A 57,671-nucleotide genomic window follows, 5' to 3' on the forward strand; every position below is an offset into this window, starting at 1 on the left:
GGCGAGGATCTCCACGACGCGCAGGCCGAAGCGTGCGTCGCAGGGGTGGGCGCGGCCCGTGTCGGCCGCCTCCAGCAGCGCGTCGATCGCCCGGCTCAGGGACGTGACCGGGTCCTCCTCCTCGGAGGGCATCGACGTGACGCCCGACACGCCGCGAAGCTCGACCGCGTTGCCCGCGCCCTCCTTCGGTGCCATCAGGCTCAGTGTCACCGTGCTCGAAGCGCCGCGACTATGCCGCAGCACCAGATGAACCGTGTCCTCACGCCCCGGCGCGGCCGCCAGCACCTCCTCGACGTCGCCGAGCACCGGCAGCAGCACCGACAGCGCGTGCGGGCCGACGTCCCACAGGCCGCCCTTCTCCCAGCGCCACGGTGAGTCGGCGAACGGGCTGTCGCCGCTGCCCAGCGCGCCCAGCCACTCCGCTCGCCCGGTGTACCAGTCCCGCCCCGACTGCTCGGCGATCCACTTCCGCGGCGCGTCCGTGAACCGGCTCGTGAAGAAGACGACCGACGCGACGCCCGTCTCGGCGGCGGCGTCCACGACCGCACGCGCGTCCGTGACCTCGATCGCCAGTGGCTTGTCCAGCAGCAGATGGCGGCCGGCCCGCGCGGCGCGGGCGGCCAGCGGGGCCTGGACCGACGGCGGCAGGGCGATCGCGATCGCCTCGGCGTCGTCGATCAGAGAATCGGCCGAGGCGTACGGACGGCCGCCGAAGGCCGACGCGATCGAGGCCGCAGCCTCGGGACGGCGTCCCCAGACGCCGACGAACTCCACCTCAGAATGGTCGCGGAGCGCGGGCCCGTACGCGATCTCCGCCCACGGTCCCGTCCCCAGCAGTCCGACGCGCATGAGCTCCTCCATCTGGCCGGCCGGCGTGCATCCGCAGCGTACGGGACGAAACCGTCAAAGTCGGGCGACCAGCCGCGCGACGCGGGCACGCAGCGCGGTCACGTCGACCGGGGACGAGGTCGGATGGAGCCGGTTGGTCAGCAGCGCCCAGCACCGGCCCAGGGAGGGCGCGACCGCCACCTCCGTCCCGGTGAACCCGGGATGGCCGAGCACCGTCACCGGGCCGCCGGGGGCCCTCACCTCCCAGCGCCGCCACCCGAGCGCCTGCTCCGGGTCGGGCCCGGGCGCGGCGAACTCCTCCACGACCGACGACGGCCACAGCGGATGCCCGCCGAGCATCACCGCGCCCAGCCCCGCCGTCTCCTCCGCGGTGGCGAACAGGCCGGCGTGCCCGGCGAAGCCGCCGAAGGCGTGGTGGGCGTTCCCGTCGTTGGCCTCGCCGACGAGCCAGTGCCGGCGCGAGGCGGGCACGCCGTGGACGGACACCGGGTACGGTGTGCCCGTGGCGATCATCCGGCGTTCCCAGGAGTCCCCGTACGAGGTCGCCGCCACGTCCGGCCCGTAGCCCCGCAGCCCCAGCGGCCCGGTCACCAGGGAGGCGACCGCCGTACGAAGATCCGTGCCGTGCACCGCGGCAACGATCGCCCCGAGCAGCTGGAACCCCAGGTCGGAGTAGTGACGCCCGGAGCCGGGCCGATAGCGCAGGGGCAGCGCGGCGGCACGGGCCACGGCGGCGTCCGGGTCGCCCAGCACGGCCGGACCGTCCGAAGCGTCCGCGTACAGCGGCCACCACTCCCACAGCCCGGCCCGGTGCAGCAGCAGGTCGCGCGCGGTGACGGAGTCCCTGGAACCTCCGGCGAACGCGGGCAGCACCGCGCGTACGGGCCGGTCCAGGTCGATCTCCCGGCGCAGGCGCATGACCGCGAGCGTCGTCGCGACCTTGGTCACCGAGGCGAGGTCGAAACGGGTCCCCGGCCCGGCGGGCGCACCGCCGAGAGAGGTACGGCCGGCCGCGTACGAGGCCGCCGGGCCCGCGCCGGCCACGGCCAGCACGACGGCCGTCGGGCCCGCCCGTTCGTCGACGGCGCTGGTGACGGCGTCGCGGAGCCCGCACGACTCGGACACCAGGGACCTCCGGTAAAGACTCGCGGCCTGATGTTACTTTCTTACCTCAGTGTGGTCCATAGTGGTACATCTTGTTGTTCCCGGGCGAGAAGAGGACCACATGCCGAGGTACGGACGTCGTCTCCTGCGGGCCTTCGCGCTGGCCGGAGCGGTATCGGCCGCCGTCGCGGCCTGCTCGCCGGCCGGCTCGGGGGATGAGAAGAGCTCCGGCGGGCCGCTGGTCGTGGCCCGTACGGTCGACCTGGACCAGCTCGACCCGGCCGTCGCCACCGCCTTCGGCAGCATCCAGACGCTGCAGCTGGTCTTCGACACGCTGCTGCGCACCGACGCGAACGGGCGGCTCGTCCCCGGCCTGGCCAAGTCGTGGGACACGAGCAAGGACGGCCGTACCTACACCTTCCATCTCCAGCCGGGCGTGAAGTTCCACAACGGCGACGCCCTCACCGCGGACGCCGTCGTCGCCACGCTCGACCGCGTACGGGACGAGGCCACCGCCTCCGTGGTCCGCTCGAACCTGCTGAACGTCTCCGGCGTCAGCGCGCCGGACGCGTCCACCGCGGTGGTCGAGCTGAGCAAGCCGGACGGCTCCATCCTCAACACGCTCACGCTGACCGGGACCGCGATCCTGGACCCCGCCGACATCAAGGCGGGCCGGATCGCCAAGAGCGCGAACGGTACCGGCCCTTTCAGGCTGGCGGGCCGTACGCAGGGCCAGAAGGCCGACCTCACCGCCAACGCGGCCTACTTCGGCGGCAAGCCGAAGCTGCCCGGCGTGGAGTTCCGCGTCATCCCGGACGAGACCTCGATCCTGGCGGGCCTGCGGGCCCGCTCGTTCGACGCCGGCGTGCTCACCGACCCGAACGTCGTCGCGCAGGTGCACGGCGGAGGCCTCAAGGTCGCCTCGACGCCGTCGCTGGCGTACCACACCCTCATGCTGAACGGGCGCCGCAAGCCGCTGGACCAGCTCCCCGTACGCCAGGCCATCGCCTGCGCCATCGACCGCAAGCAGGTCATCGACACCGCCGTGGCCGGTCAGGGCACGGTCACCGGGCCGATCACCAGCCCCGGCTACCGCCTCTCGGCGACCGACGGGCTGCCGTGCGCTCCCGGCGACGCGGCCGCGGCCAAGAAGCTGCTCGGCGGCGCCTCGGTCTCACTCAAGATGCTCGTCATGAGCGGCGGCTACGCCTCGGCGGTCAACGAGGCGCAGAACATCCAGGCCCAGCTCGCCAGGATCGGCGTCAAGCTGAGCATCGACCAGCAGCCCACCAACGTCTACGTCAAGCGCTGGACCAAGGCGGACTACGACGTCACCCTCGCGCTCAACGGCGGCAACTCCTCGCCGTACCTCATGTACGCCCGTTACTTCACCGACGGCGCCTCGCTCGCCAAGCCCGCCGGGCTGGACTCGCCGGCGATCGCCGCGCTGCTCGGCCAGGTCAACCCGGCGAACGGGCGGGCGAACGACGCGACGGTGGCGCAGCTGCAACGCACGCTGCTCCAGCAGTCGCCCTGGGTCTGGCTGTTCACCGACAACAACGTCGTGGCCATGCGGTCCGGCGTGACCGGGCTGGGCATCACCGCCGACGACTCCCTGCGCTCGCTGCAGCAGACCGCCAAGGGGTGACGGCCGTGACGCTCCGCGCCGCCGGAGGCCGCCTCGCCGGGCTGGCGGGCACCCTCCTCGGCGTCGCCGTGGTCGTCTTCGTGCTGCTGCGCCTGCTGCCGGGCGACGCGATCGACGCGGCGCTCGGCACGCAGGCGGGCCTGCTCACCCCGGCCCAGCACGCCTCGCTGGAGCGGTACTACGGCATCGACCAGTCCATTCCGCACCAGTTCGTCACCTGGATCGGCCAGCTCCTGCACGGCAACCTCGGCGTCTCGGTGAACAGCGGCACGAACGTCACGACCCTGCTCGGCTCGGCCATCCCGGTGACCGTCGAGCTCGCCGTCCTCGCCACGCTCATCGGCGCGCCGCTCGGCGTCGTGCTCGGCGTGCTGGCGGCGGGCCGGCCCGGCGGCGCGCGCGACCTCGGCGTGCAGTCCGCGGGCCTGCTCGGCCTGGCGCTGCCGGAGTTCATCCTCGCCTCGGTGGTGGTCGCGGTGCTCGGCGCGGTCTTCCGGTACTTCCCCTCGGCCGGCACCTTCGTGCCGCTGACCCACTCGGTCGGCGGCAACCTCAGCCAGATGATCTATCCGGCGCTGGTCCTGGCGGTCGGCCTGGCCGCCACGGTGATGCGCACGACCCGCTCGGCGTTCCTGGACGTCGCGCGCTCGGACTTCGTGCGCACGGCGCGGGGCAAGGGCCTGTTCCCGCGCCGTATCCGCTGGCGGCACGTGCTGCGCAACTCCAGCGTCCCGATCGTCACGATGGTCGGCATCCAGTTCGGCTACCTGCTCGGCGGCACGGTCGTCATCGAGCAGGTCTTCGCCCTCCCCGGTCTGGGCCGGCTGCTCCTCAACGCGATCCTGCAGCGCGACTACGCGGTCGTGCAGTCCGCCGTCCTGCTCATCGCGGTGGCCTTCGTCGTCGTCAACCTCGCCGTCGACCTCATCTACCGCGCCCTCGACCCGAGGACGGCCGAGTCATGACCGCGCCGGTGATCCTGGAGACCGCGCCGCGGGCGACCGGCCGGCGCGGCGTGCCGCACCGTCTCTGGGCCGACCGCAACGGCCGGATCGGCGTGGTGGTCACCGCCGTCGTCGTCCTCGGCGGGCTGGCCGGCCTCCTCGGCCTGCTCCCGTACGACACGGTCGCCCAAGACGTCGCGGTGCGGCTCAAGCCGCCCTCGGCGAGCCATCTCTTCGGCACCGACCAGTTCGGGCGGGACGTCTTCTCCCGCGTGCTGTCCGGCGTCTTCGCCTCGCTGCGGGTCGCCGTCGTCTCCGTCGCGGCGGCCGGCGTGCTCGGCACGGCCATCGGCGTCGTCTCCGGATACGCGGGCGGCTGGGCCGACGCGATCGTCGGGCGGCTCACCGACGTGCTGTTCGCGTTCCCCGCGATCCTGCTCGCGCTGACCGTGATCTCCGCGCTCGGCCGCGGCTGGGCCGACACCACGCTCGCCATCGCCATCGTCTACCTGCCGATCTTCATCCGCACGGCGCGGGGGCCGACGCTGACCGTACGGAACGCCGAGTACGTCAAGGCCGGCCGCGTGCTGGGGTTCGGCTCGCCCCGGCTGGTCGGGCGGCACGTCCTGCCGAACGTCGCGGCGCCGGTCCTCGTGCAGACCACGCTCGCGCTGTCGTGGGCGGTGCTCACCGAGTCGGCCCTCAGCTTCCTCGGCCTGGGCACGCAACCGCCGCAGAGCTCGCTCGGCCTGATGGTCGCCGACGGCCGGACGTACCTCACCACCGAGCCGTGGCTGCTCGTCGCCCCGTCCGCGGTGATCGTCGTCCTGGTCATCGGCCTCAACCTGCTCGGCGACGGCCTGCGCGCCGCCCTGGACCCCGCGGAGAACCGCCCATGACCGCTCTCGCCGTCGAGGGCCTCACGGTCAGTGCCGGGGCCACCGATCTCGTACGGGGCGTCGACCTGGCGGTCGAGCCGGGGCGGACGCTCGGCCTGGTCGGCGAGTCCGGGTCCGGCAAGTCGATGACCGCGCTCGCCGTGATGGGCCTGCTGCCCGACGCCATCCACCTGCGGTCCGGCTCCGTGCGCGTCGACGGGCGCGACGTCGTCCCGCTGCCGGAGTCCGAGCGCCGTACGGTGCGCGGCGCGCGGGTCGGCATGATCTACCAGGAGCCGATGACCGCGCTCAACCCGCTCATGCGCGTCGGCCCGCAGATCGTCGAGGGCCTCACCGCGCACGGCATGGCCGCGCAGGCGGCGCGGGCCCGGGCGGCCGAGACCCTGGAGCGCGTCGGGCTGCCGGTGGACCGCGCGCTGCGGGCCTACCCCCACCAGCTCTCGGGCGGCATGCGGCAGCGCGCCATGATCGCCGTCGCGGTCGCGCCGCACCCGCGGGTGCTGATCGCCGACGAGCCGACGACCGCGCTCGACGTCACCATTCAGCGCCAGGTCATCGACCTGGTCGACGAGCTGCGCCGCGAGGACGGCATGGCCGTCGTCTGGATCACGCACGACCTCGGCGTCGTCGCGCACATCGCCGACCGTACGGCGGTGATGTACGCCGGACGGGTCGTGGAGGAGGGCGCGACGGCGGAGCTGTTCGCGCGGCCCTCCCACCCGTACACGGCCGGGCTGCTGCGGTCGCTGCCCGCGCACCGGGGCGCCGAGCGCCCGCCGCTGGTCCAGATCGGCGGCCTGCCGCCGGACCTGGCCGGCCTGCCGCCGGGCTGCCCGTTCGCGCCGCGCTGCCCGCAGCGGCGCGAGGTCTGCTCGGCGAGCGAACCGGCCCTGCTCGACCGCGGCCCGCAGCGGGCGGCCTGTCACATACCCCCGGAGGAGTGGTCGGCGTGAGCTCGGAGCTGACGGTCGAGGACGCCGTCAAGCACTACAAGGGGCCGGGCGGCACGCTCGTGCACGCGCTCGACGGCGTGTCGTTCACCGTCGCGCCGGGGGAGACCCTCGGCATCGTGGGGGAGTCCGGCTGCGGCAAGTCGACGCTCGCCCGGCTGCTCGTACGGCTGGAGAACCCCACGTCGGGCCGCGTCCTGCTCGGCGGCACCGACCTGACGGCCCTGGGCCCGCGCGCGATGCGGCCGTACCGCCGGCGCGTCCAGCTCGTCTTCCAGGACCCGTACGCCTCGCTGCACCCGCGCCGTACGGTCGACCAGACGCTGTCGGAGGTGCTGGGCGTGCACGGCCTCGCCGCGCGCGGCGCCGCCCGCGCGGCACGGGTGACGGAACTGATGGAGATGGTCGGGCTGCCACCGCGGCTGCGCGACCGTCTCCCGGTGCAGCTGTCGGGCGGCCAGCGGCAGCGCGTCGGCATCGCGCGCGCCCTCGCCGTCGAACCGGAGATCCTCGTGCTGGACGAGGCGGTGTCGGCGCTGGACGTCTCGGTCCAGGCCGAGGTGATGAACCTCCTGGTGGCGCTGCGGGAGCGGCTGAACCTGAGCTACCTGTTCATCTCCCACGACCTGGCGATGGTCCGCCACATCAGCGACCGGGTGCTGGTGCTGTACCTCGGCCGCGTCGCCGAACTCGGCCCGTGGCGCGAGGTGTCGGACGAGCCGCTGCACCCGTACGCGCGCTCCCTGCGCGACGCCGGCCTGGTTCCGGACCCGGGCCTGCGGTCCCCGTCGCCGGCGTTGCGCGGCGAGGTCCCGAACGCGGCCGCCCCGCCGGACGGCTGCCGCTTCCATCCCCGCTGCCCGCTGGTGGAGGAACGCTGCCGCACGACGGAGCCGGAGCTGCTCGAACTCCGCCCGTCGCACCGGGCGGCCTGCCACGTCGCCGCCGACGCCCCGGCCGGATGACCTCGCATGCCGGGGCACTCAGGGGCCGAGCCCGCAGGGGGCCGGGTGCCTCCCTTGCCGCCGGCTCGACCATGCCGCCCGGGTCGGGAAGGCCGGCGCGGACATCGATTGACCTGTGAATCGCCCCGGCGCATGCTGGAGGCCCGCCGACGTCGTGCCCGGTGAACGGGATGTTAAGGACGTTACCTTTCCGTAGCTCACATATAGCCCAAGATCGCCCCTGCGCGGTAGCCTCCGAAGACGACGGTGAACTCTTGGCGGCGATCAGGTGAATCGACTGACGCTCAGGCGAGCGAGAAAGGGGCAGCTGAGCGCGGGACACCGCCGCTTTCCCACCGGAGGAACCGTAGACCCGGTCCGCGACGGGAAGGAGGCTTCGCCGTGTTGCTGACGTGTGAACCGCGCATAGCGACGCTGGAGAGCGATGGCCGATGACCGCAGCGGGATACGAGGCTCGTCCTGACACGTGGGTGAGTTCCGGTCGCGGGGTGGTCGGCACATCGGAGTCGCTGGGCTTGGCGGTCGATGCGCTGTGTCATGGGCTCGCGGGTGCGGGAGCGTGTTGGGGGTCCGACGAAATCGGTCGGGCCTTTTTCAATGGTGGCGGGGAGAACGCGGGGTACGGGGCGTCACGGGACTCGGTGCTGGCGGGTCTGGCGGACATGGTCAACCTGGTCCGCGCTACGGGCGGACTGCTGATCGTTTCCGGTCATACGTATCGAGTGGCCGAGGAGGCCTCCACGATCGGATCCGCCCTGCCGGAGGGCGCGGACAGCGGGGCGAAGGCGGCGTCGCACCCGTACTCGCTGCCGCTCGTGACGGAGGGGTTCCCGCACTCGGACCCGGCGCCTTCCGGGCTGATGGCGATGTTGCGTTTCATGGAGTCGCTGGTCGGCGGGTGTGAGTGGCCGGACGGAAGCCTCGACGGCCTGATGACGATGGTCCGGGCCTGGCGGACGGCGGCGTACGCGGTCCGGTCCGCGGCCGAGGAGATCGGCGGTCACGCGCGTGTGGTGACGGCGAACAACGCCGGTCAGGCGACGCAGAGCTTCGCCTCGTTCGCGGCGGCCCTGCAGGGCGGCGGCGACGCCGGCGGGCTGTCGTGGCTGGCGACGGCGTGTGACGGGCTGGCGGACGCGGTCCAGAACCTGATCCGGCAGAAGAACGCGGCGCGGATGCAGTTCGTCTTGTCGCTGGAGTTCCTGCTGGCGACCTGGGCGCTGGCGGCGGCGCTCTCGTTGGTCACCGGCGGGGGATCGGTGGCGGCGGCGACGGCCACGACGCAGGCCGAGGGGTTCGCGCTGAAGGCCTTCTTGCGGTCGGTGGCCAAGGCGGTGCTCGCGGGAATGTGGTTCTCCGGCGGGCTCGACGCGGCGGGTCAGATCGCGCGGATTCACTTCGGGTTGCAGAAGGACTTCGACCGCGGGGAGTTCGTCAAGGCGCTCGGTGAGGGGGCCGTGGCCGGTGGCGTCATGGGCGCCGGCGGGGCGTGGATCGGCATGGGCCGCACCCAGCTCACCAAGGCGCTGTCGGAGTGGATGAGCTCTCCGGGGCTGAAAGGGCTCGGGACGAAGTTCCTGGTGGCGGGGACGACGGGCACGGCGGGGAACGTGGCGGCGCAGGCGGCCTTCGACAAGGGCCATGTGGACTGGAAGCAGGCGGCGGAGTTCGGTTTCGGAATGGCGGGGATCGAGGTGGCCAAGGACGTCGGCCGCCGCGCCCTGACGGGGTCGAACCCACCTCCGGGCGAGACGCCCCCGGGCCACACGCCCCCGGGCGAGGGGGACCGGAACGCGCTGCCGAGCGGTCCCCCGGCGGTGTCGCAGGACGGGATCCCCAACCCCCGGATCTACCCGCACTACTCCGAACGCGGCGTGGGGTACGACCTGGAGGCCCAGCCCGGCGACTACCACTGGAACGATCCCACCGGACAGACCGCCCATCCCACTACAGAACAACCCCCGGCCGGTCATATCCCCACCACCGAACTCGCCACCGACCACCCGGCCCCGCCGGCCGCCCAGAACATCCCGCACTACGACATCACCAGCGTCGGCCGGGACGTCCCGGCCGTCGGCACGGACCACACGGCCGCTCCCGGTCCCACCCCGGCCGTCGTCATGGGCATGGACAACGCCGCCCCGCCGGGCGGCTCACGGCCGAACGTCCCCGCCGTCCCCGACGCGGCGACGCCGGTACCCGCGCGCACCGAGGGCCCCGCCCTTCCGGTCCGCGGCCAGGAAGGGCGACCGGTGGCGGGCGGCCCGGACGGACGCCCGGTCCCGCCGGCCGAACTGAGCTCGGGAACACCGGCCCCCGCCACACCGGCCCGTACGCCGGTGACCCCCCGTGCCGAGTTCGCCGAGACGGCGCACCGGGCGCTGACCGAGGCCCGGCAGATCGTGGCCCCCGACGGCCTGCTGCTGCAGGACGGCAGCGTACGGCTGACCGACCGGAACGGGCGGACCATCTACCTCCCCGAGGACGTGCTCCACCACGCGGAGCAGCGGCTGACGAGCCGCGCCGCCGACGGCGCCACCGTCGAACGCCTGCGCGCCGAGGCCGCCGCCTGGGTGGGCGCGGAGATCGCCAGAACCGGTCACCAGCCACCGGCGGACGGGGCGCTCGACGCGCTCGGCCAGCTCAGCGACCACTCCCCGGACAACGTCGCCGCCGCGGCCGAGCTGAGCCGCGAGGTACGCGGGGCCGACCCCACCCGGCGCCCGCACCCCGCCGACCACCCGTCGCCGGCCGACCCGACGTTGCGGCCGCATCTGAACGACGGGGTCGCACGGAACATCGTCGAGCGCGCGGAGGGCCTCGCCGCAGACCAGGCCGCCGCCGCGCACGGGCACGGACCCACCGGCGGCGTTCTCGCCCGGCCCGAGCACCAGGAGGCCCTCGGCTACGCGGAGGTGCGGTCGGCCCTTGAGCGGCTGCGGCCCTCCGACCTCGGCCGCGGCGTGACCGGCTGGAGCTGGTCCGAGGACGGCACGACCCTGCACGTGCAGACCGAGGCGTTCGGGACGCGGGACCTCCAGATCGTGATCGCCGAGATGCCGGAGTCCCTCTCGGCGATGGAGCACGGCGCGGAGGGCGAGCCGAGCCGGCTCACGATCGCGCCGTGGGCGATGTCGCGCGAGGCCGCGGAGTCGGGGCGGCTGTCCCCGGCCGAGGTCCGCCAGGCCGGCGAAGTGCTGCCCCAGGTGCTGCTGCACGGGATCACCGACACGGCGCAACGGGCGGCGGCGGCCGAGGCCCGCTCCGGGCAGGGCGTCGTCCGCCGGCTCGTCTCCGGCGTGCGGTCGGCCGTACGCAACGACGGGCAGGTCCACCGGCTCTTCAACGACCACCGGTACCTGACGCGTGAATGGCGGGACGCGACGGACCCGGCCGACCGGGCGAGCCTCGCCCGGCGGATCCGGCAGGTCGGGCAGGACCTGCGGACGGCCGGTCAGACGCCGCCGGAGCCACCGTGGGTCGGCGGCGCGGACGGGGTCCTTCCAGGACGCGAGGTCCCCACCCCGCGTACGGAGCTGATCAACGAGGTACGGGGACTCGTCGACTCGCTGGGCGGGGACGTCGCCGCCCTGCAGGAGCGCGTGGCCACGCACACGACGAAGGCCCTGGAGGCGGATCGTGCCGCCGAGGCGGCGCGGGAGGGCGCGACGACGGCGGCCGGCCAGCAGGACCGCGGCGCGTACAAGCGCGCCCGCGACGCCATGGACCAGGTCGACTCGCAGGAGCGCGAGGGACAACGTCACCGGGCGATCGCCGACAGGTACCAGGAGGCGCTGAATGAGGCCTACAAGTCGCGGATCACCTACCGGGCGCTGCTGGCCAGCCTGGAGCGGGCGGAGGCGCAACCGCTCACGGAGGCATTGGCGCAGGTGTACGCCGACGGCGACGTGATACTCGCCACCGAGGGGCGGGACCAGTTCGCCGGGTACGAGGCGGCGCTGGAGAAGGCGCTGCCGGAGGACGTGGTGACGCCGGACGCCGTGCTCACCAGCCGGGTGCCGCTGCGGTCCGAGCTCACCGGGACGGCCAACCGGGTGCTGGCCGACACCGGTGTCCAGCACACGTTCACCGCCGAGGGGATGGAGAACTGGATACGCGCGGAGTCCCGCAACGCGCTCTCCAGGGACGGCGCCCTGCTGCCCGTGGGCCGGGACGGGATCCGGCTGCGGGTCCGGCTGCGCCTCCGCCATCTCGTCGAGGTGCTCAATCCGGAGATGCGGCCCGCCGAGACGATCAACGGCGGCTTCACCGAGGGAGGCCAGTGGAACGGGGCCACGGCCAACCACTCGCTGAACAGCGCGTACGAGCTCGACCTGTCGAAGCTGTCCCAGCTGGTGCCCGACCTCAACCCGACGGTCACGACGATCAAGGGCGCGCTGAAGTTGTTCGGGCCGAGCATCGAGGGCGACCGCGGCAGCGGATGGTCCGAGAGCGCGAACGACCTGTACGACGCGCGGTCCGGCACCGTGGTGAACATCAGGGACGGCCGGATGACGGTGGTCGAGGGCGTTCCCGTGTACGAGGTCTCCGTCGTGTTCCCGGACGGGCGCGAGACGGCGGCCACACGCGTGGACATGGCGGCCCACGATGACGCGACGAGCGCCCAGGTGCTGGTGTCGGACGCCCACACGCTCCCGCCTCCCGAGAAACTCGCCCAGCTGCCTCCCGACCAGCGGCAGCGGGTGCCGCTGCCCGATCACGCGGTCACCGAGGTGCACGGGCTGGAGGACCTGTACAAGAACTCCCTGAACTCCCTCGAGGCCGAGAACGTCACGTTCAGCGACGGCGCGCGGGAACAGCTGCGCCAGATCCTCACCCGGGAGGCCAAGCTCCACCTGCAGACGATGACCGGAGAGAGAGGGCTGCCGCGCGTCATTCCCGGCGCCGACCTCGTCGTACGGCTGAAGGCCAGGGTCGACGTGAACCAGGTCGACGTGCGGGCGGCCAGCACCGTGGACTTCATGGAACGGGTCGACGTCGGCTTCATCGGGACGACCGGAAGCGAGTCGTACAACGTCTCCACCGCCGGTTCCTCCCAGTTCCCGCTCAACCCCTTCTCCAAGCTGATCGACCTCATGCCGGGCCATGAGCACTTCGACGTCGGGCCCGCGGTCAAGCTGACCGGATCGCGCTCGGTCACGCACACGGAGACGGTGAACGTCGGCGGAGTGGTCATCCCGGTGACGGTGGCCCGCCACGTGGGGCACACGCAGAGCGTGGTGTTCCACGAGGGCGGCGTGGTGATCGAGGCCCACTTCTACTCGCTGAAGGAGAACCGCGTACTGTCCCCAGTCGTCCAGGAGGTGTCCGGTGAGCTCCGCTTCGCGGAGTCGGACGCCCACGACTACGGGTTTCCGGTCGACGACGCGGCGATCAGGCGCGAACCCACCGGCGAGCCGGTCCGGCGCCCCGACGGCTCCGTTGTGCTGCGCGATGACCCCGTGCCCGGAGCACCGCCCGGACGCAAGGCCGGACTGCCCTCCTGGAACGGCGACGAGCCCGGCCAGCTCCGCGGGTCCGGCCATACGTGGGTGTCGAAGGTCACCGGCGTCGAGGAGAGCCTGGGCAAGATGGAGCCGACGTTCAAAAAACTCGGCATCGTGTCCCCGGTCGACGCGAACGGGCTGCCGGCGCCGGCCTCGCGGCATCCCGACCGGATGGAGCTGATCGGCCAGACCTCCGCCCGGCGCAAGCTGGAGGAGCTGCCCGGCCGGCTGCTCGCCGACTACGGGCAGGCGACGCAGGAGAGCGGCATCCCCACCGAGCTGAAACACCTGCGGCTGCACGGCACGCCCAAGACGTACCACCTCCGGACCTATGTCGAGCAGGACTTCGGCGGGTACGGGCACGAGGGAGTGGACAACGTCAAACAGGTCATCAAGCTGGGCATCGCGTCGGAGTCGAACGGAGAGACCTCCACCGAGGCCGTGACCTGGAACGGCGGCGGCGGGGTGTCCCTCACCCACAAGCCCCTCGCGCACGAGTCCGGCGCCGAAGAGGGCATCGGCGCGGACGGCGGAGGCAACCACACGTCGAGCACGAGCGAGTCCCGGACGGACATGGGGAACAACGTCGACATCTCCGAGTCGACCGGGCCGCTGTCGAAGGGCACGGTGCCGGTCACCGTCCACCAGGTGCTGACGGACGCCGCGGGCAACGAGGTCGCGCACACCACCAGCAAGGGGTTCGCGACCATCGAGACCCCGGCCGACTGGCTGCCGGAGGACAACCCCGAGATCCCGCTCGCCCACCCGGCGTCCATCGGGCCCGCGCAGCGGACCTCCGACAAGGTGCTCGACCGGGCGACGGCGCAGGAGATGGACGTCGGTGACATCCTCAAACAGGTGCGGGACAAGCTGCCCGAGGGGATGCGGCTGCCCGGCGGCGTCAGGTCGTTCCTGAGCGAGAAGGGCCTGCGCACGCACATGGACGAGTGGCGGGGACACGGTTACGAGACGTCCGTCTTGATCGACCCGAACGGCCTGCAGCCCCGGCGGCTGACGCTCGTGGTCAAGGGCGTCGTGGGGCCGTCGGAGTTCGTCCAGGCCGTCGACCTGGTGGACGGCAAGATCAACCTGACGATCGAGGGTGCGACGTCCACGGAGAGCCGGTCGGGCGGCTGGAAGGCGACCGGCTCGGCCGGCGGGGCCGCCCACCACGGCGCCGACGGCGCCCGGACCGACGGCGGCAGCGGCGACGTCTACAAGGGGAAGAGCACCTCGACCTCGACCTCGGAAAGCGAGAGCTCAGGCCGGGAGCGACTGACGATCCGGGTCGACCCGAAGCTCATCCACCGCGCCGTCGCGTACCTGGACGTCGAGATCCGCGACCCGGCCACGGGCACGAGCGAGCACGTGACCGTGAACGCCCCGATGATCCACACGGTGCCGGAGAGCGCGGCTCTCGACCTGCACTCGCGGGGTGAGATGCCCCTGCCGCTGCATCACATGGCCGACGTGATGCAGCGCTTCCTGGACGGCAACCTGCTCACCGACCAGAGAACGGTCGCCCGCCTGGTCGCTCCCTACCTCGCGCGCGTCGCCGAGGCGGCGCACAACAACGAGCCACTGCCCAGGCTCGCCGCCGGCCACACGCCGGAGGCCTTCTTCGACAAGGTGCTGGCGCAGGCGGACGTCGGTACGGACCCGGGCCACGGCGCGGCCGAGCAGCGCGCGGGCCGCGAACTTCCCCCGGCCGAGGCCCTGGCGCCGCTGGAACAACCGGTGGCGGTGGCCGACCAGTATCAGCACTCCATCGCCACGAGCCTGTTCGACGAGCTCGAGCTCACCGGGCCGGACGGAACCCCGATGAAGATCATCGACGGGGTACGGCAGGCGACGCAGGAGCGCTCGCCGGCGGCCTGGCAGCACGATCCGAGCATCCGGCAGCGCCTGAACACCGTGCTCGGCCTCCCGCGCTGGGAGGGCTTCGCCGACGGCATGCTCGATCCCGGGGGGTTCGACCGGGACCTGCGCGTACGCGTCGACGCCGACGGCCGCAGCGAGGTCCTCAGCGTGCGGGCCCAGATGGAGTTCGGTGACGACGCGGTCGTGATCGGCACCACCGATCACGTGGTGCCGATCTTCCAGGACTACGGCTACAGGGGCGGAAACAGGGTCGAGTCCTCCAGCGGCGTCGTCGGCGGCGACCTCGGTGGCGCGGACGGCTCGGCCGGGCCCGGCGCTGACGGGTCGGTCGGTACCGCGAAGAACCTGTCCGTCGGCGGGACCGACGGGCACATGCTGACCCGGTTGAAGCGGCTGCGCTGGTTCGACGCCGCGGCCGCGAACGCCCAGGCGAAGGGCACGGTCAGCGTCAGGCAGTCGGTCACGGTCAAGATCACGGTCGACCAGCTGCCGCTCCTGCCGGGAACGACGAAGGTCGACGGGTCCCACACCCCGCGGCCCGTCACGGTCGAGCTGACGGGGCACGTGGTCCGCATGATGCCCGCCCGTACGGTCCGGCCCGTGGAGGCGCCCTCCACCGGGGCCGAGCTCGCTCCGGCGTCCGGGCACCAGGACCCGCTCCCGGTCCCCGACTCGCGGCCCATCAAGATTCCCGGGAGCCGGTACTACGTGGAGTGGGTCGAGGGGTCCCTCGCCCACGAGGTCATGCACGAGACCTTCGTCGACCTGCTCGGCGAGGGGTCCGACCGTGTGGTCGCCCGGGAGCTCGCGCGCAAGTGGTCCGCGCTGGCGCGGCACTCGCCGTACAACTTCGAGCGGATGGCCGGAGAAGCCGGCTATCCGATCCGGATCAGGTTCGGGAGCCGCGAGGCCACCGTGGTGGTCCACCTCGACATGTCCGACCTGCGCGTCGGCGACGTCGGCGGCGCCGAGATCAGCGAGGTCGACCGGTCGGAGCACACGACCGCCTGGTCCGCCTCGGTCGGGCACGTGTCCCCGCTGAGCCGCAGCGTGGAGGTCAAGGACGGCGTCACCGGGCTCGGGACCAAGCAGAGCAGCGGCGCCCAGGCGTCCGAGTCCGTCTCCGACAACAGCGGCGCCCGCATCGAGACCAGCCGGTTCAGCGAGGTGAACCGGGCCCCGACGGTCCAGGCCGAGGCCGCCTTCCGCATGGACTTCACGTCGGGGCGCCGCGAGGTCCACCACGTCGCGCACGGCGAGGTGTACCTGACCATGGCCGGACCCGAGCTCGACGCCGCGCGTGCCGCGCAGGAGGCCGGTGACCCACGCGGGGCGACCTGGGACCTCGGCACCGGGCACGACGACGGCTGGCGTCCGTTCACCCGGGAGAAGTGGAACGTCGTCGACGCCGACCCGGCCAGGCCGTCGGCCGCGCTCACCCAGGCGCTCATGGAGGCCCGGCTGGCCAACCGCGAGATCCGCATCGAGGTCCGCACGGAGGGCGGCGAGCCCCACCGCTACCGTGCGCTGCCGGACGGCACGCTGCTCAACGGGGACGGCTGGACCGACGGCGGGTTCGCCAACGCCTTCCAGGGCCTGCACGAGACGCTCCGGGCCCTGGCCGACCAGCATGGGTTGAACCTGCGCCAGGTGTTCGAGCGGTCGCCGGTGGACGGGACCCTGGCCGACAAGGTCCGCGCGGAGCTCATGAACCGCGGCGTCACCCTCCCCCCGGAGGCCGGAGGCAGACGGCCCTCGGACTTCCTCGACCGCGGCCCGCACGGTCCGTGGCGAGGCGGCCTCCCGGGCGAGGGCATCTCCGCCGGCGGTGGCTTCGGCGGTGGCTTCGGCGGCGGGGGAGGCTGATCCGATGCCGTTCACGACGGCACGTACCAGAGACGAGGCGCACCTCTATCTCGACCTGCACCCGTGCGACGAATGCGGCTCGGTCGACACGACCTGGGAGAGCGCGCTGGTCCCCGCGGACGGCGAGCTGGCCAACCGTTACGCGGGAACGTGCGGCGGCTGCGGCGTCCGGCGCGAGTTCTGGTTCGGCCTGCCGGAGCGCGGGGTGGTGCCGGCGGAGTACCCGGCGTTCGGCGGGCCGGAGCCGTCGGCTCTGCTCGACGCGGGCCAGTGGCGCTGGGTGGCCGACCTGACCGCCGGCAACGTGCCCGAGGACGACCCGGCCGAGGCGCGGCGCTCACTGGCGATCGCCCGCGCGGCCGTCGAGGAGGTCCTGAAGTTCGTCCCGCCCGGCGCGGACGCGGTGCCGGGCGAGGCGTTCTGGTCCGAGCAGGGGCGGCAGGTCTACGACGCCTCGCCGTCGAGGTTCGCCCTGGAGGAGTTGCTGGCGGCCCGGACGGGCTATCGTGAGCAGGCGAAAAGGTACCCGGCGGAGAAGGCGTCGAAGCGTGAGTGAGCCCGAGCGATACGCCAGGACGCTGGTCGAGGCCTACCTCTACGTCAGCCTGACGGCGTCCGCGGCCGGGATCGGCGAGGACGCGCCGCGCGACGTACACGCGGAGACGACGCTGACCGAGGGCACGGACACGTGGACCCTGCGCCACGCGGGCGCCGGCGTCGAGGTGCTCGTACGCCACGCGACCGAGGCCGAGGCGCGGCAGGACGACCTGAGGTTCGGCCCCGGCGTCTCGACGCTGATCGACGCCGGGCAGTGGCTCCAGATCGCCGCCGTGTACGCGCGCCGCGCACTGCGCGAGGGCCTGTTCTTCGCCCAGGACCCGACCGGCGAGGAACGCTTCCTGTCCATCGTGGACGGGTGGGAACTCGCCCGTGACGCGACGATCGAGGCCGCGAAGTTCCTGCCCGCCGACGGCGACGAGATCCCGGCCACGGCGGTGTGGACACAGATGGGCACGAGCGCGCGCGAGGAGTCCCCGGAGCGGTTCGCGCGCGAGCGGATCCGGACCGACATCGCCTTCTGCGAGCAGAGCCTCGAGGACTTCCGCCGCCTGCACAGCGCACCGTAGAGGTCACAGGATGAAGCCCGGGTGCTCGCGGTTCAACCGCTCGACGTCCTCGGGGGACAGCCGGATGTACAGGCCCTCCGGGACGTCGAGGACCAGGTCCCTGCCCCGGCCGTGGAAGACCAGGCTGATCGCGCACCGGTAGTACGCGTTGTCGGTGCCGGCTTCCTTGTTGCGTTCGCGGATGTTGCTGTTCCGCGAGCCCGTCTCGCCGCCGGACTCCCGGCCGCGGCCCGTGCCCGAGGTGCCCTGGGGGCCTCCGAGAGGCAGCCCGGCCGACCCTCCCCCGCGGCCGGAGCGGTCCGTGGCGTGGCCACGGCCGCGCCCGGACGTCGTCATGGTCTGGGAGTAGACGCGCTGCTTGACCGCCGCCTCGGCGACCTGGGTGGCGCGGTGGACGTTGATGCCGACGCGGATGGTGTCGCCGCCGAGGCCCGGGACCGTGTGCTCGTGCGCGAGCAGGGCCTGCAGCTGGGCGCGCATCGTGCGGGGGTTGCCGGCCTCGCCGAGGGCCACGCCCCGCGGGAGGCTGATCTCGTACCCGAGAGGACGGTCGGTCGCCAGGGGTACCGGCCCGCGTAGCTTCGGAGGCACGGCGGCCACCGGCGCCCACCGGTCGACCAGCGTGGCCGCCGGGACGGCGACCTGGTTGGCGATCTCGCTCAGCGTCGCGTTGACCGAGAGTGGCGTGACCGGGGCCGCCCATCGCGGCGCCTCGGCGACGACGGCCGTCGCACCCGGCACCGGCGTGTGCTCCGGGACGGTGACGGTCAGATGCTCGGGCACGATCAGCCGGAGGCTGCCGTCCGTGGTCCGCGTGGCCGTCGAGATGCGGCGGTGCTCGTCCCAGAACCGGCCGGCCGCGTCGTTGCCGGTCAGCTCCGCGAACCTGCGCAGCGCCTCGCGGGAGCCGCGGCGCACGTGCTCCAGCCCCGGCGGCGGCTCGTGGCTGCGGACCACCTCGATCTCGTACCGGACCGGGTGCGTGAACTCGTGTGACGAGTCGTAGGTCTGGACCCGGTTGATGTCCTTCACCCCGGTGCCGCGGCTGTCGGAGGCGCTGGACTGGGAGACGCGCCCGGCGGCCACCTCTCCGCCCTTGACGTTCTCGCCGGCGTAGTGGGTGTAGCGGGCGAGGGCCTTGGCGCCGCGGCCGGAACCCGTCTCGCGTACGGCGCTGTCGCCGTGGATGTGCTCGCTGCGGAGCATCAGCTTGACGTCGGGACGCTCGGCGGTGTGCGCACCGTCCGCCACGACGGCCCTGACACGGACGCCGACGTAGTCGCTGAAGCCGTACGCGCGCTTGAGGGGAAGCCAGGTGACCACGCCGTCGCGCAGCGCCACGAGGCTCGCCGACAGGGGCTCCTCGCCGTACCGGGCGCGCAGGACCTCCATGACCGGGCTCGCGGTGATCTCCTCGCCCGGGAACAGGAGGCGCTGCTCGTGGAGCATGGCGACGATCTCCGGCAGCACCGTCGCCGCGTCGAGGCGCTCGACGTACCCGGAGGTCATCGCGAGCTCGGGCGAGACGTAGCCGCGGTGCTCGGTGACCGCGGGCACTCCGGGCGCCGGGCCCTCCAGGCCGAGGTGGCGGGCCACCTGGTCCGGGGCGACCAGGTCCATGATCTGGCTGACCCGCAGGCGGGTGGTCGGCCCCTGCTCGACCGCGCCCTCCTTCCACCGCACCGGGGTCGTCTCCAGGACGAGGTCGCCGCGGTACCAGTGCGCGTCGTCGCCGTACGTGCCGCGGGCGACGTCCATGCCGCCCTCGTAGGAGCTCTCGTTCCGGCCGCGTTCGCCGGAGAAGGCCGCGCCGACCGTCGCCACGATCTTGTTCTCGGTCTCGGCGTCGTCGGCCTCGCGCAGGCCGGCGCGCATGCCGGCCTGGATCTGGGCCGACACCTCCGACCTGTTGCCGGTGCCGGTCACCACCCGGGAGCTCGCGTTCGTGTACTGCTCGTACTCCACTCCCGAGCCCGACCTGGTGTGCTCCAGACCGGCCACGGTGACCTTCACGTGCAGCGCCTGATGCTGCTTTCCGTGGTCCGGCATCTTGATCGTCATGCCGTCCCCCGAGGTGAGGGTGGGCAGGTGCGCCTCCAGGAACGAGGGCCGGGTGAGCTCGAGGATCTCCATCGGCACGTCCCGGCGCGTCACCGGCTCCGGCAACCCGAGCCACCCGGCGTGCGCACGGCCGACCTCCAGGGCGAGCTCGGGCATGGCGCCGATCCGCATGATGCCCGCGAGGCGGCCGTTCAGGTCGACGACGTTGCCCGGCCGGTGCTCCAGCGGTTCGATGCGGCCGACGTCGGCCGTGCTCACCGGACGGTCCGGCAGGTGCTCCTGGGGCACGACGACCTCCGCGCTCGCGCCGTCCACCTGCCAGGACCGGTGCACGACCTCCTTGCCGCCCCGCGTGACGCGGACCTCGACGTCGATGGGCACCGCCCGCTCGAACGCGACGACGCGCCCGGCCGTCTCGGTCCGGTAGTAGACGGTGTAGCCCGAGGCGAACACGGTCTTCTTCGTCATCCCGCCGCCCACGCCGACGTGCGCCTTGGGGAAGTCGACGCCGAACACCTTGCCGGCCTGGACGCGGGCGTTGGCGGCGGCCTCCACCCCGCCTCCGGCCGTGCTCGTCCACCCGGTGCTCACCCCGGCCCCGGCGACCCTCCGCTCGTTCACCGTCATCGGGAACTGGTCGACCCCGCGCACGGCGTCGAGGGAGCCGCGGGCCGAGACCTCGATGGAGTAGTGGCCGGCCGTCGTCCGGTAGTCGATCCCGTTGAGAAGGTGGGTGAGGTCGGCCTCCAGCGCCGGGCGGCCGAAGTGCGCGTCCAGGTCCCGCAGGACCTGGCGCAGCGCCTTCTCGTCGGGTACGGCCGCGGTGACGGCGTCGCGGAGCTCGGTGACGAGCCGCTCGCTCCCGGGCATGCGGGACAGGGTGCCCAGGCCCGGGCCGCGCCCCGCCGCCAGGGCCGGCGGCTGCCGGTGGGCCTCGAAGCGCTCGATCTCCCCGGACGTGCGGGCGGCTCCGCCGAGACCGTGGCCGAAGACGTCGCGCTCGAAGCGGCCGGCGTCGGCCGCGGGCAGCGCCAGCTCCATGCGGACGTCGACGTCGAAGGAGCCGATCCGGTCCGTGGCGACGTGGAGCCGTACGACCGCGTCGTACCGGCTGACCTCGGAGGTCTTGATCAGCGTGACCTTGGGCAGGTCCATGCGCGAGGTCGAGACGAGGTGGACCTTGCCGACCTTGATGTTCCCGCCGACCCTGGCGAAGATCTTGTCGACGGACCCGAGGCCGAGCTTGACGCCGACGAAGGCGTTCAGCGTACGGCCCGTCTGGTCCGACGTGCTCGTGTCGGTGCGGCGGCCGATGTCGTCACGGACCCGCGTCTCGATCGGGGGCGTGTTGCTCTCGTGCACGGGCTCCAGGCGCAGGACGCTGGACGTGACACGGACGGCGTCCTCGGCGGAACGCAGCGCGGACGGGTGGTACCTCGCCGGCTCGGAGGCCGATCCGCTGGTCAGCCACCACTGGCTGCGGTTCTTCATCCCCTGCTCGCTGTGCACGGTGGACAGCAGGTCATCGAGCATCGTCGCGACCTGGTGCGACGGAACGCCCGCCTCCAGCGCCCGGCGCTGGATCTCCAGCGCGAGCGGGGTCGTGTCCACCGCGGTGACGAGCACGCCGTGGTCGGTGACCTTCGCCGCCGCGCCGGGCGGGACCTCGTGCCGGGGGAGCAGCGGCGGCCCGTCGCCGGCGGCGAGCGGCCCGACGCGGTGGAACTCCTCGGGGAACGGGACGACCACGTGCAGGCCGGGGACGTCGGCGCCGTACGGGATCTCCGCGCCGTTGCGGAAGACGCGGAAGGAGACCCGCGCGTCGAAGTAGTCGTGCTTGACGGCGACCGTCTTGCGGCCGCTCATGATGTCGAGGCCGGCCGCGTCGCCCGTCCGCTGCGCCGTCTTGATCCCGAGCCCGGGCAGGCCGAGGGTCTCGACCTCGTCGGAGGTGTCCCAGATCTTGACGACACCGCCGGTGAGCTCGGAGTCGGAGCCGCCCATCCGCCGGCTCTCCACACCGTCGCCGCCGAAGGAGACGGGGTAGTTGCGCGGGCCGGCCAGCGCCTCGACGTTGGAGAAGCCGTGCAGGTCCGGCTTGAGGTACACCACGGCGTCGCCGACGCTGAACACCGCGCCCCTCTGGAGCAGGTCGGTCCAGTTCTCCCGGTTCGGGTCCGTCAGCCTCTCGGCGAGCCAGGTCCTGATCGCGCCCGAGACCTCGGGGCCGAGGTCGCGGGGCAGGCCCTCGACCCACTGCCGCGCCGCCTCCCGCGGGTCGGCGGGGATCTCGACGCTGTGCACGGCGGTCTCGCCGAGCGCGCCCGACTCGACGTACCGGGGCGGATGCAGCTCGGGTTCCGGCGGTGGAGCGGGGGCGGCCTCGGCGGTGATCGCCCGTACCGGCTCCACAGTGTGGCCGAGGGGGACGGCCGTACGGGGCCGGGGGGCGTTGAGCAGGTCGGCGATCGGCACGGGGGCCGCCGGCACGGGGTCCGCCGCCCGGGGCGTCTCGTGTACGGGGCCGGCGACCTGCGGCGCGGGGAGGCGCTCCCCGCCGGTGGTGTGCGCGCCCGGCACTCCGTGGCCGGCCGCGGGCGGCGTCTCGGTGGCGAGGTCGGTGGTGGCAGGGCGCACGGGCTGCTCTGTCGCGGGATGGGCAGTTTGTCCGTTGGGATCGTTCCAGTGGTAGTCGCCGGGCTGGGCCTCCAGGTCGTACCCCACGCCGCGGTCGGAGTAGTGCGGGTAGATCCGGGGGTTGGGGATCCCGTCCTGGGACACCGCCGGGTGGGCGGTGGGCAGCGCTCGCCCGTCCCCCTGCCCGCCGCCCGGAGGCGTGTGACCCGGGCCCGAGCCCTGGTCCGCGTACGAGACCGGGTCCAGTCCTCCTGTCGCGGCAGGACGAACGGCCTCCTTGACCGCCTCGATCCCCGCCATGCCGAAACCGAACTCCGCCGCCTGCGTCCAGTCGACGTGGCCCTTGTCGAAGGCCGCCTGCGCCGCCACGTTGCCCGCCGTGGCCGTCGTCCCCGCCACCAGGAAGCGCGTGCTCGCGCCCTCGAAACCCGGAGAGCCCATCCACCCCGACAGCGTCTGGGTCAGCCGGTTGCGGCCCATCCCGACCCACGCGCCGCCGGCGCCCATCACCCCGCCGGCCACCCCGCCCTCGCCCACCGCCTTCAGCAGCTCGCCGGAGTCGAAGCCCTTCTGCAGGCCGTAGTGGACGCGGGAGTACTGGCCCATCGCGTCCAGGCCGCCCGAGAACCACATGCCCATCAGCACCGCCTTCACGACGGACCGCAGGAGTGCCTTGAGCGCGAGTCCCTCCGCCTGCGTCGTCGCCGTCGCCGCCGCGATCGACCCGCCGCCCGTGGGCACCGAGAGCGTCGACGCCAGCGCCCACGTCGCCAGCAGGAACTCCAGCGAGAGCACGAACTGCATCCGTGCCGCGTTCTTCTGGGCGAGCAGGTTCTCGGCGGACTCGGCCATTCCCTCGCACGCGCGCGCCAGCCACGACAGCCCGCCCTCGTCCCCGCCTCCCTGCAGCGCCGCCGCGAACGAGGCGAAGCTCTCCGCCGCCTCACCCGCGTTGTTCGCCGTCACCACCCGCGCGTGACCGCCGACCTCACTCGCCGCCGTACGCGTCGCGGCCGCCGCACCCCGCCACAGCCGCGCCAGCGTCAGGAGGTCGCCCAGGCTCCCGTCCGGCCACGAACACCCGCCGACCAGCGTCTCCACGAAGGCCAGGATCCTGGTCAACGCGGCCGGCGGTGGGTCCGACTTTACGAAGCCCTCCGTCACCGTCGGCAGCGCGTACGGCGACGGTATCTCCACCGGGACCTCGTCCGTCACGTCGACGTTCCCGAGCGTCGAGGCCTGTTCGGCCACCTGATACGTGTGACCGGAGACGATCAGCAGCCCGCCCGTGGCGCGTACCAGGCTGACCATGTCCGCCAGATCCCCGAGCAGCGAGTCCCGCGCCTTCCCGTACCCCACGTTCCCGTCGCCGCCGTTGAAGAAGGCCCGGCCGATGTCGTCGGCGCCCCAGCACGCCCCCATCGCCGCCAGCCCGTAACACAGATCGTCGACCGCCGAACCGAGCGACTCCGACGTGTCCACCACGCCGCGTCCGGAGGTCTTCCACGTCTCCGGGCGCACGTCGTACCCAGCCCCCACGGCCTCTCCTGTCCGGCGCTCGACACGTGATCCGACCTCCTACGAGCGTGGCGTTCGCGGAGGGAGCATCAGGTCGAATCTAGGGCAGTTCATCCATTCTTCGCGAATGGTTAGCGGCCGTACGCCGAAAGTTCGTCCAGAGGTTAATCCCACGTTTCCAATGGGTGAACGAATTGACATGACGGAAGGTGAAGACGGCAGAAAGAGGGGCGTTCAGGCGACGACGCGGAGGCGGCGCGGCGGCAGCGGGGGAGTGGCCGGCGCGGGCAGCCGCCCGTCGGCGCCCGGCACCACCGAGCCGAGCACGCGCGGTCCGGCGGCGCCCGTGCACGAGGCGACGGTGCCCGGCAGGCCGTGCGCGGTCAGCCAGCCGAGCACCGCGAACGCGTACGCCTCCTTGGCGCCGGAGGGGACGCCCAGCTCGTCGATCGTCCGCAGCGTCGCGCCGCCGACGCGGCGCAGCTCCGTGGCGAGATCGCCCATCAGCACCGGGTTCGCCGTGCCGCCGCCGGAGGCCACCACCTCGTCCACCCCGTACGGCGCGACCGCGCGGGCGACGGTCGTGGCGGTGAGCCGCGTCAGCGTCGCGAGCAGGTCCTCGCGTGAGACCTCACCGCAGGCGGCCAGGGCCCGGTGCACGTACGCGAGGTCGAACAGCTCCTTGCCGGTCGTCTTGGGCGGCGGCGCGGCGTAGTACGGCTCGGCCAGCAGGATCTCCAGCAGGCCCTCGTGCACGGTGCCCGCGGCCGCTCCGGCGCCGTCGGCGTCGTAGCGGCGCGCGCCGCCCGTCGCCTCGGCGACGACCGCGTCGAGCAGGGCGTTCGCGGGTCCGGTGTCGAACGCGACGGCGTCACGGCCCGCGCCGGCCACGGTGATGTTGGCGATGCCGCCGAGGTTGAGCGCGGCGCGCGGCTCGCCGCCGGAGAGCAGCAGGGTGTCGAAGACGCTGACGAGCGGTGCGCCCTGGCCGCCGGCGGCGACGTCGCGCACGCGCAGGTCGGCGACGACCGGCAGGCCGGTGCGCTCGGCGATCCAGGCGGGCTGCCCGACCTGCAGCGTGCCGAGGACGCGGCCGTCCTCGACCCAGTGGAAGATCGTCTGCCCGTGGGAGGCGACCAGGTCGGCGCGGCCGCCGGCGATCTCGGCGATCCCGCGTGCCGCCGCCTCGGCGAACGCCTGCCCGACCAGGGTGTCGAGTGAGCAGATCTCCCCGGCGGTCGTGGCGGCCGGCGGCAGCGCGGCGGCGATGGCGTCGGTGAGCGCGGGCGCGTACGGCACCGAGAGCGCGCCCAGCGGACGCAGGGACAGCTCCTCGCCGTCCGCGGTGAGATCGGCCGCCGCCACCTCGATCGCGTCGAAGGACGTGCCGGATATCAGGCCGAGGACGCGCACACGCTCTCCAGAGGGTCGTTACGGACAGGCCGGGTCAGTCTATGGCGCGTCCGGAATCGGCCCATCCGGCGGGCCGTGACACTAAACGATCTTGGATGCGCGATCTCGCCGGGAATTCCGCGGAAATGCCGAATGCCCGTCGCCGACTTCTGCTCTCATAACGGAGTGCCCCTCCCGCCGATGCGAAAAGAGGTGCGTGGTGGTCGCCGGGTCGCCGCCATCGTCGCGGCATGTCACGAATTCTCAGGATCGTGCGCGCTATGCCGCGATTAGCCAGGATGAACGGTTCATTGTACTACGCCGCAAAAGCGGGCAGTCAACGTTGTTAGTCGCGTCATTAATGGCGGCATGGTATCTCCTTTATGTCATCGCGGCCGTCTTCGCCCGCGGCCTCATGCGGCACCGGCTGGCCGGCGACGTCAACGTCACCCTCGTCCTCGGCCTGCTGGAGTTCGCCGGCACGTTCCTGCTCGCCCGGCGCTACGCCCGCTACTCCCGCGAGGTGCTCGACCCGCTGCGGGCGCAGGTCGTCGCCGACAGCGAGCCCCGGGCGGCCGGGCGGTGACGCCGGCCGCGGCAGGCGCGGTCTCCGTCACGCTGCTCGCGGTCCTTGCCTGCGTCACCGCCGGCGTCACGGTCCGGGCGCGGAGGCACACCGGCGGGACCGTCGGCTTCTTCGCGGGCGGGCGCGGTCTCTCCGCCCGCCAGAACGGCTTCGCCCTCGCCGGCGGCCACCTGCCGGCCGTCGGCGTCGCCGTGCTCTCCGGCCACGAGGTGTCCCTGTGGTCCGTCGGCTCCCTCGTCGCCTGGGTGCCGGTGCTGCTGCTCGCCGGGCCCCTGCGCAACGCCGGCCGGTTCACCCTGGCCGACGTGCCGGCGTACCGCCTGAGCCGCCGCCCCCCGGTCCGTGTCGCCGGCGCCGTCTCCACGGCCGCGGTCTCGGTGCTGTACCTCACCGCGCAGCTCGCGGGCGCGGGCGCGCTCGTCTCGCTCCTGCCGGGCATCGGGCCGGGCACGGTGTTCCCCGGCCTGCCCGCCCGGGTGGCCGCGATCTCCGCCGCCGGCGCGCTGGTCGTCCTCTGCGTCGCCGCCGGCGGGATGAGGGCCGTCACCCGGGCGCAGATCGTCACGACCGCGCTGGTGCTGACCGCGGGCGTGGTCATGACCGGGCTCGCGCCGGGCCGCCTCGGCCCCGGCCCCGGCCCGGAGGCCGCCGGGACTCTGGCCGGCCGGCTCGACCTCGTCAGCCTCGCCCTCGCGCTGGCGCTCGGTACGGCCGGTCTCCCGCACGTCGCCGGCCGTATCCTCACGGTGCCGGACGCCCGCACCGCCCGCACCTCGGTGAACTGGGCGATCGCCCTCGCCGGCGGTCTCCTCCTCATGACCCTGACCCTCGGCGAACATCTCGCGGGCCGGACGGGCGGCGACGCACCGCTCGTCCTCGCGGCGGCGGTGGCCTGCGCGGCCGTCCCGGCGGCCGCCGGGGTCCGCTGATGGCCGCCGCCACCTCGCTCGCGCACGACCTGTTCGGCCACGTGCTGATGGCCGGGCGCCCGGGGGAGCGGCAGGAGGTCGCGGTCGCGCGGATCGCCGCCGTCCTCGTCGGGTCGGCCGCCATCGCGGCGGCGGCCTTCGCCGGCGACCTCGACGTGACGTCCCTCCTCGGGCTCACCCTCGCCGTGGCGGCGTCGGCGAACCTCCCCGCGATCGTCCTCGGCCTGCTCTGGCGCCGGCTCAACGGCGCCGGGACGGTCGCCGGGATCTACGGAGGCCTGGCCACCGCGCTCACGCTGGTCGTGTTCTCGCCGGTGGTGTCCGGCAGGGTGGATCCGCTGACCGGCGCGAGCCGGTCGCTGCTGCCCCGGGGTGTGGACTTCGCCTGGTTCCCGCTGGAGAACCCGGCACTGGTCTCGATCCCGGCCGGCTTCCTGTTCGCGGTGGCCGGCACGTACCTGAGCCGGCGGAGGCCCGACCCGGAGAGCTTCGCCGAACTCTCGGCCCGCGCCACCACGGGCGTCGGCGCCGCCTGACCCCGGTGCGTACGATCTGGTGGGTATGACCATTCTCGTACGTGCGCGGTTCGACGTCCGTGACCCGGCCGCCTTCGAGCAGGTGGTGCACGCCCTGCGCGAACAAGTGAAGGACGAGCCCGGAACCCTCGCCTACCGCTGGTTCGCGGCGGACGCCGGGAGCTGTCTCGTGCTGGAGGAGTACGCCGACGCCGCCGCGGCCCTGGCGCACAACGAACGCGGGGCGGAGCTGCTCGAACGGGCGTCCCGGCACGCCGAGATGATCTACGTGGAGCTCTATGGCCCCATCGGCCCCGAGCTCGACGCGTGGGTCCGCTCGAACCCGCGGGCGACCGCGTACGCGGAGATCCCCGAGGGCGCCCCGATGCTCTAGACGGGGCGCCGGCCGGTTGATCGGCCGCCAGTGCCGGGTGCTTCGCCGGGAATGCCCGGCCTGAGCGGATCCGTTACCTCTGTGGTCATCAACCAGGGAGGGGATCGGGTGACGGCGGCCGCCGAGCGCACCCCGTACACGGCAGGCAGGGCGGAGCGGTTCCGGGTCTTCCTCATCCTCGGCGCGCTCAGCGCCATCGGGCCGCTGTCGATCGACATGTACCTGCCGGCGCTGCCGAAGCTCACCCACGACCTGGGCGCCGGGGCCTCCCTCGTGCAGCTCACGCTCACCGCGTGTCTCGTGGGTCTCGCCGTCGGGCAGATCATCGCCGGTCCGATCAGTGACATGTGGGGCCGGCGGCGGCCGATGTTCGTCGGCATCGTCGTCTACACGCTCGCCTCCCTCGCCTGCGTGGTCGCGCCCGACGTCGGGCTGCTGATCGCGCTGCGGCTGGTCCAGGGGGTGGCCGGCGCGGCCTGCATCGTGATCTCACGCGCGGTCGTGCGCGACATGCACGACGGGCCGGCCGCGGCGCGGTTCTTCTCGCTGCTGATGCTGGTCAACGGGGTCGCGCCGGTGCTGGCGCCGGTGATCGGCGGGCAGGTTCTGCGGGTCACGTCCTGGCGGGGCGTGTTCGTCGTGCTGACCCTGCTGGGCGTGCTGATGACGCTCTCGCTGTTCGGGCTGCGCGAGACGCTGCGCCCCGAGGAACGCCGTACGGGCGGCCTGCCGGCGGCCCTGCGGATCTACCGCGAGCTGTGCGCCGACCGCGTCTACATGGGGTACGCGCTGGCCGGTGGGCTGGCGTTCGCGGCCATGTTCGCCTACATCTCCGGCTCGCCCTTCGTCCTGCAGAACATCTACGGCATGTCCCCCCAGGCATTCAGCCTGGTCTTCGCGGTCAACTCTCTCGGGATCGTCGCGCTCGGCCAGGTGAGCGGGGCGCTGGCGGGCCGGGTCAAGATGATCACTTTGCTCCGTACGGGGCTGCTGGTCGCGTTCGCCGGCGGCGTGCTGCTCCTCGTCAGCGCGTTCACCGACATGGGGCTCGCCGGCGTGCTTCCCGGGCTGTTCCTGGTGGTGGCGGCGATCGGGCTGACGATGCCCAACTCGGTGGCCCTGGCACTGTCCGGGCGGCCGGCCAACGTCGCGGGCAGCGCCTCGGCGCTGTTCGGCCTGCTGCAGTACGTGGTCGGCGCCGCCGCCGCGCCGCTCGTCGGCCTGGCCGGCTCCGACTCGGCCGTGCCGATGGCGATCGTGATCGCCGGCTCGACCGCCGCGGCGGTCCTGGTCCTCGCCGCGCTGACCAGGGGACACCACCACGCGGAGTGAAGTGGATCAACCGATCGGCTGATGCGCGATCCACCTCGGCGCAGCCGGCCGGTCGATCCGCGGCGGGGCCGCCGCGAATGATGATCGTGACCGTACCCGGAGTAACCAGGGAGCGCGGTCATGACGGTCATCGAAGTTACCAACCTGCACAAACGTTACGGCGGAACGGTCGCCGTGGAGGACGTCTCGTTCAGCGTCGAGAAAGGCGAGATCTTCGGCGTCCTCGGCCCGAACGGCGCCGGCAAGACCACCACGGTGGAGTGCGTCGCGGGGCTGCGCGAACCCGGCGGCGGCACCGTCTCGGTGCTCGGCCTGGACCCTCGCCGCGATCGCGCCGAACTCACCCAGCGGGTCGGCGTGCAGCTCCAGCGGAGCGAGCTCCCGGAGAAGATGAAGGTCGCCGAGGCCCTCGCGCTCTACAGCTCCTTCTACCGCGAGCCCGCCGACTGGCGGCGGCTCATCGACGAGCTCGGCCTCGCCGACAAGGCGAACAGCCGGTTCGGCAAGCTGTCCGGCGGCCAGAAGCAGCGCGTGTCGATCGCGCTGGCCCTCGCCGGCAACCCGGAGATCGCGATCCTGGACGAGCTGACGACCGGTCTGGACCCGCAGGCGCGCCGCGACACGTGGCAGCTCATCGAGCAGGTACGCGCCAGCGGCGTGACGATCGTGCTGGTCACGCACTTCATGGAGGAGGCCGAGCGGCTCTGCGACCGGATCGCGGTGATCGACTCCGGCCGGGTCGCGGCGATCGACACGCCCGCCGGGCTCGTGTCGCGGGTCGACCCCGAGCAGCGGATCCGGTTCCGCCCCTCTCCGTCGCTGGACGACGGCCTCCTCAAGGAGCTGCCCGAGGTGCACACGGTGACCCGGTCCGGCGAGGTGCTCACGGTCACCGGGACCGACGGCCTGCTCCAGGCGGTCACCGCGACGCTCGCCCGCAACAACGTCATCGCCGCCGACCTGCGCGTCGAGCAGACCAGCCTCGACGACGCCTTCGTCGCCCTCACGGGCCGCACTCTGGACCAGGAGAACTGACATGCTCGCCAGGCTCACCTTCATGGAGCTCAAGCTCACCATGCGCGAGTTCGTCGTGCCGCTGTTCGTCCTGGTCCTGCCGGTCGCACTGCTGCTCGGCTTCGGGTTCCAGCCCGGCAGCCGGAAGGCGAACGCCGACCTCGGCGGCCAGACCGGCGCGGCGTACATCGCCGCGATCGGGGCCGGCATCGCCCTCGCCATCATCGGGCTGAGCGTGCTGCCCGCCACCCTCGCCGGGTACCGGGAGAAGGGCGTGCTGCGGCGCCTGGCCACCACGCCCGTACGGCCCGTGTACCTCCTCGCCGCCCAGCTCGTCCTGTACGCGGCCGGGGCGCTGTTCACGGTCGCGGTGCTGGTCGTCGCCGGCGACGTGCTGTTCGGCACGCCGGTCCCGAAGGACTTCCCGGCCTTCGTGGGCGCGCTGCTGCTCGGCATGGCCGCGATGTTCGCGATCGGGCTGCTCGTCGCGGCGGTGGCTCCGACGGGCAAGGCGGGTCAGGCGATCGGCATGGTCCTGTTCTTCCCGAGCCTGTTCCTGGGCGGCGTCTACATTCCCCGCGAGACGATGCCGTCGGTCCTGCGGAGCATCGGCGACTACTCTCCGCTGGGCGCGACGCTGAAGACGATGCGGGACGCCTGGATGGGAACGGAGCCGCGGGCGGCGCAAATGGCGATAATGGCCGCGTACGCTGCCACCGCCGGACTGGCCGCGACCAGGCTCTTCAGGTGGGAATGACCGTGACGCTGCCGCTGGGGACGACCGTGACGCTGCCGCTCAGCGGATGGGAACGACGCGAGGCCGTGATGCTTCGCGTCGTTCCGCACTGCGCGCTGGCCGTCTCGCTGGTGCTCGTGCTGCTGGACCGCGCGGGTTCGTTCGCGCACCTGCAGGCCATGGTGGGCCTCACGCTGGCGGCCTCGTCCTGGTCCCTGTTCATGAACGGCCTCGGCCCCGCCTGGACGCAGCGTCCCTCGGCCAGGGCGGTCTTCTTCGCCGGGTTCACGGCCCTGTCCGCGGCGCTGGTCTTCCTCAGCCCGCTCTACGGCTTCTTCGCGTGGAGCGGTTACCTCCAGGTGACGTCCCTGCCGGGCCGCTGGAAGTGGGCCGGAGTGATGTCCACCGCGGCGATCGTGTCCACCACCTACGTCGGCGGCGTCCAGAACGTCCGGGGCTCCGGAGCCGTCATCTTCGGCGTCTTCACGGCGGCGGGCATCGCCCTGGGCGGCGGGTTCCTGTTCTTCAACACCATGATCGGCCGGCAGAACGCCCGGCAGCGCGTGATGCTCGGCGACCTCGCCGAGACCAACGCCCAGCTCGAGGCGGCCCTGGCCGAGAACGCCGGCCTGCACGCCCAGCTGCTGGCCCAGGCCCGCGAGGCCGGCGTCCTGGACGAGCGCGCCCGCATGGCGCGGGAGATCCACGACACCCTTGCGCAAGGCTTCACCGGGATCGTCGCCCAGCTCGAGGCCGCCCGGCAGAACCCCGGCCAGTGGCGCCGGTTCGCCGACCAGGCGCAGGCGCTCGCGCGGGACAACCTCGCCGAGGCGCGGCGGTCCGTGGCGGCGCTGCGCCCCGGGCAGCTCGAGGGCGCGCACCTGCCCGAGGCGATCGCCGGGATGAGTGAGCGCTGGTCGCAGACCTCCGGCGTCGCGGTGGGCGTCGAGACGACCGGCGAGCCGAGGCCGCTGCTCGCCGACGTGGAGGTCGCGCTGTTCCGCGTCGCACAGGAGGCCCTCACCAACGTCGCCAAGCACGCCAAGGCCTCACGCGTCGGGCTGACCCTGTCGTACATGGAGGACGTCGTGCTGCTCGACGTACGCGACGACGGCATCGGTTTCGAGCCTCGTGACATCGATTTCGCGGGACAGAGCGGCTTCGGCCTGTCCTCGATGCGGCAGCGGCTGCTGCGCGTCGCCGGCAGCCTGGCCATCGAGAGCGGCCCCGGGGAGGGCACCGCCGTGAACGCGAGCGTCCCCGCCCTCCCGGCCGGAGGAGGAGCATGATCCGCCTACTCATCGTCGACGACCATCCGATCGTGCGCGACGGCCTGCGCGGCGTGTTCGCCGCCGAGCCGGACCTCACGGTGGTCGGCGAGGCGGCCGACGGCGCCGAGGCGGTACGCCGGGCCGCGTCGGCCGACGTGGTGCTGATGGACCTGCGCATGCCGGGCATGGGCGGGGTGGAGGCCATCAAGCGGCTGCGGGAGACGTGCCCGGAGGTGCGCGTGCTGGTGCTGACGACCTTCGACACCGACAGCGACGTGCTGCCCGCCATCGAGGCGGGCGCCACGGGTTACCTGCTGAAGGACGCGCCGCGCGACGAGCTGCTGCGGGCGGTCCGCTCGGCGTACCGGGGCGAGTCGGTGCTGTCGCCGGCGGTCGCGGGCCGCCTGATGGGCCGCGTACGACGGCCGGCCGACGCCTCGCTCAGCAAGCGCGAGCGCGAGGTCCTCGCCCTCGTCGCGGACGGCACGACCAACCGCGAGGCGGCCAAGCGGCTGTTCGTCAGCGAGGCGACCATCAAGACGCACCTGCTGCACATCTACGACAAGCTGGGCGTACGCGACCGCGCCGCCGCCGTCGGCGAGGCGTACAAACGCGGCCTGCTCTCCTGAAGCGCGGTCCTAGGAGCCGGAGGGCTCAGTGGGCTGCCACAGCTCGATCCGGTTGCCCTCGGGGTCGGTGACCCAGCCGAACCGGCCGACGCCGTCCATCTCCTGGACGTCATCGGCCACGTCCGCGCCCTTGGCGCGCAGCTGCGCGAGCATCGCGTCCAGGTCGCGGACGCGGAAGTTGAGCATGGTCTGCTGGGCGGGGGACCCGAAGTAGTCCGTTGCGGAGTCGAACGCGGCGAACACCGTCGGCCCGGCCTCCTGACTCCACAGGCCGTTCTCGTCGGCGTCGAGGCCCAGGCAGTCGCGGTACCACGCGTTCAGGGCCTTGGGGTCGGCGGCCCGCATGAAGTGTCCGCCGATTCCGAGCACACGTTCCATGCCGCAATCCAACCAGACGAGCGGGCCGGCCGTCACCGGCGGCTCAGTGCGGCGGGCGCAGGCCGTCGATCAGGTACGACAGGAGCCGGTCGGCGGTCTCCGGGGCGTGCTGGGTGGCCACCGAGAGGCCGTGGGTGAGGCGGAGCAGGTCCGTCACCGTGACCTCGGGGCGTACGTTGCCGGCCTCCTGGGCCGGGACCAGCACCGCGGCGGCCGCCCCGCGGATCTCGTCGTGGCAGCGGTCGAACAGGTCCGAGCGCACGTCGATGACCTCTTTCAGCGTCTGCATCAGCCCGCGCTTGCTCGTGGCGTACTCGGCGAACGCGCGCATCCAGGCCGCCAGCGCGTCGCCCGGCGGGCCCGTGCGGAGCAGCTCGTAGGCCTTGACGCACAGCTCGTCGACCTGGTCCTGGTAGACCGCGGCCTGCAACGCCAGCCGGGTGGGGAAGTGGCGGTACAGCGTGCCGATGCCGACCCCGGCGCGCCGGGCGATGTCCTCGAGCGGAGCCTCCGCGCCGTGCTCGAGGAACGCCTCCTTCGCCTCGCCGAGCAGCCGTTTGTAGTTACGGCGTGCGTCGGCGCGCATCGGGCGGTCCCCGGTGGTCGTCATCGCTCCTCCCGGGACGGTTGCGTACCGGAGGGTACCTCCGTATCGTAGCGGAGGAACCCTCCGGTTAGGTTCCGGGCGGCTCCGACAGCCACTTCGGGGGACGCCCGGCACTCTTCCAGCAACAAGGAGTCTATGACTCATGTCCCAGCAGACCATCCCCTCGCGGGGCGCGCCGGCCTCCGGCGCGCCGCCGCGACATACGCGTCATCCGGGGATCTCCCTGGCCGTCATCGTCGCGTGCCAGCTGATGGTCGTGCTCGACGCGACCGTCGTCTTCGTCGCCCTTCCCAAGATCCAGCAGAGCCTGCACTTCTCCGCGACCGGGCTGTCCTGGGTCAGCAACGCCTACTCGCTCACGTTCGGCGGCCTGCTCCTGCTCGGCGGCCGGGCCGGTGACATCCTCGGCCGCCGCCGGGTGTTCGCCACCGGCATCGCGATATTCACCCTCGCCTCGCTGCTCGGCGGGTTCGCCGGCTCCTCGGGCTGGCTGCTCGCGGCGCGGGCCGTCCAGGGGGTCGGGGCGGCGCTGGCCGCGCCCGCCGCGCTCGCCCTCATCGCGGTCAACTTCGCCGAGGGATCCGAACGGAACCGGGCCCTCAGCATCTTCTCCGCCACGTCCTCGGCCGGCGCGTCGGTCGGCCTGATCCTCGGCGGCGTGCTCACCGACTGGGCCTCCTGGCGCTGGGTCCTGTTCATCAACGTGCCGGTCGGAGCGGCGGTGCTGCTGCTGACGCCGGTGTTCTTGGCGGAGACCGAGCGGCACCGGGGCCGGCTCGACCTCGCCGGGGCGGCCACGTCCGTCACGGGCATGGTCGCGCTGGTGTACGCCTTCATCCGCGCGGCCGACGCGGGGTGGAGCGACCCGGTGACGCTGCTGGCGTTCGCCGCCGGGGTGGTCCTGCTCCTGGCGTTCGTGGCGGTCGAGTCGCGGGCGGAGCAGCCGGTCGTGCCGCTGCGGCTGTTCGCCGACCGGGCACGGTCCGGGTCCTACTTCGACATGCTGCTGCTCGCGGCGGCCATGTTCGGGATGTTCTTCTTCCTGGTCCAGTTCCTGCAGAACTCCCTCGGCTTCAGCCCGCTGAAGGCCGGGCTGGCGTTCCTGCCGATGACCGGGCTGCTGTTCGGCGTCGCGCGGCTGGCGCCCCGGCTCGTGCCGAGGTTCGGGACCCGGCGGATGATGCTGACCGGGCTGCCGCTGATCGTGGCCGGGATGCTGTGGCTGACGCGGCTGTCCGCCACCTCGGGGTACGCCTCGGGCGCGCTCGGGCCGATGCTGTTGTTCGGGCTGGGCGCCGGGATCGTCTTCCTTCCCCTCACCCTGACGATCCTGTCCGGGGTGCGGCGGGAGGACTCCGGGGCCGCCTCGGGCATGTTGCAGACCACGCAGCAGGTCGGCGGCGCGCTCGGGATGGCCGTCCTGGTCTCGGTGTTCGGCACGGCGAGCCGGCACGGGGGCGCGGTCCACGGCGTGAGCGTCGCGTTCGAGGTGGCGGCGGTCTTCGCGCTGGTGGCGCTGGCCGTGGCGGCCGTCTTCATCAGGCCCCGCTGACCGGAGGCTCGCCGCGGTAGGCGAGGGCGACCGTCCGCACCCACCGGTGCACGGCGTCCTCGCCCGGGGTGAAGGGGCCGGGCCGGAAGTGCGGCGAGGCCAGGCCGCGCTGCACCGACGCGCAGGCGGCCCAGTCCTGGCGGTTGGTCCGGTCCCAGAACTCCACGGCGTACCCCGCGTCGGTCACTCCCGCCGGGACGTACCAGGAGCACTCGATCCCGGTACGTCCCGGCGCGAGCGGCCGGAGCCGATGCGTCATGACGTAGTCCGGGTGCAGCGAGATGAGCAGGTCCGGGAGCAGCCCGAAGTAGTGCACGCGGCGGCGCTCGGCGCCCGGGATGAACGCTCCGCCGGACCGCCCGTCCAGCGACATCGTCTCGGCGTGCTCGCGCAGGTCCATCGAGCCGCCGACCCAGGCGCCCGGCAGCTCGTAGTTGTCGCCGCTGGACGGCGGCGAGACCGCGCACAGCTCCGGGTGGATGAGCGGGCAGTGGTAGCACTCGTGGTAGTTCTCGACGATCACCTTCCAGTTCGCCCGCACGTCGTACTCGTGCCGCGCCGCGAGCGTGAGCCGCTCCGGCGCGTACGGCCCGACCAGCGCGGTCAGCGCGCCCGCGTGGCCGGCGAACGGCGGCGCGTCGCCGGTGGCGTTGACGAACGCCCAGCCGTGCCAGACCGTCAGCGGCAGCGCGGGCAGGCCGAGCCCGCGGATCGCGGACCCGGGCGCGGCGCGCATGGTCCCGTCGAGCCGGTACGCCCACGCGTGGTACGGGCAGACGACCAGGTCACGCGCCGAGGTGCACCCCTCGGCCAGCAGCTCGTGGCCGCGGTGCCGGCAGGTGTTGGCGAACGCGCCCTCGGGCGTGAGCAGCACCGGTACGTCGCCGACGGTCACCGCGCGCTGGGTGACCCCGCCCGGCAGCAGCTCGTCGGCGCGGCCCAGGCAGCTCCACGTCCCGGCGAACAGGTGCCGCCGCTCCCAGGCGAGCACCTCTCCTGAGGTGTACGCGGTCGCGGGCAGCATCGTCGCCGCGCCGAACGGCCGCAGTGCCCCCTCCAGCTCGGCCTCGGTGAGCGGCGCGGGCGGCCAGGCCCTCATGCCGGGCGGCCGCGCCGGGATAGTGTCGGCGCGTGGCCCGGCTGACCGCCCCCGACCGGCGCGAGGAGATCCTGCGCGCCACGGTGGCGCAGATCGCCGAGCGGGGCGTGGCCGCGGTCCGGGTGGCCGACGTGGCCACCGCCCTCGGCGTCAGCACCGCGCTCGTCTTCTACCACTTCCGCTCCAAGGACCGGCTGGTCGCCGAGGCGTTCGGCTACGCGGCCCGGCGCGACCTCGACCGGCTGGCCGCGGTCGCCGCCTCCGGCGGCACGGCGCGGGACCGCCTGGTCCGCGCGCTGCGGCTGTACCACCCCAGCGGGTCCGCGGCGCCGGGCTGGCGGCTGTGGATCGACGGCTGGTCGGCCGCGCTGCGCGAGCCGGAGCTGCGCCGCGTCTGCCGGCGGCTCGACCTGCGCTGGCGCGACACGATCGCGGCGCTGATCGCGGAAGGGGTCGCGGCGGGGGAGTTCCGCTGCGCCGACCCCGAGGCCGCCGCGTGGCGCATCACGGCGCTGATCGACGGGCTCTCGGTCCAGACGACCGTGCACCGCGGCGTGCTCACCCGGAACCGGGCCGAGACCTGGGCCTACGACCAGGCCGCCCGCGAGCTCGGGCTCGCCGAACTCTGACCTCACCGGCGTCTCCGGCGGTCCTTGAGCACCTGGCGGATGACGTTGCGCCCGGGCACGCCGGTGACGCCGCCACCGCCGTGGGTCGCCGAGCCGGCCTGGTAGAGCCCCTCGATCGGGGTGCGCAGGTCCGCGTAGCCCGCCGCCGGCCGCGCGTGGAACATCTGGCCCGGCGTCAGCTCGCCGTGGAAGATGTTGCCGCCGATGAGGTTGTACTCGTGCTCCATGTCGTAGGGCCCGATCACCTGCCGGTGCAGCACCGAGGAGGTGAAGCCCGGCGCGACCGCCTCCATCCGGGCGACCACCCGGTCGGCGTAGGCCTCCAGCTCCGCCGCCGGCTGGGCGTCGTGCCAGGTGTGCGGCACCCACTGGGTGAACATCGAGACGATGTGGTGGCCCTCCGGCGCGAGCGAGTCGTCGAAGACGCTCGGGATGCACACGTCGGCGAACGGCAGCGCGGCGGCCCGGCCGGCCACCGCGTCCTGGAACGCGCCCTCGACGTCGTCCAGCGACTCGGCCAGCACGATCGTGCCGCCGTGCACCTCGGGGTCGAACCCGTCGATCCCGCGGAACTCCGGCAGCCGGTCCACGGCCAGGTTGATCTTGACGGTGCCGCTGCGGGTCTTCCAGCGCTCGATGTCGCGGACGAAGTCCTCCGGCAGGTCGCGCCGGTCCAGCAGCCGCAGGAACGAGATGGCCGGGTGCGCGGTCGTGATGACCGTACGGGCGGTCAGCTCCTCGCCGGACTCCATCGTGACGCCGGTGACGCGCCCGCCGGAGGTGCCGATGCGGGCCACCGGCGCGGACGTGCGGATCTCCGCGCCGAACTCCCGCGCCGCCGCGGCCAGGGCCTGGGTCACCCCGCCCATGCCGCCGCGCGGGAAGCCCCACGCGGTCTCGCCGACGTGGTGGTGCAGCATGACGTACGCGGTGCCGGCCGAGCGCGGGCCCGCCCACGTGCCGATCACCCCGGACACCGAGAGCACCCCGCGCATCGCGTCGGAGTCGAAGTGGTCCTCCACCAGGTCGGCGATGCTGTCGGTGAGGACGCGGGCGACGTCGACCGCCGAGCGGACGTTCACGCCGCGCAGCGAACGCAACAGCCGCGCCTGCCCGAGCAGGTCGGCGGGCCGGCGCGAGCCGAGCTTGGGCGGGATCTGCTCCAGCAGCGGGCCGAGGATGCGGCCGAGCTCGCCCATCGACGCGTCCCAGCGCTCGTACGCCGCGGCGTCCTTGGAGGAGAACCGCTCGATCTCCTCTCGCCGCCGTACGCGGTCCTCCGGCAGGCGCAGGTGCCCGCCGTCGGCGCGCGGCGCGAAGTAGGGGCCCTGCGGGTAGACGTGGTAGCCGTGGCGGTCGAGCCGCAGGTCGCGTACCAGGGCGGGCGGCAGCAGGCTGACCACGTACGACAGCGAGGTGACCGTGTAGCCGGGTCCGAACGGATGCTCGCTCACCGCCGCGCCGCCGACCACCTCACGCGCCTCGCAGACGCACACGCGCAAGCCGGCCTTCGCCAGGTAGGCGGCGGCCACCAGGCCGTTGTGCCCGCCTCCGATCACCACGATGTCGTACACGGGCGACCTCCTACTGATCCGTCGATCAGTAGTGATCGTCCCTCGCGAGGCCGGGGGTGGCAAGAGATCACTCGTGGCCGCCATCTGTACTGACGGACCGCCAATAAGCATTGGCGTGTTGCCAATATGTGGCTATTGTAACAAATGTCCATAGCTCGGGAGGTGGAGCCGGTGACCGCTGTGCAGATGCCCGTCCGCGTGCGCGGACTGCTCACCGAGGTCGGTGACCTGTTCGTGGTTGCGCTGGAGGGCCTGCGGCGAAGCTGGGCGGTCCGCTCCTGGTTCTGGGAGTACGTCGAGCAGTGCTGGTTCCTCGCGAAGGTGACGAGCCTGCCGGTCATCCTGGTCGCGCTCCCGCTCGGCGCGACCGTGGCGCTGCAGGTCGGGCAGCTCGCCGGCCAGCTCGGCGCCCAGTCGGCGACCGGGGGAGCGGTTGTCGTGGGCCTCGTACGGGAGATCGCGCCGATCGCGGCGGCGCTGATCATCGCCGGCGCCGGCGGCTCGGCGATGGCCGCGGACATGGGCGCCCGGCACATCCGGGACGAGCTGTCGGCCCTCGAGGTGATGGGCGTCAACCCCATCCACCGGCTCGTCACCCCGCGGCTCTGGGCGGCCGGCACGATCGGGACGCTGCTGGCCTCGCTGGTCATCCTCTCGGGAGCCGGCGGCGGGTTCGTGTTCAACGTCCTGCTGCAGGACGTCACCCCGGGGGCCTACTTCGACGGGGCGCTGTCGCTGCTGCAGACCTCCGACCTGCTGGTGACGCTGTTCAAGGCGTTCCTGTTCGGACTGATCGCCGCCAACGTGGCGTGCTACATGGGGATGACCTGCGCGGTCAGCCCGGTCGGCGTGGGCCGGGCCGTCAACCGGGCGATCGTGGTGACCTTCATGCTCGTCTTCACCCTCAACTACGTCATCACGACGATCTACTTCGTCGCGTACCCCCCGAGAGCCTGATGGCGACGCTCCCGGAGGCGCGCCGCCTCGCCACGCGTACGACCCTCGTGCTCGACCGGGTCCTCCCGCCGATGGGCGGCCTGGCGGACTGGCCGGTCTTCATCGGGAAGGTGCTGTTCTACAGCTTCCGCGACGTCATCCTGCGGCTGAAGTACGGCAAGACGGTGGTCCGCCACGTCAGCGACATCGTCGTCGGGGTCGGCGCCACGGTCGTCGGCGGCGGCATGATCTTCGTGGTCTTCGCGATGGCGTTCTTCGTGGGCACCGAGGTCGGCCTGCAGGGCTACACCGGGCTCCAGTCGATCGGCGCGCAGTCCTTCATGGGCGTGGTCGGCAGCTTCGCCAACGTCCGTGAGATCACCCCGGTCATCGCGGCCACCGCCCTGGCCGCCCAGTGCGGCTCGGCGTTCACCGCCGAGCTGGGCGCGATGCGCATCTCCGACGAGATCGACGCGCTGGAGGTGATGGGCATCAGCGCCTTCACCTACCTCATCTGCACGCGCGTCGTCGCGGCGCTCATCGCGCTCATCCCGCTGTACCTCATCGCGCTGTTCGCCAGCTTCTTCGCCACCCGGTGGATCAGCACGAGCTTCTTCGACCTCGCGCCGGGCGTCTACGACTACTACTTCCGGCTGTACCTCCCGACCATCGACCTGGTCTACAGCTGCGTGAAGGTGGCGATCTTCTCCTTCGCCGTCATCGTCATCCACTGCTACTACGGCTACTTCGCGACCGGCGGCCCGGCCGGGGTCGGGCGCGCCGCGGGCCGCGCCATCCGGCTCTCGATCGTCGTGATCGTCTCGCTGAACCTCCTGCTCTCCTACGTCTTCTGGGGCAGCGGCGGCACGGTGAGGCTGAGCGGATGAACCTCGAGATGTCGTGGCGGCGACGGCTGCTGGTGACGGCGGCGAGCGTGCTGCTCCTCGCGGCCGGCCTGTACGTCCTGGTCGCGAAGCCGTTCCGTACGGAGGGCCTGCGCGTGACCGGGTCGTTCGGCCGCGCCGGGCAGGGGCTGGACTCCTCCTCGCCGGTGAAGATCCGCGGTGTCACGGTCGGCACGGTGTCCTCGATCCGGCTGGACGACGACGGGCGGGTCACCGTCGCGCTGCGGCTGCGGCCGGGCGTACGGGTGCCCGGCTCGGCCACCGCCGCCATCGAACCGGCCTCGGCGTTCGGGCCCAAGTTCGTCGACCTCGTCCCCGGCGCCGGCGAGGCGCACGGCCCGTACCTCGCGGACGGCGGCCGCATCGCCCGTACGTCGGACCCGAAGGACCTGGCCGACCTGCTCGGCAGCGCGGACGCGACGGTCCGGGCGATCGACCCGGCCGACGTGTCCACGATCGTGCACACCCTGGCCGTCGGCCTGGACGGCCAGGGCACGCGCCTGCGCTCGACCATCGACCACACCGACGAGATCCTGCGGGTCGCGTACCGCAGGAGGAGCGAGGCCCGGGAGTTCCTCGGGGACGGTGCGGACCTGTCCGAGACGCTCGCCCGCTCGGCCGGCGACATCGTCGCGGTGAGCGGCGACACCAACGCGGTCATCGCCTCCCTCGCCGACGGCAGGGAGGGGCGGCTCGGCGACTTCGCCGACCAGATCGCGCAGGTGTCCGCGCTGCTGTCGCATGGTTTCGACAAGCGCGGCGACCAGCTCGGCGAGGCCTTCCGCACCGGTGAGCGGGCCACCTCCGTGATCTACTCCCAGCTCGGCCTGTACGGCGACGCCGTACGGTCGGCGAACCGGCTCCTGCCCGTCTACGGGGCGCTGACCAAGGTGCCCGGGCCGGGCGGGAAGCACTACGTCGCCGCGCAGGTCTTCCTGCCCAGCAACCCGTGCGAGCTGCTCATCGGGTTGTGCCCCGGCGGGGGAGGCTGACATGGCGCGGTGGTCCGAGCGCACCCGCGCCCGGCAGGGCCTGCTCGTACGGCTGGGGCTGTTCCTGCTGGTGACGGTCACGCTCACCCTCTTCATCGCGGCGCAGATCGCCCGGGTCGGGCTCGGCGGCGGGTACGGGCTGACCGCGACGTTCGACGACGTCAGCGGCCTGCGGGCCGGCGACCAGGTCAAGATCGCCGGTGCGCCGGTGGGACGCGTCGACTCGGTCACGGTCGTCGACGGCCGCGCGCGGGTCGCGTTCACGGTCGACGACGGCGTCCACGTGCCCGCCGACAGCGAGGCCGCGATCCGCTGGCGCGACGCGATGGGCCGCCGGGTCATCTACCTCGTCCCCGGCTCCAGCCCGCGCAGGATGCGGCCCGGCACCCACATCAGCCGTACGCGGTCGGTGGTCGACGCGGGCGAGCTCCTGGACCGGCTCGCGCCCCTGACCCGCAGCCTCGACCCCGGCCAGGTCAACGCGCTGCTCGTCTCGCTCGCGCAGGCGATGGACGGCAACGGGGACGACATCACCCGCCTCATCACGAACGTCGACACGCTGACCTCGACCATCGCCGCGCGCCGGCAGACCCTGTCGCAGATGCTGGCCGACTACGCCACCGTCACCCGCGTGGTGGCCAGGCGCGACAAGCAGATCGGCCAGGCCATCGACGACCTGGTGGCGCTCGGGGACGGCTTCACCCGGAACCAGGCGCTCGTCGACGACGCCCTCGTGCAGCTGTCCGGGATGACGCACACGGCCAACGACGTGCTGGGCAGGAACGCCGGTCAGCTCAGCACCCTCGTCGCCCGGCTGTCGGTGCTGACCGGAGGCGTACGCCGCAACACCTCGACGGTCGCGCAGGTGCTCGCGAACGGCACGCCGAAGCTCCAGCACATCTTCGCCGCGGTCGACAACGGGCGGTTCGCCGACGCGGCGGTGCCCTGCGCCGCGCTGTCCGGGCCGCCCTGCCCGTACCAGACGCGCCTGCCGGGGTCGCAGGAGGGCGAGGGCCCGATCGACTCGCCGAAGGCCCTGCGGCACCTGCTCATCGGGGTGAAGTGATGGCGCTCAAGTCCTTCCGCGACCGCAACCCGATCGCCGTCGGCGTCGTCTCGGTCACCGTCCTCGCGCTGGCCGTGGTGACCGTCTTCCTCACCGGCACCCTCGGCCTCCTGAAGGACCGGTACGCCATGTCCGGGGTCTTCGCCGACACCGGCTCGATCCGCACGGGCGACGAGGTACGGGTCGCGGGCGTCCCGGTCGGCGAGGTCACCGCGGTCGAGCCCGAGTTCGGCCGCGGCGACGTGATCATCACGTGGAAGGTCGACAGCAAGGTGCGGCTCGGCGCGGGGACGCGTGCCGAGATCGAGACGGCCAACATCCTCGGCGGCCGGTACGTGCGGCTGTCCGGGCCGGTCTCCAGCCCGTACATGCGGGACCTGCCGGCCTCCCGGCGGCGCATCCCGCTGAGCCGTACCAAGACCCCGGTCTCGGTCAACGAGGTGCTGAAGGACTCGACCGAGGCGGTCTCCAAGCTCGACACCGCCTCCCTGAACAAGGTGCTCGACCAGCTCAGCGGCCTGACGGTGAAGAACCGCGGGCGGCTGGGCCGCTCGCTCCAGAACCTCACCGCGCTCGCCCAGACCGTCGACGACAACGACCCGCAGATCCACGAGCTCCTCGACAACGGCGACAAGATCCTCACCCTGGCCTCGTCCAAGGACCGCCAGCTGTCCCGGCTGCTCGCCCAGGCCCGGTCGCTGCTGGCCGAGCTGAGGCGCCGCCGCACCGAGCTGACGACGATCCTCGGCAGCGGGAGCGCGGCCGTGCGGAGCATCGGCACGCTGATCGATGAGCACCAGTCCCAGCTCACCGCGATCATGGCGGACCTGCGGACCACGCTGACGACGCTGCGCCCGCGGCTCGACTCGCTCGACAGCGTCCTGGCCTGGGCCGGGCCGACGCTCACCGGCCTGTCGGGCATCGGCGGTTACGGGCCGTGGCTCGAGATCGTCTTCACCGGCCTCGGCCCCCTGTCCCCGCAGGACCTGGCGGCCCTCGTGAAAGGACGCCCATGAGCCACCGTCCCGGCCGGCCGGCGAGGCGGGCCGCCGTCGCCGTGACCGTACTGGCCCTGGCCGCCTCGACCGGCGGGTGTTCGGTCGTCGGCGGCTCACCGGGCACCTACCGGATGACCGCGTACTTCGCGCGGACACCCTCGCTGTACGAGAAGTCGAAGGTGACCGTGATGGGGGCCAATGCCGGGACCATCACCTCGATCCGTACGGTCGGCTCGCGGGTGCGCGTCGACCTCGCGGTGAACCGCGACGTCCCGGTGCCGGCCGACGCGCACGCGGCGATCGCCGCCGTCGACACGCTGGGCGAGCGCACCGTCGTGCTGTACCCGCCGTGGCGCCCCGGCATGGCCAGAGCCGCCCCCGGCGCGGTCATCCCGCAGAACCGTACCGAGCTGCCCGCGGAGATCGACCAGGCGCTCGCGGCGTTCACGAAGCTGGACGAGGCGATCGACCCCGCCCGCCTGCACCAGCTCATCAAGTCCGGCGCCGACTCCCTGGACGGGCGGGGCGACGACATCAACCAGGCGCTGCGCTCCACGGCGAGCCTCACCGGCGACCTCGCCGGCCAGGACCAGCGCATCGTCCGGGTGGCCAAGGGGCTGCGCGACCTCGCGGCCGGGCTGAACCGCAAGGACCGCGACCTCGGCGGAACCATCGACGACGTCGCCGCCGCGACCGGCACGCTCGCCGGCGAGCGCACCGAGCTGAAGAACTTCATCGCCGGCATGGTGGCGATGATCCGCAAGAGCGGGGCCCTCCTCGTCTCCTACCAGGAGACGCTGCCGGGCGCCGTCGCCGGCCTGTCCAACATCGTGCTGTCCCTCAAGGCCGGCAGCGGCTCGGTGAACCAGGTCATCGGCGCGCTGTCGCGCTTCACCGACGTCGCGGTGCAGGCCTGGGACCGCAAGAACCATGTGGCCGTCATCCGCCTGGTGCTCGACGCGACCGTACGGGTCTGGCTGCAGCCGCTGTTCACCGCGCTCGGCTGGGGACGCGTCCCGTGCCTGTCCGGCGATCCGAACATCGCCAACTGCCCGAAGGGCGCGAAGTGACGCGCCGGCCGGCCGCCGGCGTGCTCGCGGTCGTCATCGTCGCCGTCATCTTCGCCAACATGGCCGCCTGCTCGATCCAGACCGCGGGCGCGCCCAAGGGCCACATCGCCCTGTCGGCCACCTTCGACGACGTGCAGAGCCTCGTCGTCGGGCACAGCGTCCAGGTCTCGGACGTGCGGATCGGCACGGTCACCAAGATCAGGCTGTCCGGCTACCGCGCCCGCGTGACGATGTCGCTGCAGGACGGCCGGCACATCCCGGTCGGCACCACGGCGGTGATCGCCAAGACGTCGCTGCTCGGTGAGAACTACGTCCGGCTCGACCTGCCGCCCGGCCACGCGCTGAACTCCCGCCCGTACCTCCCGGCCGGCGCGACCATCACCAAGACGAGCGTCGCACCCGACCTGGAGCAGATCACCGAGAAGGTCGGGCCGCTGCTCGCCGCGCTGGCGGGCCAGGACGTGGCCACGGTCATCGACGAGACGGCCGCCGCCCTCGGCGGAAAGGGCGAGCGGCTGAACTCCCTGATCAAGCGGGCGAGCGCGGTCAGCGGGGACTACGCCGCGGCGAGCGCGGACCTGGCCCGCACCATCGACGCGCTCGGCCGGCTGGGCCGCACCCTGGCGTCCGGCAGTGAGCGGCTCGACCGCCTGCCGGGCAACGTGGTGCTCGCCACCTCGCGGCTCAAGGCGGACCGGGCTCAGCTCAAGCGGGGCATCCAGCGGCTGACCTCGCTCGCCCGGTCGTTCAACGTGCGGATCCAGGAACGCCACGCCGCACGCCTCACCGCGCTGCTGCGGCGGGCGAACGCCATCCTGGCCTCGGCCGTACGCGGGCGCGAGGAGCTCAAGCAACTGGCCGAGACCGTGCTGAACTTCCTGAACGGCCCGTCGGTCTCCTACGGCGGCCAGGCGCTGATCTACATGTGGCTCAAGGGGTTCCTGCCGTCGTCCGGCACGCCCGCGACCCTGCCGAAGGCGGCGAAGCCCGCGCCCGCGCCGAAGACCACGCCCGTCCCGGGCGGCATCCTCCCCGACCTGGACACGATCGCGGGACCGCGATGAGGCCCCGCATCCTGATCAACCTGGCCTTCTTCGCCCTCCTGGGCGCCGTCCTGGCGGTCTGGGCGGCGAGCACCCTCATCCGGATCGACGCCATCGACCGGCCGTTCCACGTGACCGCCGACTTCACCTCCTCGCCCGGCCTGCACGAGGACCTCCAGGTCACCTACCTCGGCGTGGCCGTCGGCCGGGTCGGCACCGTACGGCTGGAGACCGGCAGGGTCGCGGTGCGCCTCGACCTCGACCACGGCGTACGGGTCCCGTCCAACGTCGGCGCCCAGGTGCTGCGCAAGTCGGTCATCGGCGAGCCGTACGTCGACCTGTCGCTGCCGAAGGGGACGCCCGCCGCGCCGCTCCGTGAGGGCGGCCGCATCCCGCTGTCCCGTACGTCCACGACCATCGACTACGGGCGGGTGTTCGACGACCTCGGCCGCTCGCTCGACGCGGTGGACCCGCAGGACGCCCACACGGTGGTGCACGAGCTGGCCGAGGGCCTGGACGGGCGCGGGGAGTCGATCCGGGACATCATCGGCGACACGGACCAGCTCACCGCGACGCTCGCCGCCAACTCCGGCCTGCTCGACGACCTGTCCGTACGGCTGACGCGGCTCACCCACACGCTCGCCCTCCACCGGGGCCAGATCGCCTCCAGCGCGGACGACCTCGCCGCGTTCACCGCCTCGCTCAGGTCCTCACGCCAGGACTTCGACACCATGCTCACCAAGGGGCCGACCTTCCTCCACCAGGTCGACTCGCTGCTGGAGACCTCGCGGCCGGGCCTCGACTGCCTGCTGACGGCGGCCGCGGTCCCCGGGCCGCCGGTCTTCACCTCCGCGGCGACCGAGCGGATCCACCACCTGCTCACCGTGATCCCGACGCTGCAGGCGCTCGTGAACGACATCACCGTCACGACCTCGGGGGTCACCTACTTCAAGGCGCGGCCGGTCATCACGCTCGCCGGCCCGACGGCCGCCGAGGAGTACGACGACCCGACGGCCAAGCCCGTCACGCCCGAGGTGCCACGCTGCGCGAAATCACGGGGGACGGGCTCGGTCGCCGTCTCCGCGCCGGCCGAGCCCGCCGCGCCCGGGTCCTCCGCCACCCCGTCGTCCACGCCATCCGGCGACTCCGTGCCCGAGCTGGGCGCGCGGCCGGTGAGCTCCCGCGAGCCGGCCACCGCACGACTGCTGCCGCTACTGCCGATCATCCTGTCCGCCGTGGTCCTGCTCGCCGTCGCCGCCAACACGGTGCGCGTCGTCGCCCGTACACGATCCGGCCGATCACGACCGCACGACTGACCGGAGACTGGAGATAACCGATGCCCACCGAAACCGAGAAGGCCGCGGACGAGCGGACCACGGATGAGGACCGGCCCGGCGAGGCCGCCGAGCCCGAGGCCGAGGAGCCGTCGCCTTCGGAGGAGCCGTCGCCGGAGCGGCGGCGTCTGCTCACCGCCGCGCTGCTCACGCGCGTCATGGTCCTCGTCGTCCTGGCCGCCGCGGTCACGACCGCGCTCCTGCAGTGGCGGCAGGCCGGCCGGCTGTCCGCGCGCGAGGACACGCGGCGGCAGGTCAGCACGCGGGCCGGGGAGTTCGGCCAGGCGCTGCTGAGCTATGACCACTCCGACCCGGACGCGGCGCGCAAGCGCGTGCTCGGCATGACGACGGACGACTTCGGGCGCACCTACGACGTGGCCTTCACCGACGGCCTGCAGGGCATCATCACCAAGCTGAAGGCCGACGCGAAGGCCACCGTCCGCACCGTCTACGTCGGCGACGTCGGCGGAGACGACGCCAAGGCCGTCGTCGTCATGGACTCGGAGGTCAAGAGCACCGCCGGTACCCGCCGCGTCCTGGGCTCCTACCTGGAGATGGAGCTCGTCCGGCAGCACGGGCAGTGGCGCGTGAAGAGCGTGAACTCCATCGGCGCCATCAACGAGAGCCTCACCAAGCCCGACGGCACGACGGTCACGCCCGGTCCGACGGCCACCTCGGACCCCGGCTGATCGGCGTCGCGGCCGGGCGTGGCCACTCCGTGAACGCGCTACCTTCCTAAGAGTGATGTTGCGCCGGCGCGGCCGGCGACCTACCGGCGGGAGGGCGCGGTCGTGCCCGGCGACAGCGAGGTCGAGATGGGCGAGCAGAGCATCGAACGGGCGCCCACGCGCGTCCGCAAGGACCACGACGAACGCCGGGCACAGATCCTGACGTGCGCGCGTGCGCTGTTCCGCGAGCGTCCGTACGAGGCCGTCTCCAACACCGAGATCGCCGCCGCGGCGGGCGTGAGCCGCGGGCTGCTCAACCACTACTTCGGGACCAAGCGCGAGCTGTACCTCGCCGCCGTGGAGCAGATGCTGCACGTCCCCCCGATCCCGGTGCCGGCCTACGTCCCGGGGGCCAGCGTCCGCGACCGCGTGGCCGAGAGCATCGACGGCTGGCTCGAACTCCTCGAGCGCAACGCCGAGACCTGGCTCGCCGCGGTCGAGCGCGCCTCGTCCGGCGGCGACCCGCGGCTCGGCTCGCTGCTCGACGAGGCCCGCGAACGCGCCGTGGACCGCATCAACGAGGTCGTCGGCGTCGGCGCCCTCGCGGCGCGGCACCCCGAGGTGCGCGCGGTGCTGCGCGGCTACAGCGGGCTGGCCGAGGCGGTCTCGCTGGAGTGGCTGAAACGCGGACGCCTGACGCGCCAGCAGGCCCAGCTCCTGCTGGAGGAGACCCTCCTCCACATCACTCTGGACGTCCTGCCCCGCCTCGTCGGCGAGCCCGCCCGCTAGGCGTGTCTTCGGAGTTCGCCCGCCCGCAGGATCCACAAGCACGCCCCAGGCGACCTGGTCGCCGCTCTGGTCGTTGTCGACCGAAGTGGATCGAAACCGTGGCCTGACACGGCCATGGTCAGATCGTTGTTGACGCTATATGTCCGGAATGTTACGAACCTCCTTAGCGTCCGCGTCAGTCGGTGGGGCGCCGGTCCGATGCCGGTGCTTCTGGGGGCTCGCCGCCGCGGTACGCGCGACCTGTGGAGGCGCAATGCGCAAGGCTGCGGTCATCCTCGCTCTGGTCACGCTGTTCGCCCCGGCGGCGGCCGTGACCGGGACCGCGTCACCGGCGGAGGCCCTCGGGAACGGGCTGGCCAAGACACCGCCGATGGGCTGGAACGACTGGAACGCCTTCGGCTGCGGTGTCAGTGAGCAGCTCGTCAAGGACACCGCCGACCGGATGGTGGCCAATGGCATGAAGGACGCCGGCTACCAGTACGTCAACATCGACGACTGCTGGATGACCCACAGCCGGGACTCCGCGGGCGCCCTCGTTCCCGACCCGGCCAAGTTCCCCGACGGGATCAAGGGGACCGCCGACTACGTCCACTCCAAGGGGCTCAAGCTCGGCATCTACGAGAGCGCGGGCACCGCGACCTGCGCCGGGTACCCCGGCAGCCTCAATCACGAGCAGACCGACGCGAACAGCTTCGCCGCCTGGGGCATCGACTATCTCAAGTACGACAACTGCAACAACCAGGGCGTGCCGCACGAGCAGCGGTACAACGCGATGCGCGACGCGCTCGCGCGCACCGGGCGGCCGATCGTCTACAGCCTCTGTGAGTGGGGCGAGGACAGCGTCTGGACCTGGGGCTCGGCGACCGGCAACCTGTGGCGTACGACCGGCGACATCAACGCCTCGTACGGCTCGATGCTGTCGATCTTCCACGCCAACGTGAAGCTCGCCCAGTACGCCGGGCCCGGCGGCTGGAACGACCCCGACATGCTCGAGGTCGGCAACGGCATGTCGTTCACCGAGGACCGCTCGGAGTTCAGCCTGTGGGCCGAGATGGCCGCGCCGCTGATCTCGGGTACCGACCTGCGCAACGCCTCGCCGGCCACCCTGTCGCTCTACACGAACCGCGACGTGGTCGCGGTCGACCAGGACACGCTCGGCAGGCAGGGCACCCAGGTGTCCTCCTCCGGCGGCCTGGACGTGCTCGCCAAACCGCTGGCGGGCGGCGACGTCTCCGTCGTGCTCTTCAACGAGAACGGCTCGGCCGCCACGATCTCGACCACGGCGTCCGCGGTCGGGCTGCCCTCCTCGTCCTCGTACAAGCTGGACAACCTCTGGTCGCACGTCGTCACCAGCACGGGAGGCGCCATCTCGGCCACCGTGCCCGCGCACGGCTCGGTGATGTACCGCGTGTCGCAGGGCAGCGGGAGCACCGTGGGCACCACGCACCGCCTCGTCGCCGCGTCCGCGAACCGCTGCCTGGACGTCTTCGACAACGAGACCACGCCCGGCACCAAGGTCGAGCTGTGGGACTGCGGCGGCGGCGCCAACCAGGGGTGGACGCCGACCGCGGCCGGTGAGCTGCGCGTGTACGGCGGAACGCAGTGCCTGGACGCGTACAACAACCAGACCGCGCCGGAGACGAAGGTCGAGCTCTGGACCTGCAACGGCGGCGCGAACCAGCGGTTCGAGCTGCGGCCCGACGGCACCATCGTGGGGACCCAGTCCGGGCTCTGCCTCGACGTCGCCCACGGCGACCAGTCCTCGGGCAACGTGAACGGCGCGCAGATCCAGCTCTACACCTGCAACGGCGGCGCCAACCAGCAGTGGCGCCTGGGCTGAGCGAACGGTCGCCGCGCCGGCCGCAGGGCCGGCGCGGCGACGGCAGCCGCGGCCCCAGCGGCGTGGTCACGTGGCTGACCGCCTTGCCCGTAGGGCGCGTGACGACCAGGCCCGCCGCGCGCAGGGTCTTGGCGTGGGCCGACGCCGCGCTGATGCCGAGGTCGGCCGCCGGCTCGGTGGTCGTCCGGTGCTCGACGAGGACTTCGAGGGCCGCGGCGCGCGTACGGCCGAGCGGCGCGGCGAGGGCGCCGGCCGGCTCGGGGCCGACCAGTGGAAGCGGGGTGAGCGACGGGTAGAGCAGGAGCATCGACCCGTCGGAGTGGGTGCCGATCATCGGGCGGCCGGTCCAGAACGGCGACGGGAGCAGGGTCAGGCCGCGCCCGGCCGGCGCGTGCTCGGACTCCTCGGGTACGTCGACCTCCAGCGTGGTGCCGGTCCAGCGTGAGCCCGGGTACACCCCGGCGAGCGCCACGCCGCCTCGAGGGTCTGCCACGCGTCACCGTCGCGGTCGGCCGGCCCCCGCGTCCAGAGCGTGGGCAGGCGATGCGCCGAGTATTCACCATGTCGGTCTGTTGTGCCGCGGTCACCGGCATCACGGTGACCCTGGCCGCCCCGATCGCGGGAGCGGCGGGCAGAGGCGCGACCTGCCCCATCTCCACGCCCGCGTGGAGAACCTCTGCCACACCCTGGCCCGACCCGTACGGGGGCGGTCGCGGCTCCTTCTATACGGGGCGCTCGGCGAGCGCCCTCTCCAGGCGTTCCCGGGCGCGGGCGGCCTGCCGGGCGCGGTAGGCGATCGGCATGTAGCGGAGGCGTTCCGGCAGCGTGGCGCTGCCGCGGGCGATGGAACGGCCGAGCGCGCGCAGTCGGCGTTCGTCGGCGTCGCTCCAGCTCAGGCCCAGCTTGTCGCGGGCGGCCGGGGGAAGGGTGCCGATCGCGACGAACCGGCCGACGCGCCCGGCGACGGCGCTCAGCGGTGCCACGGCCGGGCGCAGCAGGGCCGGCGTGCCCGGCGGCACGCGGTCCATCATCCTCAGGACGTCGTGGGCCACCCGGTGGCCGACGAGCGTGTTCTCGACCATGTCGTCGAAGTAGGCCCAGTAGTCGGCGATGGTGGCCGGGAGCATCCTCTCGGGGACCCGCAGGATCCGGCCCAGCCGGAGGAACTCCTCGAACACCTGCTGCTCCTCGCCCGGCTCCGGCTCACGCGTGGCGAAGTAGCGCGCGGCCGACACGGCGGCGTAGAAGCCGGTCAGGTGGACCCACGCCCAGGGCTCGGCGGACAGGGCATGGTGGGTACGGCCCTCCTGGTCCTCGGCGCTGATCGTGGCGTGCATCCTGCGCAGGCGCTCGCCCTCCTCGATCGCGGTACGGCCGCCGTACACCCAGGTCTGCACGGAGGCGAAGCTGCGGAGCGCGCGGCCGACCGGGTCGGTGCGGAAGCTCGACCGCTGGTCGACCACCGTCCCGATCGCCGGATGCATCACCTGGAGGACGAAGGCGCAGTTGCCCGCCAGCGCCGAGGTGTAGAGGCCCATCTGGTCCCACAGGATCGAACCTGGGCCGAACGGTTCCGGCTGGGGCCGCGCGGGCCGGGTGGCCGCCTGTTCTTCCGTCGCCGTCATGTGCGGACTCCCTTCGAGACGCTCTCGTATTAAGCTGACCGCATATAAGTACTCGCTTACAAGACGCGTTCTCAGGGGGAGCCCCCGATGCCCCGCCCACCTGACCTTTCCCCGCGAAAGACCCCGCGCCAGCGGCGCTCCCGGCAGATGGTGGAGCGCATCGTCGAGGCCACCACTCGCGTTCTGACCGAGCACGGGTACGACGGCGCCTCGACCAACCGCATCGCGGCCGAGGCCGGGATCAGCAGCGGCTCTCTCTACCAGTACTTCCCGAACAAGGACGCGATCGTGGTGGCCGTGCTCGACCGGTTCGCCGACGACCTGGCCGACCACGTCGGCGCCCGGCTCGAGGCCGTCATGGCCGAGCCGTGGCAGGCCGCCGGGCGGGCGCTGCTCGACACGCAGATCGAGCTGTTCGAGGAGAACGCCGAGCTGCTGCGCATCATCGTCGAGCGGGTCCCGCGCCTCGGCTCGGTCGACAAACTCGACGCCCTGCGCCGGCGGATGAGCGACCTGGTCCGCATGTACGTCATCCTCAACCGGGAGCGGTTCCGCGCCGACCTGGACGTCGAGACGGCCGTGTGGATCCTCGCCGAGACCACCGGTCTGCTCTCGGCGCGCTACGTCCTCGACCGCCCGCGCATCCCGCGCGAGCGGATGGTCGACGAGCTCACCGCGCTCGTCACGCGCTACATCGAACGCTGACCGCCCGGGTCACAGACGGACGAGCATCTTGCCCAGGTTCTTGCCGCCGAGCATCGACAGGAAGGCGTCCACGGCGTTGTCGACGCCCTCGTACACCGTCTCCTCGAAGGTGATCTTCCCGTCGCGGATCCAGGCGCCCATGTCGGCGGTGAAGTCGGCGAGCCGGTCGCCATGGTCGCTCACGATGAAGCCCTTCAGCGTGAGCCGCTTGCCGACGACCGAGATCAGGTTGCGCGGCGCGGCCGGGGGCTCGGTCGCGTTGTACGCCGAGATCGCACCGCACAGCGCGGCCCGGCCGCCCTGGTTGAAGGAGTCGATCGCGGCCTCGAGGTGCTCGCCGCCGACGTTGTCGAAGTAGACGTCGATGCCGTCCGGGGCGGCCTCGGCGAGCAGGTTCCAGACCTTGCCCGACTTGTAGTCGAACGCCGCGTCGAAGCCAAGCCGCTCACTCAGGTACGCGACCTTCTCCGCCGATCCGGCGCTGCCGATGACGCGCGCCGCGCCACGCTGCCGGGCGATCTGCCCGGCCAGCGAGCCGACCGCGCCCGCCGCGCCGGAGACGAAGACGGTGTCGCCCTTCTTCATCCCGGCGATGTCGAGCAGCCCCACGTACGCCGTCAGGCCCGGCATGCCCAGCGCGCCGAGGTAGGCCGACAGCGGCACGCCCTCGACCGGCTCCAGCTTGCGGAACCACTTGCCGCGCCCCTTGGCCAGCTCACGCCAGCCGAGGTCGTGCAGCACCACGTCGCCCTCGGCGAGCCCGGGGTGGCGCGACTCCACCACCTCGCCCACGGCGCCGCCGGTCATCACCTGGTCCAGGCGGAACGGCGGCACGTACGACTTGGCGTCGTTCATCCGGCCGCGCATGTACGGGTCGACGGACATGAAGAGGTTGCGGACGAGCACCTCGCCGTCTTCGGGCGGGGTCAGGTCGGCCTCCACGACGGCGAAGTCCTCGGGGGTCGGCCAGCCCTTCGGCCGTGCGGCAAGATGAACCTCGCGCGTCTTCATGAACCCGCTCTCCTCACGTCGGCTGCGTTACGTCGAGTATCGCCGCACCTCCGTGCGCCGCCGCCACGGGGGCTCGTCAGATCTTGCGCCCGACCCCCGAGAGCATCCAGACCGACTCGGCGTCCCGCGCGGTCCCGGGGGTGTCCGGGCGCCACTGCGGCAGGTACACAAGGCCGGGCTCCACGAGGTCGTACCCGTCGAAGAGCGCCTGGATCTCCTTCGGCGAGCGCAGGACCGCGGGTGAGGTGGCGCGGTTCTTGTAGACGTCCGCGGCGGCCTCGGCCGCGCCGGTGTTCTGCGCGGGCGAGGTGATGTGCGACAGCGCCAGGTGACTGCCGGGCACGGTGAGGTCGCGGAACGCGGCGACGATGCCGTACGGGTCGTACTCGTCGGCGATGAAGTGCAGCACCGACATGAACAGCACGGCGACCGGCTCGTCGAAGCGGATGAGGCGGTGCAGGTCCGGGTGCTTGAGGATCGACTCGGGGTCGCGCATGTCGGCCTCGATGACGGCGGTGGTGCCGTCGCTCGGCAGGAGGGCCTTCGCGTGCACCCGTACGATCGGGTCGTTGTCGATGTAGACGACGCGCGCGCTCGGGTCGACGGCCTGGGCGATCTCGTGCACGTTGCCCTGCGTGGGCAGCCCGGTGCCGACGTCGACGAACTGCCGGATGCCGGCCTCGGCGGCGAGGAACCGTACGGCCCGGCCGAGGAAGGCGCGGTTCTCCTTGGCCAGGATCCGCACCTCGGGAGCGGCGCTCAGCACCTGCTCCGCCGCCTCGCGGTCGACGGCGAAGTTGTCCTTGCCCCCGAGGTAGTAGTCGTACATTCGGGCCGGTGTCGGCCTATTTGTACGCAGATCCAGAGGGATCTCCTCGTCTGGCACCAGTGTCCCCTTCGACTCTTGATCCGCCTCGATATGGCCCCTCTCGGGTATGTGCCGAGAGTACCGGTGTGGCCTTTGCTGCGCGAAATGTCGAGTGGTGCGCGAGAGGCGGCGACCTCGCCGACCTGCTTATGTTCCAGAACGGTCGAAACCGCCCGCGCGGATCAGTGGCGTGATCGCCTCGCGCCGTGCCCACCGGCAGGCCATGCTGGGGAGCATGGGCCCGAAACCGTGGGAACGCTGGGCGGTGACGATCGTCGGCCTGGCCTTAGCCGCCGGTGGCGTCGCGCTCGGCGCCGGCCCGTACAACGACCGCCGCGCGTTCGAGAAGGCGGGTTACTGCGGCGAATCGACGTCGTCCGATGGCTGCATCGCGCGAATGCGGATGACCGTTGTGTCGAAGTCGACGTACACGACCCACGACCCCGATCCGGACTGGCCCCCTCCGCAGCCACCGCCGCAACCCCCTCCGATGCCACCGCCGTTCCAGGGACCGTTCCGGATCGCCCCCGCGGTGGGAGGAATGCTGGCCTCCCTCCCGATGTCGGACACCGTCCACTACGAACTGACCGTACGGACCGAGGACGGCGCGCGGCACAAGTACGCGGTGGGTCACACCGTCTACGACGCGGCGAAACCGGGGACGGCCGGGGTGGCCGAGGTCTGGCACGGCCACGTCAGACGGCTGCGAATCGGCGCCGACAGTCACGAGGAGTGGTCGTACTGGTCGCTGGGCCTGTCCTGGGTCCTCGCCTGGATCGGCGTGATGCTGATCGCCGGCTGGGGCCTGTCGCTGGCCGGCGTCCCGCTGCCCATCGTGATCGGCGCTTGGTGGGGCGGCGTCATCGTGTTCACGTCCTTCCACGACTGGAGACCCGCCATCTGGGTCATCCCGGCCATCTTCGCCGGCGCCGTCCTCACCTTGCGCGTGTCCGCGACGATCATGGCCGCCCGACGCCCTTCCCGGTGGTGAGTTCGGCCACGGCGGCGCGTGGTGGCCGGCTCGGGCACCCGCGGCCCCGGTGCGCTGAGTCACGAAGACGGCGCTCTTCGCCGGCCGATCGCTTTGACAGGCCTTGATTGATCACTCTATGTGGTGATAGTACTACCGTACGTATCTGCAAGTTTCTCCTCGGAGGTTCCCCCGGTGGACGCACGTCTGGATCGCATCAACGCCGCATTCGACGCTCTGGACACCAACTCCAACGGCTATCTGGAGGCCGACGACTTCGACCGGCTCGGGCACCGGATCGTCGAGGCCCTGGGCGTGGCGGAGAGCTCGCCCAAGGCCCAGGCGCTCCACGCGAGCTGCCGGGGCTACTGGGAAGGCCTGGTCGAGACGCTCGACGAGAACCGCGACGGGAGGCTGAGCCCCGAGGAGTACGCCCGCTTCCACGAGCCGAGCGAGTTCGAGGACGGCGTCCGGCCGTACGCGGACGCGCTCACCGCGATCTGCGACCGGGACGACGACGGCTTCGTCCAGCGCGAGGACTTCGTACGGGGCATGTCCGCGGTGGGCTTCCCCGCGGACAACGTCGAGGCCCTCTTCAAGGCGTTCGACCCCCAGGGCACCGGCGAGGTCGCCACGACCGAGTGGCGCATCGCCATCGAGGAGTACTTCCTGTCCCGAGGCGGCCATCCCGTCGGCGACACCCTGGTCTGACCCCGGCCGGTGTCGGCCGGGAGCGTCCGTCCGTCCCAGTGCCGGGCCGACGGCCCTGGCCGCCGGGGACGAAACCGTCCACCGCGGCGACCGCGCCGGTGAACTCGCGACCGAGCACCACCACACCTCGCCGAGAACGCCGCGGCCGTGGCGCAGGCCGCCGCGCCGCAACGCGCCGTCAGATGCCCGCGCGGAGCGCTTCGTGTGTGCGGCGCGGGTCTACGGGTGGCCGGTGGCATCCCGGCGGGCGGGTGCCGGGTGGTGCCGCTCCGCTGTGGCGGCGGGGAGAAGGAGGACTCATGGCCGATGGCGTCGGCGTGGAGGAGGGGGTCGGGTCGACGGCCCTGGTGGTGGCCGCGGCGCGGGCGATCGAGACGCACCGTCACGACGCCCTGGCCCGTGACGTCTACGCCGAGCACTTCGTACGCGCGGCGCGGGTGTCCGTCGGCTGGCCGGTGCGGCCTCGGCAGGTGCCGGGGGGTGAGGCCGATCCGTTGTGGGGGCGGCTCGGGCGCTACTTCGGCCTGCGGACGCGGGTGCTCGACGACTTCCTCCTCCGGCAGGCGCGCGCCGGGGTCCGGCAGGTCGTCCTGCTCGGGGCCGGGCTGGACACGCGGGCGTACCGGCTCGACTGGCCGCCCGGCTGCCGGGTCTTCGAGATCGACAGGGAGGGCGTGCTCGCGTTCAAGGGGCGGGTCCTCGGCGGGCTGCGGGCCGCGCCGAAGGCCGAGCGGGTCGCGATCGGGGTCGATCTGCGCGGCGACTGGGCCGAGGCGCTGACCGGAGCGGGCTTCGACCCCGAGGCGCCGACCGCCTGGCTCGCCGAAGGTGTGCTGCTCTACGTTCCCCGTCTCGCCGAACGCGCCCTCATGGCGGCCGTGGACAGGCTCAGCGCGGCGGGGAGCGCCCTGGCCTACGAGGTCAAGCTCGGCGTGGAGTCGGCGGACGTCCGCGAGAGCCCGATCTACGCGGAGGCCAGGCGGCAGGCCGGCGTCGACTTCCTCGTCCTGTTCGACCGGGACCCGCGGCCCGACTCCGCCGGGGACCTGGCCGCCCGCGGCTGGCGTACGTCGGTCCACACCGCGTTCGACTTCTCCCGCCACCACGGACGCGGCCCACGCCCCCAGCCCGACCGCCCCGACGCACTGGCCGCCAACCGGTGGATATTCGCGAACCTGCGAACACGGTGAGTCACGGTTCCACTACAGTCCGAGCATACGAAAGGAGACAGGCATGAGGTCGAAGGTCCCGCCCATCGCCGCGGCCACCGTGGCGGTCGCGGCCGCTTCGGTTCTCATGGCGGGGGCGGCGCACGCCTTCGGCACCGTCGGGCATCTGGCCGAGCACGAGCACATCACCCGGGCGGCACTCGCGTGCGGCACGCCCGGGGGCGGCCCCGACTGCGTCGAACCGCGCTCGCTGGACCAGGTCGCGGGCATGAAGGGCACCTTCGGGGCGGTCGGCTCGCCGGACAACCCGCTGACCGGGGAGATGCTGACCTCGGCGGCGCACTGCGACAACGCCGACTACGTCGAGGGCCCCGAATA

Annotated in this window: 47 protein-coding genes (2 of these 47 only partly in view); 36 read left to right on the forward strand and 11 right to left on the reverse strand. The window is 72.7% G+C overall.

The annotated features are described in order from the left end of the window. Positions 1-849 carry the 5' portion of a Gfo/Idh/MocA family oxidoreductase gene (locus QWU11_RS01570; protein ID WP_290103128.1) on the reverse strand. 27 nt of this gene lie to the left of the window's left edge, so 849 of the gene's 876 nt are visible here — the first part of the coding sequence; the start codon lies at positions 847-849; its stop codon lies beyond the left edge, outside the window. Between the two features lie 54 nt (positions 850-903). Continuing rightward, the gene (locus QWU11_RS01575; RefSeq protein ID WP_290103129.1) at positions 904-1,974 is read right to left on the reverse strand and encodes a serine hydrolase domain-containing protein; all 1,071 of its coding nucleotides are present in this window, start codon (positions 1,972-1,974) and stop codon (positions 904-906) included. Positions 1,975-2,074: 100 nt separating this feature from the next. Here QWU11_RS01575 and QWU11_RS01580 point away from each other — a divergent pair, with 100 nt between their 5' ends. The 8 genes from QWU11_RS01580 to QWU11_RS01615 all read left to right on the forward strand — a co-directional run bounded on the left by QWU11_RS01580 (position 2,075) and on the right by QWU11_RS01615 (position 17,740). Further along, positions 2,075-3,601 carry an ABC transporter substrate-binding protein gene (locus QWU11_RS01580; protein ID WP_290103130.1) on the forward strand — a complete coding sequence of 509 codons (1,527 nt, stop codon included), beginning with the start codon at positions 2,075-2,077 and terminating at the stop codon, positions 3,599-3,601. A gap of 5 nt (positions 3,602-3,606) precedes the next feature. Then, positions 3,607-4,566 carry an ABC transporter permease gene (locus QWU11_RS01585; RefSeq protein ID WP_290103131.1) on the forward strand — a complete coding sequence of 320 codons (960 nt, stop codon included), beginning with the start codon at positions 3,607-3,609 and terminating at the stop codon, positions 4,564-4,566. Continuing rightward, a complete protein-coding gene (locus tag QWU11_RS01590) occupies positions 4,563-5,444 on the forward strand; it encodes an ABC transporter permease (protein ID WP_290103132.1) in 882 nt (293 codons plus the stop codon). Before QWU11_RS01585 ends, QWU11_RS01590 begins: the two co-directional genes overlap by 4 nt. Then, positions 5,441-6,397, forward strand: a complete 957-nt coding sequence (locus QWU11_RS01595; RefSeq protein ID WP_290103133.1) for an ABC transporter ATP-binding protein — start codon at positions 5,441-5,443, stop codon at positions 6,395-6,397. The genes QWU11_RS01590 and QWU11_RS01595 overlap by 4 nt, the downstream gene beginning before the upstream one ends. Continuing rightward, complete coding sequence (locus QWU11_RS01600) at positions 6,394-7,359, forward strand: ABC transporter ATP-binding protein (RefSeq protein WP_290103134.1); 966 nt, start codon at positions 6,394-6,396, stop codon at positions 7,357-7,359. The genes QWU11_RS01595 and QWU11_RS01600 overlap by 4 nt, the downstream gene beginning before the upstream one ends. 722 nt (positions 7,360-8,081) lie before the next feature. Beyond that, positions 8,082-16,613 carry a hypothetical protein gene (locus QWU11_RS01605; RefSeq protein ID WP_290103135.1) on the forward strand — a complete coding sequence of 2,844 codons (8,532 nt, stop codon included), beginning with the start codon at positions 8,082-8,084 and terminating at the stop codon, positions 16,611-16,613. Positions 16,614-16,617: 4 nt separating this feature from the next. Continuing rightward, positions 16,618-17,169: a hypothetical protein gene (locus tag QWU11_RS01610; RefSeq protein WP_290103136.1), complete on the forward strand. Its 552-nt coding sequence runs from the start codon at positions 16,618-16,620 to the stop codon at positions 17,167-17,169. Further along, complete coding sequence (locus tag QWU11_RS01615) at positions 17,162-17,740, forward strand: hypothetical protein (protein ID WP_290103137.1); 579 nt, start codon at positions 17,162-17,164, stop codon at positions 17,738-17,740. The genes QWU11_RS01610 and QWU11_RS01615 overlap by 8 nt, the downstream gene beginning before the upstream one ends. A gap of 3 nt (positions 17,741-17,743) precedes the next feature. Here the strand turns inward: QWU11_RS01615 and QWU11_RS01620 are convergent, their stop codons facing one another. Together QWU11_RS01620 and QWU11_RS01625 are read right to left on the reverse strand one after the other, a co-directional pair. Beyond that, entirely contained in the window at positions 17,744-23,977 is a 6,234-nt protein-coding gene (locus tag QWU11_RS01620) for a hypothetical protein (RefSeq protein ID WP_290103138.1), read from the reverse strand. A 213-nt stretch (positions 23,978-24,190) separates the two neighbouring features. Continuing rightward, entirely contained in the window at positions 24,191-25,369 is a 1,179-nt protein-coding gene (locus QWU11_RS01625) for an anhydro-N-acetylmuramic acid kinase (protein WP_290103139.1), read from the reverse strand. A 199-nt stretch (positions 25,370-25,568) separates the two neighbouring features. On the opposite strand from QWU11_RS01625, the gene QWU11_RS01630 reads away from it, so the two are divergent. The 9 genes from QWU11_RS01630 (at position 25,569) to QWU11_RS01670 (ending at position 32,754) form a co-directional block, all read left to right on the forward strand. Further along, entirely contained in the window at positions 25,569-25,934 is a 366-nt protein-coding gene (locus QWU11_RS01630) for a DUF485 domain-containing protein (protein WP_290103330.1), read from the forward strand. After that, complete coding sequence (locus QWU11_RS01635) at positions 25,931-26,863, forward strand: hypothetical protein (RefSeq protein ID WP_290103140.1); 933 nt, start codon at positions 25,931-25,933, stop codon at positions 26,861-26,863. The genes QWU11_RS01630 and QWU11_RS01635 overlap by 4 nt, the downstream gene beginning before the upstream one ends. Next, positions 26,863-27,399, forward strand: coding sequence for a hypothetical protein (locus QWU11_RS01640; protein ID WP_290103142.1), 537 nt, complete (start codon positions 26,863-26,865; stop codon positions 27,397-27,399). The genes QWU11_RS01635 and QWU11_RS01640 overlap by 1 nt, the downstream gene beginning before the upstream one ends. Positions 27,400-27,424: 25 nt before the next feature. Then, positions 27,425-27,772: an antibiotic biosynthesis monooxygenase gene (locus tag QWU11_RS01645; RefSeq protein ID WP_290103143.1), complete on the forward strand. Its 348-nt coding sequence runs from the start codon at positions 27,425-27,427 to the stop codon at positions 27,770-27,772. A gap of 108 nt (positions 27,773-27,880) precedes the next feature. Beyond that, on the forward strand, positions 27,881-29,104 hold the full coding sequence (locus QWU11_RS01650; RefSeq protein WP_290103144.1) for a multidrug effflux MFS transporter: 1,224 nt from the start codon (positions 27,881-27,883) through the stop codon (positions 29,102-29,104). A gap of 120 nt (positions 29,105-29,224) precedes the next feature. Further along, positions 29,225-30,139 carry an ABC transporter ATP-binding protein gene (locus QWU11_RS01655; RefSeq protein ID WP_290103145.1) on the forward strand — a complete coding sequence of 305 codons (915 nt, stop codon included), beginning with the start codon at positions 29,225-29,227 and terminating at the stop codon, positions 30,137-30,139. Between the two features lies 1 nt (position 30,140). Then, positions 30,141-30,875 carry an ABC transporter permease gene (locus tag QWU11_RS01660; protein WP_290103146.1) on the forward strand — a complete coding sequence of 245 codons (735 nt, stop codon included), beginning with the start codon at positions 30,141-30,143 and terminating at the stop codon, positions 30,873-30,875. After that, a complete protein-coding gene (locus QWU11_RS01665) occupies positions 30,872-32,143 on the forward strand; it encodes a sensor histidine kinase (protein ID WP_290103331.1) in 1,272 nt (423 codons plus the stop codon). Before QWU11_RS01660 ends, QWU11_RS01665 begins: the two co-directional genes overlap by 4 nt. Continuing rightward, a complete protein-coding gene (locus tag QWU11_RS01670) occupies positions 32,140-32,754 on the forward strand; it encodes a response regulator transcription factor (RefSeq protein ID WP_290103147.1) in 615 nt (204 codons plus the stop codon). The genes QWU11_RS01665 and QWU11_RS01670 overlap by 4 nt, the downstream gene beginning before the upstream one ends. A 9-nt stretch (positions 32,755-32,763) precedes the next feature. Here the strand turns inward: QWU11_RS01670 and QWU11_RS01675 are convergent, their stop codons facing one another. After that, on the reverse strand, positions 32,764-33,132 hold the full coding sequence (locus QWU11_RS01675) for a VOC family protein (protein ID WP_290103148.1): 369 nt from the start codon (positions 33,130-33,132) through the stop codon (positions 32,764-32,766). 43 nt (positions 33,133-33,175) lie between these two features. Next, complete coding sequence (locus QWU11_RS01680; RefSeq protein WP_290103149.1) at positions 33,176-33,742, reverse strand: TetR/AcrR family transcriptional regulator; 567 nt, start codon at positions 33,740-33,742, stop codon at positions 33,176-33,178. A gap of 139 nt (positions 33,743-33,881) precedes the next feature. Between QWU11_RS01680 and QWU11_RS01685 the strand changes: the two genes are divergently transcribed. Continuing rightward, positions 33,882-35,291: an MFS transporter gene (locus tag QWU11_RS01685; RefSeq protein WP_290103150.1), complete on the forward strand. Its 1,410-nt coding sequence runs from the start codon at positions 33,882-33,884 to the stop codon at positions 35,289-35,291. On the opposite strand, the gene QWU11_RS01690 is transcribed toward QWU11_RS01685, so the two are convergent. Then, a complete protein-coding gene (locus tag QWU11_RS01690; RefSeq protein ID WP_290103151.1) occupies positions 35,278-36,390 on the reverse strand; it encodes an SRPBCC family protein in 1,113 nt (370 codons plus the stop codon). The two genes, QWU11_RS01685 and QWU11_RS01690, sit on opposite strands and share 14 nt — an antisense overlap. A gap of 32 nt (positions 36,391-36,422) precedes the next feature. On the opposite strand from QWU11_RS01690, the gene QWU11_RS01695 reads away from it, so the two are divergent. After that, a complete protein-coding gene (locus tag QWU11_RS01695) occupies positions 36,423-37,019 on the forward strand; it encodes a TetR family transcriptional regulator C-terminal domain-containing protein (protein ID WP_290103152.1) in 597 nt (198 codons plus the stop codon). 2 nt (positions 37,020-37,021) lie between these two features. On the opposite strand, the gene QWU11_RS01700 is transcribed toward QWU11_RS01695, so the two are convergent. Beyond that, positions 37,022-38,593, reverse strand: coding sequence for an NAD(P)/FAD-dependent oxidoreductase (locus tag QWU11_RS01700; protein WP_290103153.1), 1,572 nt, complete (start codon positions 38,591-38,593; stop codon positions 37,022-37,024). Between the two features lie 171 nt (positions 38,594-38,764). On the opposite strand from QWU11_RS01700, the gene QWU11_RS01705 reads away from it, so the two are divergent. From QWU11_RS01705 to QWU11_RS01760, 12 genes are all read left to right on the forward strand, one after another. Beyond that, positions 38,765-39,550 (forward strand): ABC transporter permease, encoded by a 786-nt coding sequence (locus QWU11_RS01705; protein WP_290103154.1) that lies wholly within the window; start codon positions 38,765-38,767, stop codon positions 39,548-39,550. Further along, the gene (locus QWU11_RS01710) at positions 39,550-40,416 is read left to right on the forward strand and encodes an ABC transporter permease (RefSeq protein WP_290103155.1); all 867 of its coding nucleotides are present in this window, start codon (positions 39,550-39,552) and stop codon (positions 40,414-40,416) included. The genes QWU11_RS01705 and QWU11_RS01710 overlap by 1 nt, the downstream gene beginning before the upstream one ends. Then, positions 40,413-41,426 (forward strand): MCE family protein, encoded by a 1,014-nt coding sequence (locus QWU11_RS01715; protein ID WP_290103156.1) that lies wholly within the window; start codon positions 40,413-40,415, stop codon positions 41,424-41,426. The genes QWU11_RS01710 and QWU11_RS01715 overlap by 4 nt, the downstream gene beginning before the upstream one ends. Before the next feature lies 1 nt (position 41,427). Continuing rightward, positions 41,428-42,492, forward strand: coding sequence for an MCE family protein (locus QWU11_RS01720; RefSeq protein ID WP_290103157.1), 1,065 nt, complete (start codon positions 41,428-41,430; stop codon positions 42,490-42,492). Beyond that, on the forward strand, positions 42,492-43,508 hold the full coding sequence (locus tag QWU11_RS01725; protein ID WP_290103158.1) for an MlaD family protein: 1,017 nt from the start codon (positions 42,492-42,494) through the stop codon (positions 43,506-43,508). Before QWU11_RS01720 ends, QWU11_RS01725 begins: the two co-directional genes overlap by 1 nt. Continuing rightward, positions 43,505-44,560 carry an MCE family protein gene (locus QWU11_RS01730; RefSeq protein ID WP_290103159.1) on the forward strand — a complete coding sequence of 352 codons (1,056 nt, stop codon included), beginning with the start codon at positions 43,505-43,507 and terminating at the stop codon, positions 44,558-44,560. The genes QWU11_RS01725 and QWU11_RS01730 overlap by 4 nt, the downstream gene beginning before the upstream one ends. Then, a complete protein-coding gene (locus tag QWU11_RS01735; protein ID WP_290103160.1) occupies positions 44,557-45,624 on the forward strand; it encodes an MlaD family protein in 1,068 nt (355 codons plus the stop codon). The genes QWU11_RS01730 and QWU11_RS01735 overlap by 4 nt, the downstream gene beginning before the upstream one ends. Beyond that, positions 45,621-46,919 carry an MCE family protein gene (locus QWU11_RS01740; protein WP_290103161.1) on the forward strand — a complete coding sequence of 433 codons (1,299 nt, stop codon included), beginning with the start codon at positions 45,621-45,623 and terminating at the stop codon, positions 46,917-46,919. Before QWU11_RS01735 ends, QWU11_RS01740 begins: the two co-directional genes overlap by 4 nt. Positions 46,920-46,939: 20 nt before the next feature. Next, positions 46,940-47,626, forward strand: coding sequence for a hypothetical protein (locus QWU11_RS01745; protein WP_290103162.1), 687 nt, complete (start codon positions 46,940-46,942; stop codon positions 47,624-47,626). Positions 47,627-47,728: 102 nt separating this feature from the next. Continuing rightward, on the forward strand, positions 47,729-48,394 hold the full coding sequence (locus tag QWU11_RS01750; protein WP_290103163.1) for a TetR/AcrR family transcriptional regulator: 666 nt from the start codon (positions 47,729-47,731) through the stop codon (positions 48,392-48,394). Between the two features lie 253 nt (positions 48,395-48,647). Further along, on the forward strand, positions 48,648-50,234 hold the full coding sequence (locus tag QWU11_RS01755; protein WP_290103164.1) for an alpha-galactosidase: 1,587 nt from the start codon (positions 48,648-48,650) through the stop codon (positions 50,232-50,234). Between the two features lie 133 nt (positions 50,235-50,367). Further along, on the forward strand, positions 50,368-50,679 hold the full coding sequence (locus QWU11_RS01760) for a hypothetical protein (protein ID WP_290103166.1): 312 nt from the start codon (positions 50,368-50,370) through the stop codon (positions 50,677-50,679). A gap of 277 nt (positions 50,680-50,956) precedes the next feature. On the opposite strand, the gene QWU11_RS01765 is transcribed toward QWU11_RS01760, so the two are convergent. Then, a complete protein-coding gene (locus tag QWU11_RS01765) occupies positions 50,957-51,859 on the reverse strand; it encodes an oxygenase MpaB family protein (protein WP_290103168.1) in 903 nt (300 codons plus the stop codon). Between the two features lie 87 nt (positions 51,860-51,946). Here QWU11_RS01765 and QWU11_RS01770 point away from each other — a divergent pair, with 87 nt between their 5' ends. Then, entirely contained in the window at positions 51,947-52,564 is a 618-nt protein-coding gene (locus tag QWU11_RS01770) for a TetR/AcrR family transcriptional regulator (RefSeq protein WP_290103170.1), read from the forward strand. 9 nt (positions 52,565-52,573) lie between these two features. On the opposite strand, the gene QWU11_RS01775 is transcribed toward QWU11_RS01770, so the two are convergent. Both QWU11_RS01775 and QWU11_RS01780 read right to left on the reverse strand, forming a co-directional pair. Next, entirely contained in the window at positions 52,574-53,575 is a 1,002-nt protein-coding gene (locus tag QWU11_RS01775; RefSeq protein WP_290103171.1) for an NADP-dependent oxidoreductase, read from the reverse strand. Positions 53,576-53,651: 76 nt separating this feature from the next. Continuing rightward, entirely contained in the window at positions 53,652-54,461 is an 810-nt protein-coding gene (locus tag QWU11_RS01780; RefSeq protein ID WP_290103172.1) for an SAM-dependent methyltransferase, read from the reverse strand. Positions 54,462-54,678: 217 nt separating this feature from the next. Between QWU11_RS01780 and QWU11_RS01785 the strand changes: the two genes are divergently transcribed. The 4 genes from QWU11_RS01785 to QWU11_RS01800 form a co-directional block, all read left to right on the forward strand. Further along, on the forward strand, positions 54,679-55,434 hold the full coding sequence (locus QWU11_RS01785) for a hypothetical protein (RefSeq protein ID WP_290103173.1): 756 nt from the start codon (positions 54,679-54,681) through the stop codon (positions 55,432-55,434). Positions 55,435-55,608: 174 nt separating this feature from the next. Continuing rightward, entirely contained in the window at positions 55,609-56,124 is a 516-nt protein-coding gene (locus QWU11_RS01790; RefSeq protein ID WP_290103175.1) for an EF-hand domain-containing protein, read from the forward strand. 299 nt (positions 56,125-56,423) lie between these two features. Then, the gene (locus QWU11_RS01795; protein WP_290103177.1) at positions 56,424-57,314 is read left to right on the forward strand and encodes a class I SAM-dependent methyltransferase; all 891 of its coding nucleotides are present in this window, start codon (positions 56,424-56,426) and stop codon (positions 57,312-57,314) included. 43 nt (positions 57,315-57,357) lie between these two features. Then, a protein-coding gene (locus tag QWU11_RS01800) for a hypothetical protein (RefSeq protein ID WP_290103178.1) crosses the window boundary here: on the forward strand, positions 57,358-57,671 show its 5' end (the start). It continues 736 nt past the right edge of the window; 314 of the gene's 1,050 nt are visible here — the first part of the coding sequence; it begins with the start codon at positions 57,358-57,360; its stop codon lies off the right edge, out of view.

Source organism: Actinomadura sp. DC4 (genome assembly GCF_030406325.1).
In the GTDB taxonomy this organism is placed as follows: Bacteria; Actinomycetota; Actinomycetes; order Streptosporangiales; family Streptosporangiaceae; genus Actinoallomurus.

Excerpts from the sequence above, each read along its gene's own strand:
- QWU11_RS01580 (WP_290103130.1), top strand. The coding sequence starts at position 2,075 with ATGCCGAGGTACGGACGTCGTCTCCTGCGGGCCTTCGCGCTGGCCGGA.
- QWU11_RS01590 (WP_290103132.1), top strand. The coding sequence starts at position 4,563 with ATGACCGCGCCGGTGATCCTGGAGACCGCGCCGCGGGCGACCGGCCGG.
- QWU11_RS01595 (WP_290103133.1), top strand. The coding sequence starts at position 5,441 with ATGACCGCTCTCGCCGTCGAGGGCCTCACGGTCAGTGCCGGGGCCACC.
- QWU11_RS01610 (WP_290103136.1), top strand. The coding sequence starts at position 16,618 with ATGCCGTTCACGACGGCACGTACCAGAGACGAGGCGCACCTCTATCTC.
- QWU11_RS01640 (WP_290103142.1), top strand. The coding sequence starts at position 26,863 with ATGGCCGCCGCCACCTCGCTCGCGCACGACCTGTTCGGCCACGTGCTG.
- QWU11_RS01645 (WP_290103143.1), top strand. The coding sequence starts at position 27,425 with ATGACCATTCTCGTACGTGCGCGGTTCGACGTCCGTGACCCGGCCGCC.
- QWU11_RS01655 (WP_290103145.1), top strand. The coding sequence starts at position 29,225 with ATGACGGTCATCGAAGTTACCAACCTGCACAAACGTTACGGCGGAACG.
- QWU11_RS01660 (WP_290103146.1), top strand. The coding sequence starts at position 30,141 with ATGCTCGCCAGGCTCACCTTCATGGAGCTCAAGCTCACCATGCGCGAG.
- QWU11_RS01665 (WP_290103331.1), top strand. The coding sequence starts at position 30,872 with ATGACCGTGACGCTGCCGCTGGGGACGACCGTGACGCTGCCGCTCAGC.
- QWU11_RS01670 (WP_290103147.1), top strand. The coding sequence starts at position 32,140 with ATGATCCGCCTACTCATCGTCGACGACCATCCGATCGTGCGCGACGGC.
- QWU11_RS01675 (WP_290103148.1), bottom strand. The coding sequence starts at position 33,132 with ATGGAACGTGTGCTCGGAATCGGCGGACACTTCATGCGGGCCGCCGAC.
- QWU11_RS01680 (WP_290103149.1), bottom strand. The coding sequence starts at position 33,742 with ATGACGACCACCGGGGACCGCCCGATGCGCGCCGACGCACGCCGTAAC.
- QWU11_RS01685 (WP_290103150.1), top strand. The coding sequence starts at position 33,882 with ATGTCCCAGCAGACCATCCCCTCGCGGGGCGCGCCGGCCTCCGGCGCG.
- QWU11_RS01690 (WP_290103151.1), bottom strand. The coding sequence starts at position 36,390 with ATGAGGGCCTGGCCGCCCGCGCCGCTCACCGAGGCCGAGCTGGAGGGG.
- QWU11_RS01710 (WP_290103155.1), top strand. The coding sequence starts at position 39,550 with ATGGCGACGCTCCCGGAGGCGCGCCGCCTCGCCACGCGTACGACCCTC.
- QWU11_RS01715 (WP_290103156.1), top strand. The coding sequence starts at position 40,413 with ATGAACCTCGAGATGTCGTGGCGGCGACGGCTGCTGGTGACGGCGGCG.
- QWU11_RS01720 (WP_290103157.1), top strand. The coding sequence starts at position 41,428 with ATGGCGCGGTGGTCCGAGCGCACCCGCGCCCGGCAGGGCCTGCTCGTA.
- QWU11_RS01725 (WP_290103158.1), top strand. The coding sequence starts at position 42,492 with ATGGCGCTCAAGTCCTTCCGCGACCGCAACCCGATCGCCGTCGGCGTC.
- QWU11_RS01730 (WP_290103159.1), top strand. The coding sequence starts at position 43,505 with ATGAGCCACCGTCCCGGCCGGCCGGCGAGGCGGGCCGCCGTCGCCGTG.
- QWU11_RS01740 (WP_290103161.1), top strand. The coding sequence starts at position 45,621 with ATGAGGCCCCGCATCCTGATCAACCTGGCCTTCTTCGCCCTCCTGGGC.
- QWU11_RS01745 (WP_290103162.1), top strand. The coding sequence starts at position 46,940 with ATGCCCACCGAAACCGAGAAGGCCGCGGACGAGCGGACCACGGATGAG.
- QWU11_RS01755 (WP_290103164.1), top strand. The coding sequence starts at position 48,648 with ATGCGCAAGGCTGCGGTCATCCTCGCTCTGGTCACGCTGTTCGCCCCG.
- QWU11_RS01765 (WP_290103168.1), bottom strand. The coding sequence starts at position 51,859 with ATGACGGCGACGGAAGAACAGGCGGCCACCCGGCCCGCGCGGCCCCAG.
- QWU11_RS01770 (WP_290103170.1), top strand. The coding sequence starts at position 51,947 with ATGCCCCGCCCACCTGACCTTTCCCCGCGAAAGACCCCGCGCCAGCGG.
- QWU11_RS01775 (WP_290103171.1), bottom strand. The coding sequence starts at position 53,575 with ATGAAGACGCGCGAGGTTCATCTTGCCGCACGGCCGAAGGGCTGGCCG.
- QWU11_RS01785 (WP_290103173.1), top strand. The coding sequence starts at position 54,679 with ATGGGCCCGAAACCGTGGGAACGCTGGGCGGTGACGATCGTCGGCCTG.
- QWU11_RS01795 (WP_290103177.1), top strand. The coding sequence starts at position 56,424 with ATGGCCGATGGCGTCGGCGTGGAGGAGGGGGTCGGGTCGACGGCCCTG.